This window comes from Flavobacterium oreochromis (assembly GCF_019565455.1).
GTDB classification, from domain to species: Bacteria; Bacteroidota; Bacteroidia; order Flavobacteriales; family Flavobacteriaceae; genus Flavobacterium; species Flavobacterium oreochromis.
In genome coordinates this window covers 1,384,119-1,441,789 of record NZ_CP067377.1, presented here as the reverse complement: position 1 = coordinate 1,441,789, position 57,671 = coordinate 1,384,119, and the positions used below count along the sequence as shown (strand labels likewise).

General features: G+C 30.8%; 50 protein-coding genes, 1 tRNA gene, 10 pseudogenes and 1 CRISPR repeat array (2 of these 62 cut by a window edge). Of the genes and pseudogenes, 39 read left to right on the top strand and 22 right to left on the bottom strand.

The genetic code is table 11. The features are described 5' to 3' along the window. From JJC03_RS06915 to JJC03_RS06900, 4 genes and pseudogenes are all read right to left on the bottom strand, one after another. A protein-coding gene (locus JJC03_RS06915; RefSeq protein ID WP_088397865.1) for an NADH-quinone oxidoreductase subunit B crosses the window boundary here: on the bottom strand, positions 1 to 104 show its beginning. The gene continues 448 nt to the left of window position 1, outside the view; the window shows 104 of its 552 coding nt (coding positions 1-104); its start codon is at positions 102 to 104; its stop codon lies beyond the left edge, outside the window. A gap of 77 nt (positions 105 to 181) precedes the next feature. Continuing rightward, positions 182 to 546, bottom strand: a pseudogene (locus tag JJC03_RS06910) (NADH-quinone oxidoreductase subunit A). 156 nt (positions 547 to 702) lie between these two features. Then, complete coding sequence (locus JJC03_RS06905; RefSeq protein WP_088397902.1) at positions 703 to 2,250, bottom strand: Rne/Rng family ribonuclease; 1,548 nt, start codon at positions 2,248 to 2,250, stop codon at positions 703 to 705. Positions 2,251 to 2,601: 351 nt separating this feature from the next. Next, on the bottom strand, positions 2,602 to 2,910 hold the full coding sequence (locus JJC03_RS06900) for an HU family DNA-binding protein (protein WP_014164151.1): 309 nt from the start codon (positions 2,908 to 2,910) through the stop codon (positions 2,602 to 2,604). A gap of 131 nt (positions 2,911 to 3,041) precedes the next feature. Between JJC03_RS06900 and mutY the strand changes: the two genes are divergently transcribed. From mutY to JJC03_RS06865, 9 genes are all read left to right on the top strand, one after another. Next, positions 3,042 to 4,073 carry an A/G-specific adenine glycosylase gene (gene mutY / locus JJC03_RS06895; protein ID WP_235874213.1) on the top strand — a complete coding sequence of 344 codons (1,032 nt, stop codon included), beginning with the start codon at positions 3,042 to 3,044 and terminating at the stop codon, positions 4,071 to 4,073. A 36-nt stretch (positions 4,074 to 4,109) separates the two neighbouring features. After that, positions 4,110 to 4,532: a single-stranded DNA-binding protein gene (locus JJC03_RS06890; protein ID WP_088397862.1), complete on the top strand. Its 423-nt coding sequence runs from the start codon at positions 4,110 to 4,112 to the stop codon at positions 4,530 to 4,532. A 3-nt stretch (positions 4,533 to 4,535) separates the two neighbouring features. Next, positions 4,536 to 5,099 carry a gliding motility lipoprotein GldD gene (gldD, locus tag JJC03_RS06885; RefSeq protein WP_088397861.1) on the top strand — a complete coding sequence of 188 codons (564 nt, stop codon included), beginning with the start codon at positions 4,536 to 4,538 and terminating at the stop codon, positions 5,097 to 5,099. Positions 5,100 to 5,257: 158 nt separating this feature from the next. Beyond that, positions 5,258 to 5,947 (top strand): TolC family protein, encoded by a 690-nt coding sequence (locus tag JJC03_RS17570; protein WP_258932529.1) that lies wholly within the window; start codon positions 5,258 to 5,260, stop codon positions 5,945 to 5,947. A gap of 137 nt (positions 5,948 to 6,084) precedes the next feature. Then, the gene (locus tag JJC03_RS17565) at positions 6,085 to 6,663 is read left to right on the top strand and encodes a TolC family protein (RefSeq protein WP_258932527.1); all 579 of its coding nucleotides are present in this window, start codon (positions 6,085 to 6,087) and stop codon (positions 6,661 to 6,663) included. A gap of 16 nt (positions 6,664 to 6,679) precedes the next feature. Next, on the top strand, positions 6,680 to 6,811 hold the full coding sequence (locus tag JJC03_RS17560; RefSeq protein WP_258932525.1) for a hypothetical protein: 132 nt from the start codon (positions 6,680 to 6,682) through the stop codon (positions 6,809 to 6,811). A 143-nt stretch (positions 6,812 to 6,954) separates the two neighbouring features. Beyond that, positions 6,955 to 7,638: an HlyD family secretion protein gene (locus JJC03_RS06875; RefSeq protein WP_258932523.1), complete on the top strand. Its 684-nt coding sequence runs from the start codon at positions 6,955 to 6,957 to the stop codon at positions 7,636 to 7,638. A gap of 18 nt (positions 7,639 to 7,656) precedes the next feature. Continuing rightward, the gene (locus JJC03_RS06870; RefSeq protein ID WP_088397858.1) at positions 7,657 to 8,826 is read left to right on the top strand and encodes an ABC transporter permease; all 1,170 of its coding nucleotides are present in this window, start codon (positions 7,657 to 7,659) and stop codon (positions 8,824 to 8,826) included. Between the two features lie 190 nt (positions 8,827 to 9,016). Then, on the top strand, positions 9,017 to 9,475 hold the full coding sequence (locus JJC03_RS06865) for a Crp/Fnr family transcriptional regulator (protein WP_235874357.1): 459 nt from the start codon (positions 9,017 to 9,019) through the stop codon (positions 9,473 to 9,475). Positions 9,476 to 9,640: 165 nt separating this feature from the next. On the opposite strand, the gene JJC03_RS06860 is transcribed toward JJC03_RS06865, so the two are convergent. The 3 genes and pseudogenes from JJC03_RS06860 to rplU all read right to left on the bottom strand — a co-directional run bounded on the left by JJC03_RS06860 (position 9,641) and on the right by rplU (position 10,890). Beyond that, a complete protein-coding gene (locus tag JJC03_RS06860; protein WP_088444529.1) occupies positions 9,641 to 10,099 on the bottom strand; it encodes a 6-pyruvoyl trahydropterin synthase family protein in 459 nt (152 codons plus the stop codon). Between the two features lie 77 nt (positions 10,100 to 10,176). Beyond that, the gene (rpmA, locus tag JJC03_RS06855) at positions 10,177 to 10,437 is read right to left on the bottom strand and encodes a 50S ribosomal protein L27 (RefSeq protein ID WP_014164142.1); all 261 of its coding nucleotides are present in this window, start codon (positions 10,435 to 10,437) and stop codon (positions 10,177 to 10,179) included. Between the two features lie 25 nt (positions 10,438 to 10,462). Next, positions 10,463 to 10,890 (bottom strand): annotated as a pseudogene (gene rplU / locus JJC03_RS06850) (50S ribosomal protein L21). Between the two features lie 207 nt (positions 10,891 to 11,097). Here rplU and JJC03_RS06845 point away from each other — a divergent pair. The 7 genes and pseudogenes from JJC03_RS06845 (at position 11,098) to JJC03_RS06815 (ending at position 17,442) form a co-directional block, all read left to right on the top strand. Continuing rightward, entirely contained in the window at positions 11,098 to 12,399 is a 1,302-nt protein-coding gene (locus JJC03_RS06845; protein ID WP_235874212.1) for a M16 family metallopeptidase, read from the top strand. Then, a complete protein-coding gene (locus JJC03_RS06840; RefSeq protein WP_235874211.1) occupies positions 12,396 to 12,602 on the top strand; it encodes a hypothetical protein in 207 nt (68 codons plus the stop codon). Before JJC03_RS06845 ends, JJC03_RS06840 begins: the two co-directional genes overlap by 4 nt. A 122-nt stretch (positions 12,603 to 12,724) precedes the next feature. After that, on the top strand, positions 12,725 to 13,744 hold the full coding sequence (locus JJC03_RS06835) for a M16 family metallopeptidase (RefSeq protein WP_235874210.1): 1,020 nt from the start codon (positions 12,725 to 12,727) through the stop codon (positions 13,742 to 13,744). Positions 13,745 to 14,332: 588 nt separating this feature from the next. Beyond that, a pseudogene (locus tag JJC03_RS06830) lies at positions 14,333 to 15,102 on the top strand (TatD family hydrolase). 99 nt (positions 15,103 to 15,201) lie between these two features. After that, positions 15,202 to 16,338, top strand: coding sequence for a 1-acyl-sn-glycerol-3-phosphate acyltransferase (locus tag JJC03_RS06825; protein WP_088397851.1), 1,137 nt, complete (start codon positions 15,202 to 15,204; stop codon positions 16,336 to 16,338). Next, positions 16,322 to 17,355, top strand: a pseudogene (locus JJC03_RS06820) (asparaginase). The gene JJC03_RS06825 and the pseudogene JJC03_RS06820 overlap by 17 nt, the downstream one beginning before the upstream one ends. Beyond that, positions 17,356 to 17,442, top strand: a tRNA-Ser gene (locus JJC03_RS06815). A 530-nt stretch (positions 17,443 to 17,972) separates the two neighbouring features. Here the strand turns inward: JJC03_RS06815 and JJC03_RS17555 are convergent. The 4 genes from JJC03_RS17555 to JJC03_RS06800 form a co-directional block, all read right to left on the bottom strand. Continuing rightward, a complete protein-coding gene (locus JJC03_RS17555; RefSeq protein WP_258932515.1) occupies positions 17,973 to 18,923 on the bottom strand; it encodes a thiol-activated cytolysin family protein in 951 nt (316 codons plus the stop codon). Further along, positions 18,842 to 19,645 carry a thiol-activated cytolysin family protein gene (locus JJC03_RS17550; protein WP_258932513.1) on the bottom strand — a complete coding sequence of 268 codons (804 nt, stop codon included), beginning with the start codon at positions 19,643 to 19,645 and terminating at the stop codon, positions 18,842 to 18,844. The genes JJC03_RS17555 and JJC03_RS17550 overlap by 82 nt, the downstream gene beginning before the upstream one ends. Positions 19,646 to 20,672: 1,027 nt before the next feature. Beyond that, positions 20,673 to 21,389, bottom strand: coding sequence for a phosphoglycerol geranylgeranyltransferase (locus JJC03_RS06805; protein ID WP_088397847.1), 717 nt, complete (start codon positions 21,387 to 21,389; stop codon positions 20,673 to 20,675). Positions 21,390 to 21,479: 90 nt separating this feature from the next. Next, on the bottom strand, positions 21,480 to 22,130 hold the full coding sequence (locus JJC03_RS06800) for a 4'-phosphopantetheinyl transferase family protein (RefSeq protein ID WP_088397846.1): 651 nt from the start codon (positions 22,128 to 22,130) through the stop codon (positions 21,480 to 21,482). A gap of 249 nt (positions 22,131 to 22,379) precedes the next feature. Here JJC03_RS06800 and ahcY point away from each other — a divergent pair. From ahcY to JJC03_RS06785, 5 genes and pseudogenes are all read left to right on the top strand, one after another. Continuing rightward, positions 22,380 to 23,695: pseudogene (gene ahcY, locus JJC03_RS06795) on the top strand (adenosylhomocysteinase). A gap of 593 nt (positions 23,696 to 24,288) precedes the next feature. After that, positions 24,289 to 24,600 carry a nicotinamide riboside transporter PnuC gene (pnuC, locus tag JJC03_RS19125; protein ID WP_374226249.1) on the top strand — a complete coding sequence of 104 codons (312 nt, stop codon included), beginning with the start codon at positions 24,289 to 24,291 and terminating at the stop codon, positions 24,598 to 24,600. A gap of 11 nt (positions 24,601 to 24,611) precedes the next feature. After that, complete coding sequence (locus JJC03_RS19120) at positions 24,612 to 24,920, top strand: nicotinamide mononucleotide transporter family protein (protein WP_374226248.1); 309 nt, start codon at positions 24,612 to 24,614, stop codon at positions 24,918 to 24,920. Then, positions 24,875 to 25,351 carry an AAA family ATPase gene (locus tag JJC03_RS18735; RefSeq protein ID WP_309597768.1) on the top strand — a complete coding sequence of 159 codons (477 nt, stop codon included), beginning with the start codon at positions 24,875 to 24,877 and terminating at the stop codon, positions 25,349 to 25,351. Before JJC03_RS19120 ends, JJC03_RS18735 begins: the two co-directional genes overlap by 46 nt. Continuing rightward, complete coding sequence (locus JJC03_RS06785) at positions 25,317 to 26,978, top strand: DUF4301 family protein (protein ID WP_309597767.1); 1,662 nt, start codon at positions 25,317 to 25,319, stop codon at positions 26,976 to 26,978. The genes JJC03_RS18735 and JJC03_RS06785 overlap by 35 nt, the downstream gene beginning before the upstream one ends. A gap of 122 nt (positions 26,979 to 27,100) precedes the next feature. Here the strand turns inward: JJC03_RS06785 and JJC03_RS06780 are convergent. The 3 genes and pseudogenes from JJC03_RS06780 to JJC03_RS06770 all read right to left on the bottom strand — a co-directional run bounded on the left by JJC03_RS06780 (position 27,101) and on the right by JJC03_RS06770 (position 29,429). Continuing rightward, a pseudogene (locus JJC03_RS06780) lies at positions 27,101 to 27,854 on the bottom strand (enoyl-CoA hydratase/isomerase family protein). A gap of 128 nt (positions 27,855 to 27,982) precedes the next feature. Then, positions 27,983 to 28,731 (bottom strand): annotated as a pseudogene (locus JJC03_RS06775) (uroporphyrinogen-III synthase). Between the two features lie 32 nt (positions 28,732 to 28,763). Beyond that, positions 28,764 to 29,429: a DUF4271 domain-containing protein gene (locus JJC03_RS06770; protein ID WP_088397840.1), complete on the bottom strand. Its 666-nt coding sequence runs from the start codon at positions 29,427 to 29,429 to the stop codon at positions 28,764 to 28,766. A 102-nt stretch (positions 29,430 to 29,531) separates the two neighbouring features. On the opposite strand from JJC03_RS06770, the pseudogene JJC03_RS06765 reads away from it, so the two are divergent. The 3 genes and pseudogenes from JJC03_RS06765 (at position 29,532) to JJC03_RS06755 (ending at position 32,032) form a co-directional block, all read left to right on the top strand. Further along, positions 29,532 to 30,256: pseudogene (locus tag JJC03_RS06765) on the top strand (polyprenol monophosphomannose synthase). 14 nt (positions 30,257 to 30,270) lie between these two features. Continuing rightward, positions 30,271 to 31,608, top strand: a complete 1,338-nt coding sequence (locus JJC03_RS06760; RefSeq protein WP_088397838.1) for a dihydroorotase — start codon at positions 30,271 to 30,273, stop codon at positions 31,606 to 31,608. Between the two features lie 22 nt (positions 31,609 to 31,630). After that, positions 31,631 to 32,032, top strand: a complete 402-nt coding sequence (locus tag JJC03_RS06755; RefSeq protein WP_235874209.1) for a DUF4296 domain-containing protein — start codon at positions 31,631 to 31,633, stop codon at positions 32,030 to 32,032. A 2-nt stretch (positions 32,033 to 32,034) separates the two neighbouring features. Here the strand turns inward: JJC03_RS06755 and JJC03_RS06750 are convergent, their stop codons facing one another. Together JJC03_RS06750 and JJC03_RS17545 are read right to left on the bottom strand one after the other, a co-directional pair. Then, the gene (locus JJC03_RS06750; protein ID WP_258932509.1) at positions 32,035 to 32,943 is read right to left on the bottom strand and encodes an SDR family oxidoreductase; all 909 of its coding nucleotides are present in this window, start codon (positions 32,941 to 32,943) and stop codon (positions 32,035 to 32,037) included. 5 nt (positions 32,944 to 32,948) lie between these two features. Then, positions 32,949 to 33,026 (bottom strand): NAD-dependent epimerase/dehydratase family protein, encoded by a 78-nt coding sequence (locus JJC03_RS17545; RefSeq protein ID WP_258932594.1) that lies wholly within the window; start codon positions 33,024 to 33,026, stop codon positions 32,949 to 32,951. 153 nt (positions 33,027 to 33,179) lie between these two features. On the opposite strand from JJC03_RS17545, the gene JJC03_RS17540 reads away from it, so the two are divergent. The 3 genes from JJC03_RS17540 to cas2 are packed head-to-tail and all read left to right on the top strand — an operon-like array spanning position 33,180 to position 34,383. Further along, positions 33,180 to 33,578 carry a CRISPR-associated endonuclease Cas1 gene (locus JJC03_RS17540; protein WP_258932507.1) on the top strand — a complete coding sequence of 133 codons (399 nt, stop codon included), beginning with the start codon at positions 33,180 to 33,182 and terminating at the stop codon, positions 33,576 to 33,578. Between the two features lie 11 nt (positions 33,579 to 33,589). Next, the gene (gene cas1, locus JJC03_RS17535; protein WP_258932505.1) at positions 33,590 to 34,063 is read left to right on the top strand and encodes a type II CRISPR-associated endonuclease Cas1; all 474 of its coding nucleotides are present in this window, start codon (positions 33,590 to 33,592) and stop codon (positions 34,061 to 34,063) included. Then, entirely contained in the window at positions 34,054 to 34,383 is a 330-nt protein-coding gene (cas2, locus tag JJC03_RS06740; protein WP_088397835.1) for a CRISPR-associated endonuclease Cas2, read from the top strand. The genes cas1 and cas2 overlap by 10 nt, the downstream gene beginning before the upstream one ends. A 105-nt stretch (positions 34,384 to 34,488) precedes the next feature. After that, positions 34,489 to 35,627: a CRISPR direct-repeat array (repeat unit 36 nt; unit sequence AATATCGTGTTTTCTAATCTTTAATCAAACCACAAC). A gap of 106 nt (positions 35,628 to 35,733) precedes the next feature. Here the strand turns inward: cas2 and cas9 (JJC03_RS17530) are convergent. The 5 genes and pseudogenes from cas9 (JJC03_RS17530) to JJC03_RS06710 all read right to left on the bottom strand — a co-directional run bounded on the left by cas9 (JJC03_RS17530) (position 35,734) and on the right by JJC03_RS06710 (position 43,576). Continuing rightward, positions 35,734 to 38,442 (bottom strand): type II CRISPR RNA-guided endonuclease Cas9, encoded by a 2,709-nt coding sequence (cas9, locus tag JJC03_RS17530; protein WP_258932502.1) that lies wholly within the window; start codon positions 38,440 to 38,442, stop codon positions 35,734 to 35,736. Between the two features lie 212 nt (positions 38,443 to 38,654). After that, positions 38,655 to 40,124 (bottom strand): type II CRISPR RNA-guided endonuclease Cas9, encoded by a 1,470-nt coding sequence (cas9, locus tag JJC03_RS17525; protein WP_258932500.1) that lies wholly within the window; start codon positions 40,122 to 40,124, stop codon positions 38,655 to 38,657. 213 nt (positions 40,125 to 40,337) lie between these two features. Beyond that, positions 40,338 to 41,660: pseudogene (locus JJC03_RS19395) on the bottom strand (IS1380 family transposase). Between the two features lie 952 nt (positions 41,661 to 42,612). Beyond that, the gene (locus JJC03_RS06715) at positions 42,613 to 42,969 is read right to left on the bottom strand and encodes a nuclear transport factor 2 family protein (protein ID WP_235874206.1); all 357 of its coding nucleotides are present in this window, start codon (positions 42,967 to 42,969) and stop codon (positions 42,613 to 42,615) included. Between the two features lie 4 nt (positions 42,970 to 42,973). Continuing rightward, positions 42,974 to 43,576 (bottom strand): NADPH-dependent F420 reductase, encoded by a 603-nt coding sequence (locus JJC03_RS06710; protein ID WP_088444951.1) that lies wholly within the window; start codon positions 43,574 to 43,576, stop codon positions 42,974 to 42,976. A gap of 105 nt (positions 43,577 to 43,681) precedes the next feature. On the opposite strand from JJC03_RS06710, the gene JJC03_RS06705 reads away from it, so the two are divergent. The 7 genes from JJC03_RS06705 to JJC03_RS17515 all read left to right on the top strand — a co-directional run bounded on the left by JJC03_RS06705 (position 43,682) and on the right by JJC03_RS17515 (position 50,449). After that, positions 43,682 to 44,041: a winged helix-turn-helix transcriptional regulator gene (locus JJC03_RS06705; RefSeq protein ID WP_235874205.1), complete on the top strand. Its 360-nt coding sequence runs from the start codon at positions 43,682 to 43,684 to the stop codon at positions 44,039 to 44,041. Positions 44,042 to 44,231: 190 nt separating this feature from the next. Further along, positions 44,232 to 45,821, top strand: coding sequence for a hypothetical protein (locus tag JJC03_RS06700; protein ID WP_235874204.1), 1,590 nt, complete (start codon positions 44,232 to 44,234; stop codon positions 45,819 to 45,821). Between the two features lie 3 nt (positions 45,822 to 45,824). Next, positions 45,825 to 46,703 (top strand): leucine-rich repeat protein, encoded by an 879-nt coding sequence (locus tag JJC03_RS06695; RefSeq protein ID WP_088444954.1) that lies wholly within the window; start codon positions 45,825 to 45,827, stop codon positions 46,701 to 46,703. 125 nt (positions 46,704 to 46,828) lie between these two features. Continuing rightward, positions 46,829 to 47,707, top strand: coding sequence for an adenine-specific DNA-methyltransferase (gene yhdJ, locus JJC03_RS06690; protein ID WP_088444955.1), 879 nt, complete (start codon positions 46,829 to 46,831; stop codon positions 47,705 to 47,707). Then, positions 47,685 to 48,815 (top strand): hypothetical protein, encoded by a 1,131-nt coding sequence (locus tag JJC03_RS17520; RefSeq protein ID WP_258932495.1) that lies wholly within the window; start codon positions 47,685 to 47,687, stop codon positions 48,813 to 48,815. The genes yhdJ and JJC03_RS17520 overlap by 23 nt, the downstream gene beginning before the upstream one ends. A 453-nt stretch (positions 48,816 to 49,268) precedes the next feature. After that, complete coding sequence (locus JJC03_RS06680; RefSeq protein WP_235874203.1) at positions 49,269 to 50,300, top strand: DUF4062 domain-containing protein; 1,032 nt, start codon at positions 49,269 to 49,271, stop codon at positions 50,298 to 50,300. A gap of 20 nt (positions 50,301 to 50,320) precedes the next feature. Then, positions 50,321 to 50,449: a hypothetical protein gene (locus tag JJC03_RS17515; RefSeq protein WP_258932492.1), complete on the top strand. Its 129-nt coding sequence runs from the start codon at positions 50,321 to 50,323 to the stop codon at positions 50,447 to 50,449. On the opposite strand, the gene JJC03_RS06675 is transcribed toward JJC03_RS17515, so the two are convergent. Then, positions 50,446 to 51,231 carry a transposase gene (locus tag JJC03_RS06675; protein ID WP_258932490.1) on the bottom strand — a complete coding sequence of 262 codons (786 nt, stop codon included), beginning with the start codon at positions 51,229 to 51,231 and terminating at the stop codon, positions 50,446 to 50,448. The two genes, JJC03_RS17515 and JJC03_RS06675, sit on opposite strands and share 4 nt — an antisense overlap. A gap of 41 nt (positions 51,232 to 51,272) precedes the next feature. Between JJC03_RS06675 and JJC03_RS06670 the strand changes: the two genes are divergently transcribed. The 5 genes and pseudogenes from JJC03_RS06670 to JJC03_RS06650 form a co-directional block, all read left to right on the top strand. Continuing rightward, entirely contained in the window at positions 51,273 to 51,581 is a 309-nt protein-coding gene (locus JJC03_RS06670) for a transposase (protein ID WP_235874202.1), read from the top strand. Next, positions 51,578 to 51,997: a hypothetical protein gene (locus tag JJC03_RS06665; protein WP_235874201.1), complete on the top strand. Its 420-nt coding sequence runs from the start codon at positions 51,578 to 51,580 to the stop codon at positions 51,995 to 51,997. Before JJC03_RS06670 ends, JJC03_RS06665 begins: the two co-directional genes overlap by 4 nt. Before the next feature lie 404 nt (positions 51,998 to 52,401). After that, positions 52,402 to 53,711, top strand: a pseudogene (gene tyrS / locus JJC03_RS06660) (tyrosine--tRNA ligase). A 208-nt stretch (positions 53,712 to 53,919) separates the two neighbouring features. Continuing rightward, complete coding sequence (locus tag JJC03_RS06655; protein WP_235874200.1) at positions 53,920 to 57,144, top strand: reprolysin-like metallopeptidase; 3,225 nt, start codon at positions 53,920 to 53,922, stop codon at positions 57,142 to 57,144. 97 nt (positions 57,145 to 57,241) lie between these two features. Further along, on the top strand, positions 57,242 to 57,671 hold the 5' portion of the coding sequence (locus JJC03_RS06650; protein ID WP_235874199.1) for a S9 family peptidase. 1,487 nt of this gene lie beyond the right edge of the window; 430 of the gene's 1,917 nt are visible here — the first part of the coding sequence; its start codon is at positions 57,242 to 57,244; its stop codon lies off the right edge, out of view.

Genomic DNA, 57,671 nt, shown 5'->3' with positions numbered 1-57,671 from the left:
GCACGAGCTAAACCTACTACATCGCTTAATTTAGTAGCAAAAAAACCTTCACCCACATATCCATCGGGTGCTGCTACTGTGTTATATTTTGATGAATCACTCATTTTAGATTATTTTGAATTTTGAACTCTGAATTTTAACTAGTTTTCTCTTTTAAAATCCATCATTTAAAATAAATTCACTATTCCCACTCTAATCCTTTTTCTTGATTACATAGTAGAAACCTACTACCAATAAGAACATGAAGAGTCCCATTTTCACTAATCCGTCCATTCCCATCTCACGAAAATTCACAGCCCAAGGATACATAAAGATCACCTCGACATCAAATAATACGAATAAAATAGCAACTAAGAAATACTTTACTGAGAAAGGAATACGAGCATTACCTATTGATTCAATACCACACTCGAAGTTTTTATCTTTATTAGCTGAATGACGTTTAGGCCCTAACAATCCTGAAATAAAGATAGTAGCTCCCACAAACCCAACAGCTAACCCTACTTGCATTAGAATAGGTATAAAATCCAGTTGATTTGATTGCATAATTATGATAATTAATCCAAGCTACAAAGATAAGGTCGTAAGGCGAAATATCAATTTTTGTAGAAGAAAATCGACCAAATAACTGTTATTTTTATTCATTCTAAACAATTTTTAAGGACACAAAAAAACCACTTAGCATTCTAAGTGGTTTTTTCATTAATCTTCTACAGGATTTCCAGTTTCATCTAAAAACCTATATTCTAAATACGTGTATGCATCACGCGGTATGATTTTAACCCATTTTTTATGTTCAAAAAGCCATTTTGAACGTATAGATGGAAAACCTTTTGTAAGGTAAGCAGCAATAAACGGATGCACGTGCAAACGCACCTTTTTATACTTCTTAATAATTCTTTCTAACTCAGAAGTTATTTTATCTATAATAGCAATAGGAGCATCAATTTCTCCATTTTCATTATTTGGATCTTCTTCTCGAGTTTTAATACTCACCTCTGGTCGAACACGCTGGCGCGTTATCTGCACAAGACCAAATTTACTTGGAGGTAAGATTTTATGTTTTGCTTTATCATCACTCATTTCTTCTTTTAAGAAATCAAATAAAACTTTACGGTTATCAGGATTTTGCATATCAATAAAATCAACTACAATAATCCCTCCCATATCACGAAGTCTTAATTGACGCGCTACTTCAGCAGCTGCAATTAAATTAACTTCTAAAGCTGTATCTTCCTGAGAAGTGGCTTTATTTGACCTATTACCGCTATTTACATCAATAACGTGCATAGCTTCTGTATGCTCAATAATCAAATAAGCTCCTTTACTCATCGAAACAGTTTTACCAAAAGAGGTTTTGATTTGACGTTCTATTCCGTATTTTTCAAAAAGAGGAATCTCTTTTGAATTATAGAGTTTAACGATTGATTCTTTTCCAGGAGCTATTTCTTGTAAATACTCCTTAGTTTCTTGTAACAACTGTTCATCATCTGTCAAGATTGATGTAAAAGTATCATTAAATACATCTCTTAAAATAGAAGAAGCCCTATTTAATTCACCTAACACTCTAGATGGATGATGAGCCGTTGGAATTCGTTTACACATTGCAGACCATTTGTCTAACAAATTTTGTAAATCTTTGTCAATTTCGGCTACTTTTTTGCCCTCGGCTACTGTACGTACAATAACCCCAAAGCCTTTTGGCTTGATGGATAATACCAGACGTTTTAATCGTTCTTTCTCTTCTTTTGAGTGTATTTTCTGAGAAACAGATACTCTTTCAGAAAAAGGAACTAAAACGATGTATCTACCAGCTAGGGATAATTCTGAACTAATTCGAGGCCCTTTGGTAGATATTGGTTCTTTTACAACTTGAACTAAAATTGACTGATTAGCATTTAACACATCTGTTATAACACCATTTTTATCAATCTCAGGCTCAAACTGAAACGTTTTTAGGAAAAAATCGTTGAATTTACCTGTGCATACTTGTTTAATAAATTTCAATTGAGAAGATAAATTAGGACCTAAATCATGATAATGTAGGAAAGCATCTTTATCAAAACCTAAATTAACAAATGCAGCATTAAGTCCTGCTACTGGTTTTCTAATTTTTGCGATATAGATATCTCCTACTTGAAATGCCCCTGAATTATCTTCATCTTTATGTAATTCTATTAGTTTTCCATCTTTTAATAAGGCAAAATCTACAGCACTCTCACTTGATCTAATAATTAGTTCTTTATTCACGGCGTAAATTTTTATCCCAACTTTTTGACAATAAGCAACAGACAAAACATCTATAGCTCATGCTAATTGTAAGGATGGATTAAACATTTCTTTTACAGGCAATTAACCCGCAGGATTTAAGATATTAATTTTAAAATAGAGATCTCAGAATATTCTAAAATCAATATTTATTAATCAATCATCATAAATCTCATTTTCAATGAACGTTTAAAAAGAAAAAAGTAGTTTAAGAACTACTTTTTCTTTTTATGACGATTAGCTCTCGCTCTCTTTTTACGTTTGTGAGTCGCTACCTTATGTCTTTTTCTTTTCTTACCACTTGGCATAACTTTGTTGGTTTTATGTTAATAATTATTTCGATTCTTCTAATACTTCTACGTTAACTTTTTCTTTTACTCCTTCAACAAATACTTTTGCAGGTTTAAAAGCTGGGATATTGTGAGCTGGAATTTTGATAGTTGTGTTTTTAGAAATATTTCTACCTGTTTTTTCCGCTCTTGTTTTAATAATAAAACTTCCGAACCCTCTCAAATAAACATTATCACCTGTTTCTAACGAATTTTTAACTTCGTCCATAAAAGACTCTACTGTAGCCTGAACATCTCCTTTTTCTAAGCCTAATTTATCAGCAATTTTAGCTACGATATCTGCTTTTGTCATTTTATATAATAATTAAGTTTATTGCATTTTTTTGAGTTTGCAAATATAGAAATAAAAAAAAGAATAATTCAAGTATAATTGATTAAAATTTAATCACATAAAGAATTATTTTTGCGTACCAATTTAAGAACATGAATTTTAGCGATACAATTATAGCTTGGTATCAACAACATAAAAGAGATTTACCTTGGCGTAAGACAACAGATCCATACTTAATCTGGCTATCTGAAATAATATTACAACAAACCCGTGTAAGTCAAGGCCTTCCATATTACAAAGCATTTACAAAACAGTACCCAAAAATACAAGATTTAGCAGAAGCTGAAGAGCAAGATGTGCTCAAATTATGGCAAGGCTTAGGCTATTATTCTAGAGCCCGAAACCTTCATACTACAGCTAAACACTTAACAGAACATAACAACGGTATATTCCCAAACAACTATAAAGATCTTCAAAAATTAAAAGGAATTGGAGAATATACAGCCGCTGCTATTGCCTCTTTTTCGTTCAATGAATGTGTTCCTGTTATAGACGGCAATGTATATCGTGTAATTGCTCGTTATTTTGGACTAGATCTAGACATTAGTTTACCTAAAACAAAAAAAACTTTTTTTCAATTAGCCTCAGAAGTTATTAATCCTAATGAACCTGCTCAATTTAATCAAGCAATTATGGAATTTGGCGCATTACAATGCGTCCCTCAAAATCCAACCTGTACTATTTGTCCACTTCAAAATAGTTGTTACGCATTAAGTACTAACAAGATAGGAAATCTACCAGTCAAAACAAAAAAAACAAAAATAACAAATCGATATTTTCATTATTTATTGGTTATTGACCAAAATCAAAAGGCATTATATCAGCAAAGAACAACAAAAGGGATTTGGCAAAATTTATATGAATTACCTTTAATCGAAACATTTAAAAAGGAAAAAACAGATGAAATTAAAAATCGTATTTTAGAATCATATACTAACATTAAAAGCATTTTACTTCTAGAACACGAACAGACTAATCACAAGCTATCTCATCAAAATTTAGACATCAATTTTTGGATAATAAAAATAGATCACGAACACGAAACAGGCTTAGCTTATAAAGAATTAAAGGAGCTCCCTACCCCTATTGTAATTCATAATTTTTTAGAAAGAACAGTATATTAAAAATTTAACTATATTTGGTACTAAATATAAGCCATTATGAACGGAACACTAAACAAAGTAATGCTAATTGGGCATTTAGGAGACGAAGTAAAAATGCACTATTTTGATGGTGGTAACTGCATTGGCCGATTTCCATTAGCGACTAATGACATATACATTAACAAAACGACTGGGGAAAAAATTACTTCTACAGAATGGCACAATGTTGTAGTACGAAATAAGGCTGCTGAAATTTGTGAAAAATACTTAACAAAAGGAGACAAAATATATGTTGAAGGACGTATCAAATCCAGACAATGGCAAGCTGAAGATGGATCAACTAAGTACACAACAGAGATTCAAGTAACGGAATTTACTTTTCTAAACACAAAAAAAGACTCTGAATCGTTTAAAAATTCGTCAGAAACGCCTAAAAGTGCTAATTTTGACAATCCAATAGAAAACGATTTACCTTTTTAAAATATGAATAAAAGCATAAAAAGACTTTTACTTGCATTAATAGTTTTTACAACAACAATAAACTGCAAAGAGGAAAGTATGCCCAAACCTAAAGCCTATTTAAGCCTAGAATACCCAACAGCACATTATATAGACTTCAAAAAAGCGTGTGGATATGAATTTCAATACAATTCATTAAGTAATATAAAAGATCAAGGAGATTGTAACTTTCACATTGATTATCCAAAATTAAGGGCTACTGTTTATTTAAATTATCGTCCTGTACAAAACAACATAGAAACACTTTTACGTGATGCTCAAAAACTAACCTACGAACATGTTGTAAAAGCAGATAATATTACTGAACAACCATACATTAATTCTTCTCATAAAAAATTTGGTATGTTTTACGAGGTAGGAGGAAATGCTGCTTCTCAATCTCAGTTTTACGTAACTGACAGCACAAAACATTTCTTAATGGGGTCCATTTATTTTTATGCGAAACCTAATTTTGATTCTGTATTACCAGCAGCTCACTACATTAAAAATGACCTTAAAATTTTAATGGAAAGTTTAAAATGGAAATAAATTAAAAAGTCATTTTACTTTTAAAAATTAAATTTAACGACTATAATAACATTTTTGTAAATATCCATTTTTAAACATTTGGCTTTCTTTTTTTGATATATATCAAAAGATTTAATGTTTTTTAATTAAAACTTTGCAATGTAAATCAAATGAAAAAAATGGAACATTACAAGAAAATCATTTCTGGGTTACTTTTGTTAATACCTCTCATGCTTAATGCTCAAGAAGCCCCAACCCTTGAGACATTGATCAATGAAGCTTTAAAAAGAGACGCTTCAATAAAAAATCAAGTTTTAGAATCAAAAACAATTACATTAAATCAGAAAAAGCTCAAGGACGTATTTTTACCTAAAGTAGATATATCTGGAAAAGCTGGTTATCTTGACATAACGAGTATTTCTCACTCTAAAGCAATAGACATTGCTCCCATAAATCCAATTTTTCCTGGGATAAATATTCCTGAAGGAGCTTTTGATAACGATTTTAATCTATCTGGATTTGAAGGATCTGCAAAAATCGATGCTAAAGTTCTTCTTTATTCAGGAGGCAAAATAAAACATCTGAAAGAAGCTCTTGAAGAAAAAAACAAGGCAACAATAGCTATTAAAACAAAAAACGAGGACGAAATAACAACTCAAATCATACAGTCTTATGATCAGTTCGCGTTATTAATTGAATCTAAAAAAGTCTTAAATGAAGGACTAAAAAGATTAGATGCCAACAAAAAACTAGCAGAAAAAGCATTAGGGTATGGCCTTATAACAAAATATGATTATCAAAAAATAGATTTAGCAGAAGCCACACTTAACTCAAAAATGGTGGAATATGAAGGCAAAAAGAATTATTAATTATTCATTTACATATTCTAACCGGCATAGAAGCTAAAAAAATTGCTCTAATAGAACCTGCTCTACAAAAAATAAACTATATAATTTCTGATACAAGTATAGAAAATCGAGCTGAATTAAGAGCTTTGGATCACGGAATGAAAGCTATAGATGCTAAAATAAAAGCAGATAAAACATGGTGGATCCCAAAAGTACAAGCAGCCACTTCATTATCATATTTAGGCTTTTATAATGGTCATTTATCATCTTCAAAAAACTTAATTCCCAATATCGATAAAAAATTAAATACAAACTTAACAAACAAGCATCTTTTTCCTATTTTTCAAGTTGGCTTAGGTTTTAAATGGGAGATTTTCGATGCAAATGAAGGCAGTCATGAAGTAGAAAAATCGAAAATTGAAAAAGAAATTTTAGAAAATAAAAAATCAGATGCAGAACGAAAATTAACTTTAAACTTAGCTAATAATCAAACGAATTACAACATAGCTAATGCTCAAATAAATCTAAAAGCAAAAGCAAAAGAAATTGCCCAAAATGCTTTAAATCAAGCTGAAAAAGAGTTTAAATACGGCTTAATAAAATCGAATCAATTAATTGAGGCAGAAAACGACTTACAGATGGCTGAATTAGAGTTTCAAACAGCCATATTCAACCAAAGAAGAGCCGCAATAGAACTGATGAAATCAACTCAAAGCTTGGATATTCAAAAACTTTAAAATCAAACTTATTATAATGAAAAGAAATATCATAAAAACATTAGCTATTGTGAACTTATTTACGTTAGTAGCTTGTAAAAATGAAGTAAAGAACAAAGAAGTAGAGGGAAAAACTAAAAAGAAACCATTTCCTTTGCTCCAAAAGTAACTGGTAGAATTCTAAAAATATATGTTGAAGAAGGAGAGATAATACATGCAGGAGATACACTAGCCCTTTTAGATGTACCTGAAGTTTCTGCAAAAATTGCGCAAGCAAAAGGTGCAACTGCTGCTGCAATTGCACAAGCACAAATGGCTAAAAATGGAGCTACACATGACCAACTTCTTCAATTAAAAGCTAAACAAAAAGGACTTTCCGAACAATTTGATTACGCTAAAAAATCATACAACAGAGCACGCAACATGCACAATGACAGCCTAATGGCTCAACAGCAATACGATGAAATATTTGCTAAATACCAAGGAGCAAAAGCCCAGTTAGATGCTGTTAATGCCGAATTACATGATGTTGAAATTGGCACAAGAATTGAAAAAATAAGCATGGCTGAAGGACAAGCATCTCAAGCAAAAGGTGCTTTACAAGAAGCAAATGTAGTATATTCAGAACGCTATATTATAGCGACTAATGATATAGAGATTGAGACCATTACTCTTAACGTTGGTGAATTAGCTACCGCTGGATATCCTTTATTTAACGGTTATATTCCTAACTCAACTTTTTTTCGCTTCACAGTCCCAGAAAGCAAGATAGCTCAATATCAAAAAGGAGCAAAAGTAAATATGATATCTAATTATAGTAATCAAGAATTCACGGGTAATATAGTGGCTATAAAACAACTTGCAAAATATGCTGATATAACAACAGCTTATCCTGACTACGAACCAGGAGAGGCCGTATATGAAATAAAAGTGATACCAACAGATAGAGCAAAATTAAATAACTTATTAGTAAACTCAAGAGTTACTTTAAAATAATCTTAACATACTTAAAAAATGAAACAGTTAAGATATTTATTAAAAAGAGAATTTCAATTGTTCATAACAAATAGAACAATACTTTCAGTTTTTTTCATAGGTCCTATTATTTATGCGTTACTATTAGGTTTTACTTATCAAAAAGGAAAAATTACAGATATTCCTGTAATAGTAATTAATCAGGATCAATCACCTATGTCTAATCAGGTAATTGAAATGCTTGAAGATAATAAAACTATTAAAATTTTAAATTATATAAACGAACCTTCTAATTTAAAAGAAGAAATAATAAGAACCCAAGCAAGCGCAGCAATTATTATACCCAAAAGATTTGAAGCTAATATTCTTCAAAAAAAATATCCTGAAATAAATGTATACTTTAACAGCTCTAATGTTTTAACTTCTAATTTTGCGTCAAAAGCTATCCAACAAACATTAGGCACGTTTTCTGCTGGTGCTGAAATAAAATCTCTACAAAGAAGAGGAATGAATTTTAACCAAGCAAAAGATAATATAGAACCCTTTAAAGCTAACTATATCACACTATTTAATAGAACAGGAAACTACCTTATTTTCATGTGGCCTGCTATCATGGCTGTTGTACTACAACAAGTAATTCTTTTAGCAATGGCTGTAACTTTTTCAGAAGAATTCAAAAGAGATTCTTTTATAACAGCTTTTAAAGACACATATCAACATACTCTTTTGGTAATGTTTATCAAATGTCTACCAATATGGTTATTCTCTTTTGTTAATATTTTTGTTTTTTACCTAAGCGCTTTGTATTTCAGAATACCAATTCCTGACAATACTTTAAATTTCTTTTTACTTACTAGTATATTTGTAATAGCAACAACTAATTTAGGTGTACTCTTTAGCATATTAATACCAGATGCTCTTAAAGCTACTCAAGTTCTAATGGTAATTGCATCTCCTGCTTTTATCATTAGTGGTTTTACATGGCCAAGCTACGCTATGCCAACATTTATAGAAAATTTTAGCAAAATCATTCCCATAACACCTTATTTAGAAGCTTTAAAAATAATAATAGTAGAAAAAGGCCCTAGCTATCTAACCTTAAACTATTTTTGGCATTTATTCATTATAGGTTTGGTATTTTTTGCTTTAGGATGGATAGCTTTAAAAATAAAGATTAAAAAAGTTTTTGAAAATATTAATATGTCATAATAATACCTAATTCTTCAAATAAAATAGTAAAGACGTTGCAAAGTATTGGAACGTCTTTTTTTATACTTTTGCAAAAACGTTGTAAGTATGGATTTATTTGAAGAGTTAAAAAAACACATAAAAGTTGACAATGAAATTGAACGTTTTTTAAAAAGAGGAATGCAAAACAAAAGCCTTTAAAAAAGGCGAAATATTAAGCCAACAAAACCAATTTAATCACACTGTTTTTTTTGTCAATGAAGGCTTGTTGAGAATGTTCTATTTTGAAAATGGGAAGGACATTACTACAAACTTTTATGCTGAAGGAAAAATAACAGCTAACATAGATACTCTTTTTGAAAACAAACCCACTCGCTATAACATAGAAGCTTTAGAAAATTCTATCATTACGACTTGCAATTACCAAAAATTAGAAGAACTATGTATGCTTTCTCTAACCGCTGCTAACTTTAGTCGATATATTTTAAGCAAATTAATGCTTCAAATGTCTAAAAGAATATCTTCTTTACAATACATGACAGCTAAGGAGAAATACACTCAACTTTTAGAAGAAAACAGAAACATTATTCAAAGAGTTCCTTTAGGTATGATCGCTTCCTTTTTAGGAATATCACAAGAAACCTTAAGTCGTATAAGAAGTAATATTTAACTTAATTAACTTGTGATATATATTATATAGTCCATCTTTTATTTCTTAAAACAGCATTTAATTAATTACAATACAGACTTAAATTCATTAAAAATTATTTTAGAAATAAAAAAGCTATGATTTTTTAAATTCCTTACTAATTTAAATAAGCAAACTGGAATTAAATCAACCTTTAAAATTATCACTTGCAAACCATTCTGCAAAAGAACTTTCTGTTTCTTGTAGTCGTAGTGAATGTAATTGAATTTGAGATGGCAAACGTTTTGAAATTTTAGCTGCAAAATCGATCACCATATTTTCACTAGTAGGCTGATAATCTACAAGTATTACATGATGTCCCCTTTGTTTTAATTCATTTGCTAGTTCAATATGTGGAGTGGTTGCATTAAAAACTGTAGCATGATCAAAAATATCTACAATTTCCTCTTTTACAATTTTCTTTAAATCTGAAAAATCAATAACCATCCCATATTTTACATTTTCTCTATCTGTTATTGGACTTCCAATAACGGTTACAGAAAGTTTATAACTATGACCGTGAACATTTTTACACTTTCCATCATACCCATAAAGAGCATGCCCAGTCTCAAAATTAAACTGTTTAGTAATTCTAATTTTACTCATAATAAAAACAAAAAAGCAAAGGTATAAAAAAAGCGCTCGCTATGCGAACGCTCTAAGTTTTTATTGTTCTATTAAGACTATGCTTCAAAAGGAACTACAGAAACATAAGACTTATTGTCTTTCTTTTTCTGGAACGCTACAACACCGTCAACTTTAGCGTGTAAAGTATGATCTTTACCCATATAAACGTTTTCACCAGCATTGTGTTTTGAACCTCTTTGTCTTACAATGATGTTACCTGCAAGAGCAGCTTGACCACCAAAAATCTTAACACCTAAGCGTTTCGATTCTGATTCTCTACCATTCTTAGAACTACCGACACCTTTCTTGTGAGCCATGATGTAATGGTTTTAAAAGTTAATATTATTCGTTAGTATCTTCTTTTTTAGCTTTAGTAGCTCTTTTTTTAGGAGCTGCTTCCTCTGTAGCTACTTCTGCTTTTGGAGCTGCTTCTTTTTTAGGAGCTGCTTTTTTAGCACCACTAGCAGAGATTCCTTCTACTAAAATTTGAGTAAGACACTGTCTGTGACCGTTTCTTTTTTGTAACCTTTTCTTCTTTTCTTTTTGAAAACGATTACTTTGTCACCTTTTAAGTGTTGTAATACTTTTGCCTCTACTGAAGCACCTTCTATAGCTGGGGCGCCTAAAGTTACGTTTCCGTTATCATCTAATAAAAGAACTTTGTCAAAAGTAACTTTTGAACCTTCTTCATTAGCTAGACGGTGTACGAATACTTTTTGGTCTTTGCTTACTTTAAATTGTTGCCCTGCTATCTCTACGATTGCGTACATAACAATAATGGTTTATTAATTTTTTAAGGTTGCAAATATACAACTTCTTTCGAAATCAACAACTTATAGTTTGAAAAATTATTAATATCATCAAAAAATGCTAATCCCTTTTACTACAATCATTTAAAAATGTATTTTTGGTATCTATTTTTACAAAAACATTGTTTTTATAACATTAGACTATACTGCTGTTTTTAAAACTCACTTATGCACACACCTAATATATCATCTTTGGGAGGGGTTCTTCGAAGCACTCCATTAGATTTTTTAATTTATAGTTTAGAAAATGGATTAGATATTATTTTATATCCTGATCATAACATACCTGTAGTAGTTACCTCTATAATGTATCATGTAGGTTCAAAAGATGACCCTAAGAACAGAAGAGGCTTTGCTCATTTTTTTGAACATCTTCTATTTGAAGGAACAGAAAACATAGCACGAGGAGAATGGTTTAAATTAGTTTCAGCTAACGGAGGTAATAACAATGCTAACACTAGTGATGACAGGACTTACTATTATGAAGTTTTCCCCTCACATCAATTAGAACTTAGTCTATGGATGGAGTCTGAGCGCTTACGCCATGCGGTTATCAATCAAATAGGGGTTGATACACAAAAAGAAGTTGTAAAAGAAGAAAAAAAAATGCGTTATGACAATCGCCCTTACGGTCAGTTATTAGCACAAGTAAAAAAGCATCTTTTCCCAACACATCCTTATCAAAATACAACAATCGGAGAAATAGAAGATATCAATGCGTCATCTCTAATTGAATTTCAAAATTTTTATAAAAAATATTATACCCCAAATAATGCCGTTCTAGTTGTTGCAGGTAATTTTAAGACTGAACAAACAAAAAAATGGATTCAAAAATATTTTGGATCTATTACCCCTACATCTAAAATTGAACGAGAAAGAATATTTGAAAAACCTATTACAAATACTCTCTTTGCAGAATACGAAGACCCCAATATACAAATTCCAATGCTTGTTCTCGCCTATCGAACACCTTCTATGAAAGAAAAAGAATCAAGAATATTAGATTTTATTTCGAGTTATCTTAGTGATGGACAAAGTTCTAAACTGTATAAGAATTTGGTAGACGAAAAAAAAATGGCACTTCAAGTTGGTGCTTTTAATATTTCTTTAGAAGAATATGGTTTATACATCATATACGCATTACCTATGACTGGGGTTGATTTAAATGATCTAAAAACAGAAATAGATGAAGCAATACAACATTTACAACAAGAACTTATTTCTGATCATGACTTCTTAAAACTAAAGAACAAATACGAAAATCATTTAGTTGACAATAAGACTAATTTAGAAACTATTGCTCATGATTTAGCTTCTTTTCATTTGCTATACAAAGACGTTAACTTAATTAATACCGAATCAGATTTATTAAACAGTATTAATCAACACGAAATACAATTAGCAAGTCAAAATTATCTAAACAAAAATCAGCGTTTAGAATTAATCTATAAGCCTAAAAACATACTATGAATTTAAATATACAACCAATAGCTGGCACACTTCCCGAATTACATTTTCAAGAACCTAAACATTTTAAGCTTATTAATGGTTTAAAAGTATTGATCGTTGAAAACCACAGATTACCACGTGTTTCTATACATTTACAAATAGACCGCCCTCTTTTTATTGAAGGCAATAAAAAGGAACAGATGCCCTTACCTCTTCTTTATTAGGTAAAGGCTCAAACAAAACAGCTAAAGACGATTTTTACGAAGAAACTGATTTATTAGGTTTTGAGCTCTATTTACATTCTTCTGGCGGAAAAGCTATTGGCCTATCAAAATATGCTGGTCGAATGATAGAACTTTTTACAGAAGCTCTTTTACATCCTAATTTCACTCAAGAAGAATTAGATAAGGAACGTTCAAAAATGATAGAAGCTTTACGATCTAATGAAAAAAATGTTCAAAATACATTAACTAAAATTGAAAATGCACAATTATTTGGAATCACACATCCCAAAGGTGAATTTACCACAGAAAAAACACTGAAAAACGTAAATTTAACAGATATACAAAACCACTACAACAATTTTTTCACTCCCCAGAATGCTTATTTAGTAATCATTGGCGATATACAATTTGATCTTATAAAAGAAAAAGTTATTTTAGAATTCTCTAAATGGACTAACAAACCTGTTTTAAAACTAACTATCCCAAATCCTCCAGTTATAAACACAACAGAAATCAATTGGGTAAACCTAACTCATGCTGTTCAAACAGAAATCAGTATTGTAAATACAATTGTTTTACCAATGAATAGCCCAGATTATTTCGCAGTTCTTATGGCTAATCAAATTTTAGGAGGAGGTGCCGATGGTCGATTATTTCTTAATTTACGTGAAGATAAAGGCTGGACTTACGGAGCATATTCTTCTGTATCAGCCAATAAAACCATAGCAAAATTCAAAGTATCTACTCAAGTACGCAATGAAGTAGTAGCTACTAGCATTGAAGAAATACTAAAAGAAATTAAAAAAATCCGAACAGAGTTAGTTAGTGATCATGAATTAGCATTAGTTAAATCTAAATATATTGGTCATTTTATCATGCAATCTCAAAAACCTGAATCTATTGCTCATTACGCATTAAATCGGGAAATTCAGGAGCTTCCCGATAATTTTTATCAAAACTATATCCAACAAATAAATAATGTACAAGCCCAAGATATTTTATATGTAGCTAAAAAATATTTCTTAGCTGATAACTGTTTAATTATTATTGTTGGCAATGGAAATGAAATAAAATCACAACTACTTAACACCAAGTATATTGTAAAGGAATTTGACAATAACTATAATCTTATACAAGAATAATCTTGCTAGTAGATTGTGTATTCATTTCATTAAAACAAAAATTTTATATCATGAAAAATATTTCCACTCTATATTTTATTAGTTTTTTTCAAACACAGAAATCCAGCTAAAAAATTGATTAGAAACAGATATTAAATCTTTATCTTTTCTATAAAAAAGATAGTTAAACAGATTATAATTAATAGCAACGAAGTAAATTATTATAACAAATCAGATATTTTAAAAAATGGTTTAATACTGGCATCTATATTATATTTACATGAGGCTTAGTTTTCAGCATTTTAGTTTATATTTTTTCTCCATTTTCTTTCTATAACTTATCTGAACCTAACCTCTAATGAAATTTTATAAAACACTTTAGAAAGGATTTCAAATAACCTCTTCTTAGTATGTTATTCACGAACAAATGATTTAAATGTTCAAAATATTAAATTTCTATAAGTAAACTTGCTAAAAAAATTAATAATCTCTTTTTCATGTATAATATAAATATTACAAAATAAATAAGCTCTCTTTTTTCTATTCATAAATGATGATTTTTCATTTTATAATAGAAAAAGTAACTTTGCCTAATTAAAAATTAAAACCATGATTCTTACTGACACTCATACCCATTTATATTCATCACAATTTGCAGAAGATCGTTCGGAAAGCATCAAAAGAGCAATTAACCTTGGTGTTAGTCGTTTTTTTATTCCAGCTATTGATTCGAGTTATTTAACAAGAATGTATGAACTTGAAAAAGAAAATCCTAACAACATTTTCCTTATGATAGGCTTACACCCTTGTTATGTAAAACCTGAAAATTATGAGCAAGAATTAGCTATAGTAGAAGAAGAGTTAGTTAAAAGAAAATTTTATGCTATCGGAGAGATAGGAATTGATTTATATTGGGATCAGTCTACTTTATATATACAAAAAAGGCATTTAGACATCAAATACAATTAGCAAAAAAATATAAATTACCTATTAACATCCATTGTCGTGATGCTTTTGACGAAGTATTTGAAGTATTAGAATTAGAAAAGGGAGAAGGACTTTATGGAATCTTTCATTGTTTCACAGGAACTTATGAACAGGCTCTTAAAGCTATTAGCTATGGATTAAAACTAGGCATTGGAGGAGTTGTTACTTTCAAAAACGGACAAATTGATCAATTCATCAACCAAATCGATCTTTCCCATATTGTTTTAGAAACCGATTCGCCCTATTTAGCACCTGCACCTCATCGAGGAAAAAGAAATGAAAGTGCTTACCTAACCTTAGTAGCTCAAAAACTAGCCGAACTTTATGAATTACCCATTAATGAAATTGCTAGAATAACAACAGAAAATGCACAGCAGATTTTTAGAATTTAAATTTTAAAGTTTCTTTTCAAATTTAAAACTGAAATTACTTTTTGATTACTCGTAATTCTTATTTTTTTTGTTCTTTTGTAAGAGAAAATTAAACTTGAAATGCCAAAATTTGATACAATAAGACCGTACTATGATGCTGAAGTAAATCAAGCATTACGAAATGCGGTAAATCATCCGATTATCAAAGAAATAATGAATTTTGCTTTTCCAGATGTAGAAGAAAACATTTGGAAAGAGCAATTGTTACGTACGCATTCGATTCGTGATTTTCAATGTAACTTTTTATATCAAGCTATTCAAAAAGTAGTAAAGAAAAGTTCCGAAGGACTTAGCACATCCGGATTTGAAAAATTAGAGCCAAACACTTCTTATCTTTTCATATCAAATCATCGTGATATTATACTTGATACTTCTTTACTAAATATTTCCTTATTTGATCATGGTTTAGTTATGACGGCATCAGCAATAGGAGATAATCTAGTTAAGAAAGATTTTCTACGTTCATTATCTAGACTAAATCGTAACTTTATCGTTCAAAGAGGACTCCCTCCTAGAGAACTTTTACAGAGTTCACAATTAATGTCTGAATATATAGAACAGCTACTACTACGTGAAAATCGATCTGTTTGGATAGCACAACGTGAAGGAAGAACTAAAGATGGTCATGATGCTACTCAAACTGGTGTTTTAAAAATGCTAGCTATGGCAGCAGGCGAAAGAAATATATTAGACTATTTCAAGGAAATTAAAATTATCCCTGTTTCTATTTCTTATGAATATGATCCAACTGATGCCTTAAAAATGCCACAACTAATGGCCGAAGCAAATAATGAAACATACCAAAAAAGCTCAAATGAAGATTTTAATAATATTTTAAGAGGAATCATTGGTCAAAAAAAACATATTCACATACATATAGGAGATATACTGAATGCTGAATTAGATCGTATTAAATCTGAAAATTCTAATAGTAATAAACAAATTCAAGAAGTTGTTAAAACAATAGATAATTCTATTTTACAATCTTATCATTTATGGCCTACAAATTACATTGCTTATGATTTACTATTTAAATCCAATCGCTTTGAATCTAAATATAGCTTACAGGAAAAATTACTTTTTGAAAGACGCTTAGAAATGCGAATTGATAGCAAAAATCAAAAAATGATGGAAAGTTTTTTAGCTATGTACGCTAATCCTGTAGTGAATAAATTAAAATATGAGCACAATCTCTAAGCCTAATATATTACTCATCTATACTGGAGGCACTATTGGTATGGTCAAAGATACTGAAACGGGTGCACTAAAAGCATTTAACTTTAACAAACTACTAAAAAACATACCTGAGTTAAAGTTATTAGATTGCACCATAGCCACCATTTCTTTTGAAAACCCTATAGATTCTTCTAATATGAATGTAGAGGGATGGGTAAAAATAGCACAAATTATAGAAACCCATTATGATCAATATGAAGGCTTTGTAGTTTTACATGGCTCCGATACCATGTCCTATTCTGCTTCTGCTCTAAGCTTTATGCTAGAAAACTTAGAAAAGCCTGTAATTTTTACTGGTTCTCAGTTACCAATAGGTGATTTACGGACAGATGCAAAAGAAAATTTAATAACAGCTATTCAAATTGCCTCCTTACATGAAAAAGGGAAACCTGTTATCTCTGAAGTTTGTCTATATTTTGAATATAAACTCTACAGAGGCAATCGTACAACTAAAATAAGCGCCGAACATTTTAATGCTTTTATTTCACCCAATTTCCCTTTTTAGCAGAATCAGGCGTACATTTAAAAGTAAATGAAGAATATCTTTTAAAAAAAAATGTAAATAAAAAATTACAAGTAAATATTGAATTTGACACTCATGTTGCCATCGTAAAAATGTTTCCTGGAATATCTGAATCTGTCATTAATGCTATTTTATCAATCCCTCATTTAAAAGGCATTGTACTAGAAACATATGGATCAGGTAATGCCCCTACTCTTGATTGGTTCATCAATCTATTAGAACAAGCTATACAAAAAGGGATCCAAATTGTAAATGTAACACAATGCTCAGGGGGAAGTGTTAGCATGGGACATTATGAAGTAAGCTCGCAATTAAAACAAATAGGTGTAATTTCAGGAAAAGACATAACTACTGAAGCAGCTATAACAAAATTAATGTTTTTATTAGGACAAAATATTGGATTTTCCATTTTTAAAACTATCTTTGAAACGTCTATTAGAGGCGAAATGGAATAAAGAGAGGTGTCCGAGTGGTTGAAGGAGCAAGCCTGGAAAGTTTGTATGTGGGTAACTGCATCGAGGGTTCGAATCCCTTCCTCTCTGCAATAAAACTATTAAAAATCTGATTCTCAAAAACGTTAACTAATCTATTTTAAAATTCATACAAAATCCTTCATCTCTTTTTGTATAAGTTCAGATTTTATTGCTCCTTTTAAATTATGACCATGAAAAAATAATATTTTACGATATAATTATTTTTCTAGTCTATCTCTAAATAACTAAAATACTGATTCCTACTAGAGTAATTAACAAAATACTTATTAAATAATAATTCATAAAATCTAAATAACCCTTTATTTTTACAAAAAGGGTAAAAAGGAGGTTTCCTTGTTAGAAAAGATTTTTTGTCTCATTTTTTTATTTATCAACCATAATCTTAAAAATTAATTTTTCTATTTAGATTAATTATTCTACTCTATAAATCTTCCATACTAGTTCTGAACATAAAACATTTAATTTATATTTATTACTCTTATGATTAGTGTACGTGTTGTCATTATAAATAAAAAAACCTGCACAGATTTTGCACAGGTTTTCTCTATATTTAAATTATAGATATTAAAGATGATATATTAGTTTATGTAACTACCCTTACCTGTAATCGTAAAATTTACATACGGTGCAGCTTTTGGAGTAATACTTCCTCTAATTCTAATTTTGTCTTGTAATTTTTCTACAGAAGGTCTCACACTATTATTGTATAATTCTTGTTCCGTTATTCCTTTAAAATCAACCAAAACATTATTCGTCTTAGCTGCTTCTACAGGTGCATAAGTACCAAAGCTTACCGTTTTATCATTAAATGAATATGAAATTTGGTTATATGTTCCAGATGTAGAACCATATTTATTAACAGCTAATGCGTATCCATACTTTCCAGCAGGAATAGAGCTAGGCGGCAAGTTTAAGAAACCACTACCATACCAAGGCGTATAATCTTTTAATATAATTTCTCTATCTGTGTTATTAAATATAATAATCTTAGCACAACTATTATAACCATATTCTTCATGTAATTTATCTACCTCTTTCTTAGCGTCTTCAAGAGTTTTTGTTGTATATAAAGATTCCTCACATTCTGAATAACTAGATGATCCACTAACATTAATAGTTGCATCAAGGTTAGATTCTATATTTACTGCTGTATACTCTATTGGATACCCTGGATTATCTTTAGAAACCTCTGCTCCATTTACCACAAAATCTCTTACTTTTTCAAAATTTCCTGCAAATGCTCCAAATGCTGCATCTAATCCACCAGCTGCATTACCTCCTAATTGTTTTGCATATACTTTTGTATTTTGTAATGTAGTAGAATATTTTAACTTTTGATCAACTGATATTGCAGCAGCTGGGCTTTTATATGCAAAATTTAAAGCTTGCTCCATTTCAAAAGAACTTTCATCAGATTCATAAACTAAAGTATATAATCTACCATACGTTACAGATGATATATAAACAGCTGGATTATTTGTCCCGATGTATTTATCAAATTCAGCTCTTGGATAATCCTTTTTATCCAACCAAAATCTCCCTGAAGACCTGGTTTTGCAGATACTGATACGTTAAAGAATTTCTGTTTAAGTGTTACAGCATAATATGTCTTATTCTTTTTAAAGTTTAAACCTAAACTAGCTGATAAACCTACAGAAGGACCTGTATAACCTACTCCTAACGCTACTTGTAATTGTTTACTATCATATGTTCTTTGAATTTCAACAGCATAATTAGCAGGAAACTTAGTTCCTGATGTATAATATGAGTTTAATATTTTTTCTAAAGCACCTTGTACTTTACCTGCAGTTGGATTTTCTACCTCCAAACTTGATGGTTTTGATTCATTAGATGAAAAAGCATCTACTTTCACCTCAATAGTATTTCTTCCCTTTGGATCAATAGGAATAGACGCTAGGTCACCTGAAACAATAGTTCCCCCTTGAACGATGTTTCCTGGCCACAATAAATGAGTTCCACCACCTAATTTTGAAAAGTTATCAAATGTTTTAGTGTAAGTTTCTTCAATTGTCTTACAACTCGAAGATCCTGCTTGATCTGGTGATGATGAAATGACTCTTTTACTAATTTGTAATTCCGATTTAGGACCATCGTAAATACTCTCCTTTTTAAGATCTTTTACATCTTTATCTGATCCATTAGTTGCAACATCTTCTTTATTACAACTCAAAGCGGACAATTGCATTACGGCTAGTAATGCCCATTTGGCGTTTAGTTTTAAAAAATTCATATATTTATTTATTTGTAATTATTTCACCTATATATTTCTTATTTTATTTGTTATAAAAATTACATTCTTATTGTTTTTATAAAAAATTAAACCAATAAAGTATCTACTTTATATAATGTTAGTTATTTTATATTACTTCTTTATTAACAATCGTAATATTCTAGTTTTAAATTGAAATTCAGATTAATTATTTTCAAATCAACTAAAAATATTACCTATTCTAAATTCATCTTCTGAAAAATATCTAGAAAACTTAAAATTTTATCTGACGTATAAACCAAAGACTAGCATCTGATCAAATAGCAATAATTTAATTTTCTTCACTATATTATCCATGATACAAATATAACACTTTTTAATAAATCTACTTTTTTATAACAATTTTATATGTTTTTTAACATAAATTATATTTGAGTGCTTTTTGTTTTTTATACCCAAACAAATAACTTTAAATAAAAATTATTTATAAATTATTTGAAAGCAAAATAAAGTATAACAAAAAGAATAATTGTGTTTTTTCAATAATTAATCATGATAGCATTAGTGTTTTAATCTATAATTATTACTTTCAAAGTTTAAAAACCCGACTACTCTGACCTTAATTAAAATTTAGTCAACAAAAAAACAGAAGTAAATATCTATAAATGCAATTCATATGTATTTATCAAATCATTTTATCCATACTAATACATGCTACTGAACAAATGATATATAACACATTTTTAAAACTGTAATAAAAAGTTTTATAATAAAATAATACCTTTTGGATATAAATTTTACTGAAATAATAATCTACAAAATGGTTTTATTGATAGTAATAATAAAAACTAGGAGTATTAAGTGGAACTTAAAATTTGAGCCAGAAAAAAAGTATTAAAATTTTCTTTTATCATAAATAGGAATATGAGTAAATCTACTATATAGCCCAACGAATTGATTGAATAAAAATTACGAAGAGTCAACTTAAAACTATTGAGTTTTCGATTGTAATAAATAAGATTTAAACAACACTGTTAACCAGGCTGAATCAATCAAAAAAATTTGGGTCATTTTCAAACGCAGTACCTATAACTATCATATCTGCACCCGCTTGATATGATTCTTGAATTGATTTTTTTGTTCGAATTCCTCCCCCAACAATAATAGGAATTGCTAAATTTTGAGAAATCTGCTGAATCATTTCTATTGGTACTTTTTCTAATGCACCACTCCCTGCCTCTAGATAAATGAGTTTACACCCTAAATATTCTCCTGCTTTAGCTGTTTTATATGCCAAATTAATATTATTCCGTGCAATAGGCGTTGTTTTACTCACACGTTCTACTGCTGTTTGTTTTCCTCCATTTATTAAAATATAACCAGTAGGTATAATTTCTAATTTAGATTTTTCCAGTAAATCTATTGCGTTAATATGATGTTCTATTAAAAATTCTGGATTACGCCCTGAAAGTAAACTCAAAAACAATATACCATCTGCTTTATGCGAAATTTGTGAAGGATGACCAGGAAAAATTAATATAGGTAGTTTACATTCTTTTCTTAATTCTATTATCAATTCATCTATAATAAAATTTTGAACAACACTACCTCCAATAAAAATATGGGTCGCTGGAGACTTATTAATTTTTTTAATTAATAAATGAAATGCAGCAAGCTCAACCTTGTCTGGATCAATTAAAATAGCTAATAACTTTTGTTTTATTTTTTTTGCGTTAAAAATAGACTCATAAATCGTAATGGACATGATAAATTAATTTAACGAGGTAAATTTAATCTTTTTATCAAAATCAAATATTTTATAAAAAGGAAGAAGTTTCTTTAATATTTTTCTGATTTAGCTCTTTTGTTCCCTAAAAGCAGAAACCAAAATATAATCTTCCACAACACAAAAATCAATACTGAAATATTCTATTTTATTATTAAAATGAAGCTCTGCTTTACACTGTTTATCATCTAAATTAAATGTTTTTTCAAAAATATGATCCGGAAAACTAATACCTATCTCATTTTTAATTTTAAATATAGATTCCTTTATACCCCAAATAACTGTAGCTTTTTGTATTTGATTTTCTATTGGAAGACTTTCAATATGCTTCATATTCATATAACGCGGTGCTATACGAAGTACTTTTTCTTTTATCCTTTCTAAATCAATACCAACAGGTTCTTTACTTAATGCAAGTGCTGAAAAAGAACTAGAATGGCTAATACTTATCTCTACTGGTATTTTACTATTATCTAAATTAAGCATAGGCTTGCCTCTCTGATCATAATACAAATCATAATCAGTATAACCACAATGTTGCAATAGCATTCTGACAGCTAAAAAACTTTTTTGATGACTTTCAGAACGCATTTTTTTCAATCGAATAATTGATTCTTCTTTTAGCGATACGGTTTCAAATAATTCATTATAAGTTTCTGTAATTTTCCAAAGATATACTGTAATTCTTTCAGAAAAATCTATTTTTTTGTAAAAAGGCATCTTCAATCTGGTTTACTTCTAAAGTGTAAGGAGTTCATGTAAAAATAGACAATACAAGTTTAATTTTTTCTTTTGACAAAACCACAAAGAGTACAAAATCATTTTTAAAAACAAAAAACACTCATAATCAATAAGTTATAATAAAAAAACAATTATTAATTTATATAAATCTGTTGGCAAATCAAAAACTAATCCGTAATTTTGTACCCGATTTATAAAACTAATATTTAAAACAAATATACTAAATAGATGAGTACTACAACAATTCCGTATGTACCTTATAAAGTTAAAGACATTTCTTTAGCAGAATGGGGAAGAAAAGAAATTCAATTAGCAGAAGCTGAAATGCCTGGTTTAATGTCTATTCGTGCAGAATATGGCCCAAGCCAACCTTTAAAAGGTGCTCGTATTGCAGGTTGTTTACACATGACTATTCAAACTGCTGTATTAATTGAAACTTTAGTAGCTTTAGGTGCTGAAGTAACTTGGTCTTCTTGTAATATCTTCTCTACACAAGATCACGCTGCTGCAGCTATTGCTGCTGCAGGTATTCCAGTATACGCTTGGAAAGGCATGAATGCAGAAGAATTTGACTGGTGTATTGAGCAAACTCTTTTCTTTGGTGAAGAAAGAAAACCTCTTAATATGATCCTCGATGATGGTGGTGATTTAACGAACATGGTATTTGACAAATACACTGAATTAGTTAAAGAGATTAAAGGTTTATCTGAAGAAACCACAACAGGAGTTCACCGTTTATATGAAAGAATGAAAAACGGCACTTTATATATGCCTGCTATCAATGTAAATGACTCAGTTACTAAATCTAAATTTGATAATAAATACGGTTGTAAAGAATCTGCAGTAGATGCTGTTCGTCGTGCAACAGATGTAATGTTAGCAGGTAAAAGAGTGGTAGTTTGTGGTTATGGTGATGTTGGAAAAGGTACAGCTGCCTCTTTCCGTGGAGCAGGCTCTATAGTTACCGTTACTGAAATTGATCCAATTTGTGCTTTACAAGCAGCAATGGATGGTTACGAAGTAAAACGTTTAGATACTGTTATAGGTAATGCAGATATCGTAATCACTACAACAGGAAATAAAGACATCGTAGTAAGTCGTCATTTTGAAGCAATGAAAGACAAAACTATTGTTTGTAATATAGGTCACTTTGACAATGAAATTGATATGGCTTGGTTAAATGCTAACCATGGTTCAACTAAAAAGAAGTAAAACCTCAAGTAGACATTTACAATGTAAATGGCAAAGAAATAATCATCCTTGCAGAAGGACGTTTAGTAAATTTAGGTTGCGCTACAGGTCATCCATCTTTTGTAATGAGTAACTCTTTCTCTAATCAAACATTAGCCCAAATTGAGTTATGGACAAACTCTACAGCTTACAAAAATGAGGTTTACATGTTACCAAAACACTTAGATGAAAAAGTAGCAGCTTTACATCTAACTAAATTAGGAGTTGAATTAGAAAGCTTATCAGAAGAACAAGCCGCTTATATTGGTGTAGAAGTTAAAGGTCCTTTTAAACCTGAATATTACCGTTACTAACAATATTACCTCCTTATAAAAATAAGGCTATTCAAAATTACAATCTTATTCGCTTTGCTTTACTCAATCAATAGGAATCCCTAAAAAAAGAAAAACAAAACGAATTATATAAACTAATATTTATCATTTTTCTATAATTAAACTGATAAATTAAACGTTAGATTGATATTTTAGATAGCCTTATTTTTTTATTCATCACTAAAGGCCCTTTATTTCCCTCCTCCTTATCAAAAAATACACTCTTTACTAAAATTAAACTTACTTTAACAGTACTATATATTTCACACATAAGCCACATCTTCATTTTTAAATAAGAAACACAGACAATTCTCTTATTTCTAAGAAACCACACAATGTTGATTATAAGATTACTTCTTACGTCAGATTCATAAAAAACAGGTTTATTTTTCACTTTCAGAACCCCTTATTTTCAACTATTTCTTAAAAAGTCATCAGCCTAACTAAGACTGAAAAATCAAAACATCTTGCCAACAGAAAAACAACATCTTTACAAACATAAACCTTAATAAGTATGATATTATTTATCTTTGAAACAACATTAGATGAATTTATCAACTAGAATAGTATAATACATGTTAACCCAAATATTCACACAATATCAAAATGTACCAAATTGGCAAATTTGGTTAGAAACTATAGCTTTTATATTCGGAATCCTAAGCGTATGGTTTGCTAAAAAAGAAAGTCACTTAGTATTTCCCACAGGAATTATTGCTACTACTATAACCGTTTACATTATGTATAATGCTAAATATATGGCTGACATGAGCATTAATATTTATTATACAATCATGAGTATTTATGGCTGGTACAAATGGGCTGAAGTCAAACCAAATAATGAAATTACATTACGAATTACCCAAACTAATAAAAAGAAAAACTAATAGGGTTTATAATGTTTGTACTAACAGGTATTATTTGTGTTGGAATTTATAAGCTATTTAAAATTGAAATCCACCAAAATAATTGGATTGATATTTTCACCACTTGCATTTTTTTCACAGCTATGTGGTTCATGGCATTAAAAAAAATAGAAAGTTGGAGTCTATGGATTCTTGGAGATTTTCTCATAGTTCCTATTCTTTGGTCACGAGAACTTTATATCTTTGCCATCCAATATATTATTTTCACATTTTTAGCTATATTGGCCTATTTAGAATGGAAGAAAATCTTAAACAAAGAAAAACTAAGATCCTCAGAATAACCACTTATGGACCTGAAAGCACTGGAAAAACTACGTTAGCACGTGATTTAGCCAACTATTTCAATACTACTTGGATAGTAGAATATGCTAGAGATTTTTTAATGGAAATTTTAGACAAAGAAGGTCGAATTTGTGAGGAAAAAGATCTATTACCTATTGCTGTTGGGCAAATTGCTATCGAAAATGAAGCACTAAAAAAAGCACATAAATTCCTATTTTGTGATACAAATGCTCTAGTTACCAAGGTATACTCTGACATCTATTATAATCAATGTTCACCTGAACTAGAAGAGGCTGCCAATCTACATTACTATGATTTATATTTTTTAACAGATAAAGATATTCCTTGGGAAGCAGATGGTTTAAGAGATAGCGCTGAATATCGAGATTTATCATTTGAAATATTCAAAAAAAAATTTAATACAATATAACAAACCCTTCATCCAAATAAGTGGTAATAAAGAAGAACGATTAAATAAAGCAGTCAAAATTGTAACTGACTTAGAAAAAGCACTGAACGCAGGACTCACAAACTATGAATTCATAGAACTTTATAACCAAAAAAAAAACATTGATTTAATCATTCAACAAATACATTCTTTAAAAAAAGGGATTAGCAAAACTGGACTAGAAGCTCCTGCTACAATAAACAATGGCATCATAAAATTAACTCAAAAAGAGCTAAATGATTATATTACACATTTTGATTCTAGCAAAACAGATAAAACCTTAGAAAAATTTATTCCTTCTTCAGGAGCTGCCACTAGAATGTTTGAATTCTTAAATGATTTTATACTTGATTTCAACCCAGAAGAAGAAACTATTAATGGCTACATTAACCGTACAAATAATACGGCTTTAGAAACCTTTATAGCAGGCATTGAAAAATTTCCTTTTCATGATCAGGTCATTTCAAAACTAACTAATGAATACAATCAATACAAAAAATTATCTGTCTCTAAGAAAAAGTACTATTTTATTAAAACAATATTAGAAGATCCCGACTTTAATTTCCTCAACAAACCAAAAGCTGTATTACCTTTTCACAAACATCAGGAGAAGATTATTACACCTATTGAAGAACATTTTAGAGAATCTAATCATTACGCATCTTGCACTAACGGAAACATTCATTTTACGATTTCAATTGAACATGAGAAATTATTTAATGATTTAATTAACCAGTTACCTAATGAATTAAAAGAAAAACTACATACAAGTTTTTCGTATCAAGACCCTTCTACAGATTCTATTGCATTAATGAAAAATAATAAAATATTAAAAAACAGTAATGGAAGTTTTATTTTCAGACCAGGAGGACATGGCGCTTTACTCTACAATTTAAATCAAAGAAATGCTGATATTATTTTTATAAAAAACATAGATAATGTATCCCAAAATCACACTGAAGTCATAACAGAATACAAAAAGGCTTTAGCTGGTATTTTATTAGAAATTAGCAATAAAAGCCATAGTTATTTAAGAGAGCTTGATAAAAACAAATATGATAATCTTTTAATAGAAGAAATTAAAAAATTTATTCAGGATAAACTTTCTATAATTATCAACACAGATTTTGACGAATACAAAGAAGAAAGTCAAATCCGGATTTTAAAACAATTCCTAAACAGACCTATTCGTGTTTGCGGAATGGTTAAAAATGAAAATGAACCAGGTGGAGGTCCTTTTTGGGTAAAAGACAGCAAAGGAAACTTAACATTACAAATCGTTGAATCAGCCCAAGTTGATTTAGAAAATGAAAAACAAAAATCAATTTTTAAATCTGCCACACACTTCAACCCTGTAGATATTGTTTGTTCTATAAAAGATTACAAAGGCAATAAATTTAATTTATTAGAGTTTACGGATCCTAACACTGGTTTTATAGTCAAAAAAAATAAAGATGGAATTCAATACAAATCATATGAATTACCAGGATTATGGAATGGCAGTATGGCAAACTGGATTACTCTTTTCGTAGAAGTTCCTCTTGAAACTTTTAATCCTGTTAAAACCATTAATGACCTTTTAAAACCAGCACATCAACCGGAACATTAATATGGGATTTAAAAAGATATTAGATACCCTTGTTTATTGGGTATCTAATATTTATCTAGTCTTATAAAGGGGTTAACAATATAAATTATTCTATTTTTTTTAACCAACAACCTTTATTTCATTTATTTTTTGAAGGCGTTCAACGCATTTTTAGTAAAATCAGACAAAACTAATTTCCCAGAAATAGCTGCACGATCATATAACAATTCATCCCAATGATCAGTTCCTTCCCATAAAACTCTCTTAAATTCTAATAAAGCTTCTGGATTATAACTTGCTAATTGCATAACGAATTTATCCAATTCTTGATCCATAGTTTCTAAATTTTCAAACAGTTTAGAATACAATTTATGTTGCACGGCCCATTCTGCGCTTTTCCATTCAGCAGGTGAAAGTGTCATTTCTGCCATAGCTGATTTACCTATTTTTCTTGAAACAGCGGGTTCTATTACAAAAGGTCCTATTCCTATAGCTATTTCAGACAATTTTATAGCTGCATTATTAGTAGCAAAAGTATAATCACAAGCTGATACTAGGCCAACTCCTCCACCAACTGCTTTTCCTTGAATTCTACCTATTATTATTTTTTGACATTTTCTCATGGCATTAATAACATTAGCAAATCCACTAAAAAAAAACTTTTCCTGTTTCTAGATCATTTACTTCCAATAATTCATCAAAAGAGGCTCCTGCACAAAAAGCCCCTATTCCTTGGCTTTGTAAAACAACAACTGCAACATCTTCATTTTTACCAACCGCATTAATTTCTTCTGTTAATGATTTTAATTGTTCACTTGGAAATGAATTACTAGCAGGGTGCGAAAAAGTAATCGTTGCAATTTTATTCTTTATAATAGTACTAATCGTTCCTTTCATGATTTTAAATTTTGCAGATTATCAATCAATTTTCGTTATCTAAATAAGTATAAAGCTTTAAAAATGCTTTTAAGCTAAATTTAAAAAAAATCCCGAAAAAATCGGGATTTAAAAAAATATTTATAAAATTATTTTCCTTTGTTTACCTCAGCTACATATTTTTCAAGAGCCATAGTCATAGAGGGTACTCCTGGAGCTGGTGCCATAATATCTATACGCAAACCGTGATCAATAGCTTCCTTTTGAGTTGTACTCCCAAATACTGCAATACGTGTATCATTTTGTTTAAAATCAGGAAAATTTTTAAACAATGACTGAATACCTGTTGGACTAAAAAATGCTAATACATCATAATATACATCTTTTAAGTCTGATAAATCACTCATTACAGTTCTATAAAAAGTACCTGGAGTCCAATCTAATTTTAAATTATTTAAAGTCTGAGGTACATCTGCATTTAATTTATCAGATGCAGGTAACAAAAATTTTTCATCTTTGTATTTCTTAAAAAAGAAGACATATCGGCAAAATCTTTTTGTCCTACATAAATTTTTCTTTTTCTATAAACTACATACTTCTGCAGATAATAAGCTACTGCTTCAGACTGGCAAAAATAACGTAAATCTTCAGGAACCTTATAACGCATCTCTTCTGCTACTCTAAAAAAATGGTCAACAGAATTCTTACTAGTCAAGATAATCGCTGTATAATTATTCAAATCAATTTTTTGAGCGCGAACCTCCTTAGCAGGCACTCCTTCTACATGAATAAAGGGTCTAAAATCAACTTTTATTTTATGCTTATTTTGTAAATCAAAATAAGGCGAGTTCTCAACTTTTGGCTCAGGTTGCGATACTAAAATCGTTTTCACTTTCATAGTCAAAAAATGTTGTTTTGTACAATTATGCTTTACCTATTTACAATGTAATAATACATAAAAAAATACGGTGCAATTTCCAGGGCGCAAATATACAAAATAAAATAAAACAACTTCCTTAAAAGTAAATTTTGATAATTTCGCAATGACACAAGATAAGTTACTGCATTTATTATTAAAATTATAGCCAAAACTCCGAGAATAACATACTGATTCATTAAATTAGTATAATATAACACCATATCAACAGGTAGCAACAACATACCTAAATAGGTTCTATAACTTACTTTAAAGAGATTAAACTGTTCAATAAAAAGCTCTGTATCAAATGAAGTAGCAATAATTTTTTCTATTAAATATTTTGACAAAACGAAAAACGTCAAAAAAGTAACAATCTGAATAAAACTTATCCAATTAGTCTTGGTTGTATATCCATAATAAGACAGCACTAACTGAATAAAGAAGGAAAACGAAATTAATTGTACAAAAAACAATAAAATCGTGAACCAAGTCATTAAGTTACTCGGATCCTTATATATTTTTATATACTTATTATTAAATAATAACCTAACAAAATCAGTAAAGCGTTTTTCAAAAACCGCCTTAGTAATCGTTACAACCCCTATAGCTACAATAAAAACTATAGTAATCCAATTTTTATTCTCTACAATTCGAGGAATTAACTCATAGTCATTCATAGCACAAAATTACAAAATTTTCATTCCCTTTATCGAATTATAAACAATTTAGGACGCACATAATTTAAAAAGATTATTTTTGCAGCACAATTCAATACACTTATGCAGGACTCCATCGTTATCATCCCTACTTACAACGAAATAGAAAACATTGATGCCATTATTCGAGCTGTTTTTGCTCTACCAAAAAAATTTGATGTACTAATCGTAGACGATAACTCTCCAGACGGTACTGCTGATCATGTAATTAAGTTACAAAAAGAATATCCTGAAGCATTACATCTTGAAAAAGAAAAGGAAAAGCAGGATTAGGAACTGCTTATGTACATGGTTTTAAATGGGCTATCCAGCATCATTATGATTATATTTTTGAAATGGATGCTGACTTTTCTCACAATCCTAACGACCTTGAAAAACTTTATGAAGCCTGCAAGTCACAAAATGCGGGCATGTCTATTGGTTCTCGATACATTACGGGTGTAAATGTTGTAAACTGGCCTTTAAATCGTGTTTTACTTTCTTATTTTGCTTCTGTTTATGTTCGAATGATTACTGGTATGCAGATTCAAGATGCCACTGCTGGTTTTATATGCTATCAACGTCAAGTTTTAGAAAAAATAAATCTGGACAAATTAAAATTTACAGGTTATGCGTTTCAAATAGAAATGAAATACAGAACTTTTGCCAATCATTTTAAAATCATAGAAGTACCTATTATTTTTACTGATCGTACTAAAGGCGAATCTAAAATGAGTGGTGCTATTATACGTGAAGCTATTTTTGGCGTTATCATGTTACGACTACGAAAAATGTTTAATCTACTATAAAAAAACAATACACAATGAACACTATTTTAATTAAAAACGCTCAAATAGTAAATGAAGGTCAAATTTTTAAAGGAGATGTTTTAATTGAAAACGAGTTTATTATAGACATTGCTGAAAACATTATTCCTCAAGAACACTTTCAAGTTATTGATGCCCAAAACAATTATTTAATTCCTGGTGCTATAGATGATCAAGTTCATTTTAGAGAACCTGGATTAACCCACAAAGGCACTATAGCTTCTGAATCTAGAGCAGCAGTAGCAGGCGGTATAACAAGCTTTATGGAACAACCTAATACGGTACCTAATGCTGTAACACAAGAATTATTAGAACAAAAATACGTAATAGCTTCTCAAACTTCTTACGCTAACTACTCCTTTATGATGGGAGCTACTAATGATAATCTAGAAGAAGTTTTAAAAACGAATCCACGTAATGTAGCTGCTATCAAAATTTTCTTAGGTTCTTCTACTGGTAATATGCTAGTGGATCGTGAAGAAGTACTTGAAAAAATATTTAGTAATACGAACATGATCATTTGTGTTCATTGTGAAGATGAAACAACTATCCAAAACAACTTGGCTACTTATAAAGAAAAATATGGTGACAACATCCCTATGGACTGTCATCATTTAATCAGAAGCGAAGAAGCTTGTTATATTTCTTCTTCAAAAGCCATTGAGTTAGCTAAAAAAACAGGTGCTCGTTTACACATATTCCATCTTTCTACTGCAAGAGAAATGGAACTTTTTGACAATTCTATTCCTTTAGAAGAGAAAAAAATAACTGCAGAAGTTTGTGTTCATCATTTATGGTTTACTAATAAAGATTACGCTGAAAAAGGGACTCTTATTAAATGGAATCCTGCCGTAAAAACAGCAGCAGATAAAGACGCATTATGGAAAGCCTTACTTGATGACCGCATTGATGTAATTGCTACAGATCATGCTCCTCACACTGCAGAAGAAAAACAAAACTCTTACACAAGTGCTCCTTCTGGTGGTCCTCTTGTACAACATGCTGTGGTTGCTCTGTTTGAAGCTTTTCACGAAGGAAAAATTTCAGTAGAACGTATTGTTCAAAAAATGGCACACAATCCTGCTAAATTATTTCAAATAGACCGTCGTGGTTTTATAAAAAAAGGATATTACGCAGATTTAGCTATTGTAAATACAAATGCTCCTTGGACTGTTTCTAAAGACAATATTTTATACCAATGTGCTTGGTCTCCTTTTGAAAATTACACTTTTAAATCCAAAATAACACATACTTTTGTAAATGGTCATTTAGTTTATGAAAACAATCAAGTAAAAGACCTTCAAAAAGGAAAACGATTAGAATTTAACCGATAGATAACTAAAATACACTTATAAAATGAATAAAATAGCTTGCTTTTTCTTAATTATCTTTTTTATTTCTTGTCAGAATTCTACCATTAAAAAGCCTGACAATTTAATAGATGAAGCAACTATGGAAAAAATAATATACGATTTGGCATTAATCCAAGCTATAAAAGGACATGATGCCAAATTGCTTCCAAAAAATCAAATTGATCCTTTAAAATATGTATATAAAAAGTATCGTATTGATAGTTTACAACTAGTAAATAGCAATAAGTATTATTCTTCTGATATTCCTACTTATAAAAAAATGTATGACAATGCTATAGGAAAAATAAAAACGGAGAGGCTTAAAATAGAAAAACTATATCAAGCAAAATTAAAAAAGGAAAAGTTAAAAAGACCTCAAGCTAAAAAACATAATTCTCTTAATTAAAATCATTTAAAACAAGATGAATTATGTTTTAAGTAATCCTGAATTCTTGTAAACTCAAAACCCAATGTTTCTTTAGTTTTAGAATGATCATAATAATCTGTCGTTTGCAAAGTACGAATTAAATCTTTAGAGAAAACCCTCGTTTTTCCAAATACGCCTAAAATCCAATCAAAAATATAAGCTAATCTTAGAGCATTCTTTTCAACTAAAATAGTTGGTTTTTTAACCTTTAATCTATCCGCTATTAAGTTTGTTATTTCTTGGTACGACAAAGTTTCAGATACCGCTATAAAACGTTCTCCTACAATAGTGCTTTCCATTAGTTTCATCATGATATGAACTACATCGTTTACTGATACAAAACCAGTACCTCCTTTCGTATAAAAAGGAATTTGAGAAGCTACTTTAGTATAAATATCTCCACTTCCTTCTCTCCAAAAAAAAGGACCTAAAATAACCCCTGGATTTATGACAACTACAGGCAATCCTTCTTGATAAGCACGCCATACCTCTATTTCTGCCCCATATTTAGAAATAGCATAATCACTATGTGACAATTCTGGGTTCCACTCTGTTTTTTCTGTTATTACTCTTTCATATTCTTTTAAATCACCTAATGCTGCAATAGAACTTACATAACATAGTTTTTGTACTGCAAAATCAATACTAAGGTTAACTATATTAGCCGTGCCTTCAACATTTATTCTTCTCAAATTTTCTTCTTGTTTTGGGTCAAAAGAAACTAAAGCAGCGCAATGATAAACTTGAGTTACGTTTTGAAAAGCTTTTTCTAAAGCAGGAAGATCTAATACATCGCCTAAGACCCAATCTATTTGATCAAACTGAGATTTTTTGTTATGATATTCAAATACTTTTTTAACTCGTTCCTTGTTTTTTTCTGTACGAAACAAGGCTTTTACTTTTTCCCTGAGTTCATCAGGTTTAAAATTAAATGTGAACCTACTAATCCTGTTGCACCTGTAACTAAAATCATGATTCAAATATAAAAAAGATTGTTAAGGATTCCTTTATTTTCTTTAGAATAAAATATTCAAATGTCCGTAATAAGGTAAAAAAAGCACTTAAACGATTTGATTTTTCTTCCCAAACAGACTTTAGTATTTTTATTTAAACAAATTAAAAAACTATGTTAAAAAGATCTATTTTAATCGAAAACAAATGTACTGTGTTAACAAAAAACAATCAGTTACACATTAAAACAGCGGAACGTGAAAGTACTATTCCTATAGAAGATATTGGCTGTATAGTAGTAGATCACCCAGAAATTTACCTAAGCATTCCTGCTCTAAATTTATTAATTGAGAACAACTCTGCGGTTATTGTTTGTCATAAAAATCATTTACCTAACGGTCTTTTTTTAAATTTAAACAGTCATCATATCCAGCAAGAGATTTTTAAAGCACAAATAGAGGCTAGTATCCCATTAAAAAAACAATTATGGCAACAAACGATTATTGAAAAAATAACCCATCAAGGATTATTACTTGAAAAAATAACGGGTAAAAAAATTCATTTGGATTTTTAGCATCCAAAGTAATGAGTGGTGATAGCACTAATATGGAGGCTGTAGCAGCTAGCCAATATTGGAAAGCGTTTTTTGATTTTGATTTTAAACGAGAACGTTTTGGTGATTATCCGAATCATTTCTTAAACTATGGTTATGCTATTTTAAGGGCCGCTACAGCTCGTGCGCTTTCTGGAAGCGGATTATTAAATACTTTAGGCATTCATCACAAAAGCAAATACAATGCGTTTGCGCTAGCAGATGATATTATGGAACCTTTTAGGCCTATTGTTGATGAAAAAGTTTTTGAAATTATACAAAACTATCCTGATCAAGAACTAACGACGGCAATTAAATCTGAAATTCTTCAAATTTTAACCAGAACGGTTTATTTTAAAGAAGAGAAAAGTCCTTTAATAGTAGGATTACAAAAAACAGCCTATTCCCTACAAGGTTGTTTTATTGGAGAGCGGAAGAAAATAAAATATCCTAAATTATGGAACTAAATGGTTATCGAATTATGTGGTTATTTGTCTTTTTTGATTTACCAACGGATACCCAGAAGGATCGCAAAAATGCTTCTTCATTTAGAAACAATTTACTTAAAGATGGATTTAATATGATGCAGTACTCAGTATACATACGGCATTGCGCTAGTAGTGAAAGTGCTGACGTACACGAAAAACGCATTTATAAACTTTTGCCTCCATTAGGCAAAGTGAGTATTTTACGGATTACGGATAAGCAATTTGGTAACATTCAAAACTTTTGGGGCAAAACAGAGGTTCCTACCGCACCACAACCCTCTCAATTAGAATTATTTTAGAAACAAAAAAATGCTTCAATCTTGCTTAATCAAAGCAAAAAGAAGCATTTTTTAAAACGATATTTTAAACTAATTCTTTTAATATCAGAAGATTACACCTCAACTAATATCGTGTTTTCTAATCTTTAATCAAACCACAACTAATCGATATCTTTACTTAATTTATAACCCAATATCGTGTTTTCTAATCTTTAATCAAACCACAACTTCACTTTTCCGTTAGTAGTAGTATAATCCAATATCGTGTTTTCTAATCTTTAATCAAACCACAACGGACATGGAGAATCAAGGATATTGCACCAAAATATCGTGTTTTCTAATCTTTAATCAAACCACAACACAGACTTAGTAGTTTATGGAAATTATACTAATATCGTGTTTTCTAATCTTTAATCAAACCACAACTACGTTTGGGCATACAATGGATAGAAAAAAATATCGTGTTTTCTAATCTTTAATCAAACCACAACTCTGACTCAAGGTACGATATTACAGGAAGAAATATCGTGTTTTCTAATCTTTAATCAAACCACAACTGGATTCTTCGATCAGTAATTTTTTCGTTAATATCGTGTTTTCTAATCTTTAATCAAACCACAACTCATTATCACAGTATTGTAATAACTTTTTTAATATCGTGTTTTCTAATCTTTAATCAAACCACAACCCTTTTAATTTGAACGTATCGTTTAAAAGTAATATCGTGTTTTCTAATCTTTAATCAAATCGACCAACGGGAGATTCACAAACACACCTCTAACAAATAGTAACTAGGTGTTTGTAAACCATTTTAGTAAGATATTGATTTAGAAGATGGAATTAATATCGTGTTTTCTAATCTTTAATCAAACCACAACCATTATTAGGCTTTGTCAACCCCATAGCAGAATATCGTGTTTTCTAATCTTTAATCAAACCACAACTAATTGTTATTGTTTCATTTTGACTGTACAAATATCGTGTTTTCTAATCTTTAATCAAACCACAACTAATTAAAATAATTCTTTACGAGCTTTACTAATATCGTGTTTTCTAATCTTTAATCAAATCGACCAACGGGAGATTCACAAACACACCTCTAACAAATAGTAACTAGGTGTTTGTAAACCATTTTAGTAAGATATTGATTTAGAAGATGGAATTAATATCGTGTTTTCTAATCTTTAATCAAACCACAACTTGCTCTCTGCTGAAATTCTGTGTTTTTCAATATCGTGTTTTCTAATCTTTAATCAAACCACAATGCCTACTAACGACTTGTTTATGGCATCTATAATATTGTGTTTAGCTCCTCTGAATCTCGCAAGCTCGATTTCTAATTTTTATGTCAAAGAACAAATGTTATTGTTTTTAAATTTTTTGTAGTTTTCCCGAAGGTAAAACTTTAAAATCAATTCCTTCTACAAAAGCAATAAATTGATTGTGATTCATTTTTCTTGTTGGTTTGTTTTCTCCTAATTTAAAAATTCCATCAGGCTTAAAGTTATCTTTTTTAATGTCATCTGCTTTTCTCGCTTCTTTAAAATGTCTAAGCACAATTATTCCAAATTCATATAATTTTCCTGAAACTATTTGTCTTTGAATAGATAAACCTTCGATTATGTATATTCTTTCTTTAAAATCAATTATTTCAGAAATATCTTTAGGGTTTTCAATAGTTTTATCATAAAAAACAACATGTTGACCTCGTTTTAAAACCACGTCTTTATTATTTCTTTTTTCTATAGGAATTAAAATCTTTTTGCCTTTTATTTCTTTTTCTTTATGTAATGGATAGTAACCTTGACCTTGTTTTATAAGTTTTGCTAAATTAAAATTGTTAATTAATTCAAATTCTCTTTTTCCATCAAGTTCATAAATAGCCATAGCATAATTTTCATCGTTTTGACCATAAACTTTCTGTTTGTGTTCGTGTTTCGATTTTGATACAGCACTATGCTCTTTAATTTCTAAAGGATTTTTTACTGAATTAGCATAAATTCTTACTTTGTTTATAGGAACTTGTTTTGCTTCATTCATCCAAACTTTTTTATTTTCTGCAAACTTGTTTTTTTGTTGTGGATTTGAAGACAATAAAAGCACTTTGTTTGCTACTGCTTCTTTTACTTTTTGTTTTACTATTTCATCGACAATATTATCAATATCATTTGTTTTTAAGCTTTCTAAATCTTTGCGAATTACATAGCGAATTTCATCTGAATTTAATGGATTTTTGATTGCTCCATAAATACTGTCTTGATGTAATGATCCTCTTATTGTATCGCCTTGTTGTAGTCGAGGTATTTTATTGCCTTTTTCATCAAGTTTATAAATAAGTTTGCCATTTGCATCTTTTTTAGGGGTTAGTTTACCGTTTATATCTTTTTCAATCTCGGCTATATATTGTTTTTTACCTCTTATGCGAAGAATCTTTTTAGCTTGTTTTTTTACATTATCAGGGGTATAATGAGACACTAAAATTTCTTCTTCAATTTTTGCAATATCTTCTTTAAAAGTTTTCCAAGGTTTGGCTTGTTCAATAATGGCTTTTGCGGCTTTTTTATCTTGCTCTTCTTCCAGTCGCCAAGCATGTGCTAGTAGATCGTATTTGTCTTTAGGCATGCAAGCAATAGTTATGGCATCTATAGTATGATGAGTATGTTTGCTTCTGTCTTTTTCTTTGTATTGTTTTAATCCATTTTCATCTTTATAGCTTTCTTGAATACCCCAAAGCTTCCTAAATTCGGCTACTGCTCCTCCTTTTACACTTTCTACTCTTTTAAAATACGACTTTAAATAGGCTTGTGCATATTTCGTTATAATGCCTGTATCAGGGATTTGGCTATTTTTAAAGCCTACTTTAGGTTCTTCCCAAATAAAACGATCATATTTTCCTTGAATATAATCTCGTTTTAAAGTAAGGTAATGTCTTCTTCTTATGCTTTTATCTTTTGCTTCTTTTGTTGAGGCCGATTTGATAGATTTAGAAATAGCATCAATTTGCCTAGATAATTCATCTGCTTGTTTTTTCCAATGTGCAATTCTTGGTAAAATTTCATTATAGTTTGCTAATTCTATAGGCATTTTTTGTTTTTTTATTTCCCTATTAAATCGTTGACTACAAAGTGTTTTGTTCATTTGAGAATTGTCTTGCGATATACTTCTAGGGATAGTATGTTCTATATCATAAGCAGGATTACTACCTATTATATCGCATATACTTATATTTTTGCCTGTCTCATATATTTCACATTTGTTTTGCTCTAACCATAGTTGGTATCGTAAAATATCTTCTTCTGTAGGGTTTACCTCTTTATGACACTGTTCAAAATATAATTTCTTAATTTCCTTTATAGCTTCCTCTTTAAATTTTTTATTTTCATTTTGAAAATCCTGAATGCCTTTTCGTTTGTTAGCGTCGTTTAATTCACGTGCCATTTCGATATGGATACGAGTATTTTCATCAATTTGCTCATTGATAATTAAAGTATTTAATACCTTGCGTAATTGATGTAAAGCACGCATTGCCATAGGGTTCTTTATAGAATTTGTTAAAGGACTTCCTAAAACTATTTTATCATTACCATTTTCATCTTTTATTATTTTCTTTTTAAAAACTTCAATATCGGATGGGTGGTACAATTTTTTTAATTTTTCAGGATGGCTACAAAATATTTGTCCTTCTTGATTTTCGCCTTTTAGAAACGCTACTACTTTTTCATCTAATCGTTCTATTTTGATGAATTTTTGTTGTTTTAATTGTTCGATTAGTAAAGTAAATAAATCCTTGAAGATTTGGTTTTGTTGTTCCTCATTTTCAATTTCATGTGCTTTGTAGAAACGGACCAATTTTTTTCTTAAATCGGTTGCAAAACTAGGTTCAGCTTCAAGGGAATAACATACTTTTTTACCTTGTTCATCCTTTTTATTGTATTCTTTCAATAATCCGTTAACGATTTCTAGTCTGTTTTTTTCTAAGGTATATTCATCTACTAACTCGATTATTTTTGTTTGAATAGAGTTACGTTGTTCTATGTCTTTCCAGATTTCCTGATCTACAATATTCTCAATATTAGCCATAAATACCGCATGTGAATAAAGCAATCCTTGTTCTAAATAAGGTAAGATTTTAGTAATAGCTGCTAAGCTTAAACTAGCAAAATCTTTTTTTAGTTTTGTTTTACTAAAAGCTTTGGCATTTTTGCTGTCTAATTTTAATTTATCTATGGCAAAATCATATAGATAACTATCAGAGGTTGAAACGGCTAGTAAATGCCAAAGATCTTTATAATTTATATTTTTAGTAACTTCTTCTTTTTAGCATTGAATGTGGTATAAGTAATGGTTTTTGTTTTCCAGTCTTCACCCATCGCATTTTTTATAGCTGTTGCTACTTGACAAGCTGGGACAGTATCTGTTAACTTATAATTAAACCAATAAAAGAATTCGTCTTTTTTTGAGGATTTATAATATCCAGCAGAGGCTCCTTTTTCTATTAATTCTTTGGCTAAAACTTCAAAATTAAAATCGTTTTTTCTGTAAAATTTTGGAACTAATTTTAATTTCTCTTCTTGGGTTAAAAAACGCATTGTCTTTTCACTTTGCGTACCTATTTTTATAGTATTCAAATAAGCCCACATTCTATATTCTTCATAATCAGGGTGCGAAATAGCACAGCGTGACTTTGTTTTTTCAAAAGAACATTTCCCAATTAATCCTTTTTGTGATTTTAAAGGTCTTTGAAAGAAAATAGCGCGATATAAATCTTTTGCTAAACCTGTAAACTTTTTTTCAGGTATTTTTTGATCGTTGTCTATGCCTTGAATGCCTTGAACTTGACAAATAGTTATAAATTCTTCTAGATAATGTTCCTCACGAGAAGTGTATTGATCTCTAATTTTTCCTTTGTTATATAAGCTGAAAAAGTATTGTCCCAAGGTTTTAAAATTGCCTTGTTCCATAGCAAGTGATAAGTCCTTTATGGCACCTTTTACTTTTCCTAAATCTTCTTTTTTATTGAGTCGGGCAATAAGTTCTTCTTTACACTTTGTAATATCAGCTTCATTCTTTTTTGTTATGGTAACTAACGAATTATATAAAGTCTTTAATTTTTTCTCTCCTTCATCTAGCTCCTTTTTAAAACCGCCTTTTTCCGTTTCGTCTATAATTCCAAGATTGTTATAATAATTCTTTAATTCATCAAGAATAGCAGTAGGGGTATCAAGATCTTCTATTAAATTTTGAATTTGTGGATTATGTTCTTCATAAACGCCTTCGGCAGATGTATCTAATCGATTACTCAAAAAACCTCTTCGTTGCGCTATATGATATAAGGCCCTACCTAGTTCGTACAAAGCCACTTTTTGTTTACTCGCTACATCTCTAAAATAATAAGGATTTTTATTTTCGTTTTCACTGGTTCGTAACCAATTAAGGAATTCAGGGTTTAAGGGGTACTCTTTAAAACCTGATTTTTTCCAGTTATCTACTTCCTCAACAGAAAGGGGACACATTCCATTTATGGCTAATACTTTTAACGTTTCGTATTTTCTTAACTTTCTACGGTATTTTATTTTTCGTGCACTTCTATACCCTGTTCTTTCGGCAGCTCTTGAACTTTCTATTCCTTTTTCAGTTTTTACTCCTTCCGAGAATATTCGAACACCTTTATCAATAATTTGTTTTATTCCGTCATTTTCATCCTCTCTAATTGCCCAACCAATGCTGTTAGTTCCCAAGTCCAACCCTAGTATTTTTGTCATAGTTTTTCAAGTTGTTTATAAGGTTTTAAATATAAAAAAACATTTTTTTATAAAATACGGAAAACCATATACTTTATAATTTTTTTTTATTTAAGTTTGTATCAGATAAAATTATTCTAATCTTTAATCTTATCACAATAAGGCTATATGCCGTAGAGAAATCTAAAATCCCGCGTACTCCGTGGGATTTATTTTTTAAATCTTTAATCCAGATTACGCATTAGGAATTTCCTTTGTCAAGTCAATAGGATCATCCCAAATGCTTTCGAACCATTTTCTTCGTTTTTTTATTAGAGCTATTCTTAATTTTATAGTATCTCCAACTTTTTCAAAATAAGCTCCTACAGTAAAAGTTCTATATCTTAGTGTGGACAAAGTTTTTTGAGTTTTTTGAGTTTTTTCTTGTAATACAAAAATTTTAAATAAAGACATTAAATTATAAGCTATCATAGAAAAAATTAGAGCGGCTTCGGTTGGAAAAAAATCTTTAAGGTTAAAACTTTCAGCTCCAAAATCTGATTTTAATTCTTTAAATTCTATTTTCAGCATCACCTCTTTGTCTGTAGTTTCTCCATACATCTGTTGCGGCATATTCTAGATTAGTAACATAAGCTGAGTATCTATAATTTCTATGTAGTTTATCTTCTGGAAATAAACTTAATGTTCTTCCTGCAGCATTTGGGCGCTCGGAGATTTTTTGTCTGACAATTACAATTCTTCTGTTTTTATCCCAAGAATTTGCTTGATATTCTTTGTCACAAATTTCTATTCCATCATCCACACCTATCCATAAATCTTGCTTGTTAATAAGGTTTTGAATAGGGTGTGTAAAGCGAACAGCAATAATATGATTAAGTTTTTTTTGTTCTAAATAATCCAAAATGTCTTTTTGAAAAAATCCGCTATCTAACTGAACTAGACCTACTTTTTTAGTTCCAAAATTAGCCATAGTATCCTCAAAAAATCCAATAAAATTATTAGTAGAACTAGTATCACCACTTCTAAGCCAAAAATTAGCAACCCTTTTTACATCATTAACAAAAGTAATAATAGGATGATGACTCTTTCTACCTTTTTCTTTGGGCTATATCCTTTTTTAGCACCTTCTTGTATGCCGTAACGTGTCATGACTGATGAATCAATATCAAGAGTAAAGTAGTTAATATTCACATTTTGAAAAAACCAACTAAAAAAATATCGTGAAACTTCTTGATTTGTAGCTTGTGTAAATTTGGAAAAATAACGCTTGTAAAGATCTTGTGCAGGTGTTTGTGACCAGCCCAAAATATCTCCTAAGGCTCTATCGGCACGAGTAACTTCTGTATGTAAAAATCGATTCGCTCCACACCAAATGCTAGTAATAAATGATTCTAAAATTACGGAAATATCATATCCTTGATTCGAGTTTTGAGTGGGTAAGGAATTACAATCGTCGATATGAGTTTTGAAGTTGATTTTATCTAACATTTGCTTCAGAAAAAACATTCCGCCCCAAGGTGTAATCTCTTTATTGGTAAAGGATAATTCAAATTTCATAACTTCAATTTCTCTAACGCTACGCGTTAAAATTATTACACTAAAATTACCTTTTTTTTCTAATGCGTAATCTGGGTTTATTTCAACTAACTCTTGTCAACCCCTTAGCCCACATTTTAAAAACAAAAACACAAACAAGAAAAGCAGGAGCTCACATTATTTTCCTATCCCTTTCCATAATCCCCCTCTTGGAAAATACAAGACACAATCTTTATAATTAAATAGATTAACACTCCGTATAATCTGTGTGGATTTTTTTTAAAATATTTTTTCCGCACAAAGTTGTGTAGTTTTTTTAAAAATTTTTTTCCACACAACTTTGTGTAGTTTTTTTAAAAAATTTTTTTCCGCACAAAGTTGTGTAGTTTTTTTGAAAATTTTTTTTCCACACAACTTTGTGTAGTTTTTTTTTGTGAAAAAAATTTCCACACAAAAAAATTCAGTAAGCATACAAAAACATTGCCCCATCAATAGACTGAACCCAAATTACGCAACAGACTTTGCAATGCAGAACAAAAGAGCCAAAAGAGGAATATGAACCGTAATTTTCTCCACTGCGTTACGCTTCAGGGCTATGCTTTCAGCACATTGCTCCTCGATTACTATGATAAAAGCAAATAATTTTTAGGTAGGCTTTATTTTCTTTGACAAGTTTAGCTAAACAACTACTTTCTGCTGTTATAATTACTTTGAGAGTATGCAGTTAAGTATGAAGGCTAATCTCAAAAAAAACTATCTTGATGAGTATATTTCTAACTGTTTTTAATCATTATATTAGGAAAAACAATACAAAATGCGAAGTACATATTTTTAAATTGTTTCAATAATAATAATAAATACGATTAAGATAGGTTCGCCTATTTATGAGTTGTAGGCAATTTTTACCGAACAGCATCCAAACAAAAACCACCTGACATTTTACTGACAAGTGGTTTAATATTTTAGGAGGAATTTAAAGCTTAATAGGCATAGACCAAGTATGGCAAAGCACTTTCCAGACAGAATTTTCTAAAATCCAAGTGACAGAATAGTTTCCCTCACCTGTTACTTTTTGACTGACTAATTCAACATCTTTAAATAGACCAAATTCAAAAGCCAAATTTTCAGAAATAATTAAATTTTTTGCTTCAAAAACAACATCAACTTTACCTAACCCACCTTTCATAAAATCAAGAATATTATCATTTCCTTGAATTGTCGGCTTGTTTGGTGGAAAAATCAAAGCATTTGTTGAATATACATTTTTAAAAACTTCTGCATCGGCATTGTGCCAAGCATCAGTCCAAACTTGCATTGTTGGTTTTTGCATTATCTTAATTTTTACGTTGAAAATAAGTAAAACCAGCATCTGTTCCACCGCCACCAAGTGCAATCGCAATATTCAAATGAGCTATTGCTTCTAAATGACGAGCATTTTTTATACCACCTACAATTAATCCATTAAAACCAGCATCATTAGCCAATTTTTTAATTGTATTGGCAGCTTCTACATCATCAGACGCAATAAATGCAGTTAGTTTTTGACCCTCAAATTGTTGTTTGTTGGTTTTCATTACATCAGCAAAAATGGTATTGAATGCTTTTACCACTTTACTTTCTGGCAGTAATCTTGCAGTTTGCTCACCACCACTGTCTTCTCCTAAAAATAATGGAGACCAATCGGCAATATTGATAGCATTTGTAATATCTACAACAATTTTTCCTTTCAGAATTTCTTTATTTGCTGACAAAACATCGTTCATCGCAGAAAAAGGAATAGCAAAACAAACGACTTCTCCAAAAGAAATCGCATCTGAAACAGATAATTGATTGTCATTTGGATTTTGAGTTCCATATTTTACTGAATGACCAGCATTTGCAAATAAATTTCCTAAACTTGATGCTACATTTCCAGCACCGATAAAACTAATATTCATATTTTTTGAATTAAATTAAAATGAGTTGCAAAATTAGAATGGTATAGTTACTTTTGCAAGTAGTTACAAAATTGTATGGTAGTTACCAAAAAGTAAGTATATTAAATGAGAAAAGAAAATTCGGTAAATTTAGAAAACGAACAGGCGTTAGAAATTGAATGTCCGTTTATATATGCTTTGTCGCTTATGGGAAAGCGTTGGAAACCTGCTATTCTTTGGAAAATGACTGAAGGCTGTTACAGGTTTGGGGAATTTAAACGAGAAATTCCACAAATAAGTGAAAAAATGCTTACTCAACATTTGAGAGAATTGGAAATAGACGGACTTATCACAAGAACAATTTATCCAGAAATGCCTCCAAGAGTGGAATATGCTTTGACCACATTAGGCTCTTCACTTCAGCCTATTTTAGAACAACTGAATAATTGGGGAGAAAAAGCGAAGAAAACAAAATTGAAAAAATAAAACTGCCTACAACAGCAGTTTGGCAAAATGGCGGGTTCAGTGCTAAATTGAACATTTGGTTTTCAAATGAACATTAGTGCTAAATTGAAAGTATGTGCTTCAAATTCCGCCACATCGCCAAGCCGCAAAACGTTACCTGATCGTGCCGAGCTACACACTACGGCAAAGCAAAACGTGAAAAAAAGAGAATATGGCAATAAACAAAACTGCAAAAAATATAACAATCGTTGTTAATGGGGAATATAAATCAATTGTTGGTGGAACAAAGGAAGTAATTGCAAACGAAATTAATATTACCGCAACAGAAGGAGACTTAACTCTAATATCCAATAAAAAGATTGTATTAGAAGGTAAAAATGACGGAGTAGTATTTGGTGAACCTAAATTTGTAAAACCTAAAATGATTGATATAGAAGTAACCAAAGTTGAAGGTCCATTTGACGAAGAAAGAAAACCTGTAAAAGAAATTCAAGCTGGTCAATCTTATATGTACAAAGCAATACCTTCAAGAATTCCAACTGATTTTGAGCTAAAATTGCTTAAATGGGCAGTTAAAAATGACAACCAAGAAGTGAAAAATTTACCTGGAGTTGCTTTTAATAATCAATTGGCATCAGATGGAACAATGCCATTAAATATTAGGCTAGCAGATTGTGAAAAAGCAACAATTTTTGCCTACTTTAATGATATTGATGAAAATTCAGGTGTAGAAGTAAATTTAAAAAGTGATGGAGAAATAAAAGAAAACCAAAAAGACACCAATATTGTCATCACAAACAAAAAGGGAACAAAACTCAACCAAATAAAGCACGAATTTGTAAGTGTTGGAGAAAGTATTGCGCAGGTAAAACGAACCACTTCGGCAGGTTTTACAGCATCAGGAACAGTTTTTGTAAGTCAATTCAAATCATCGGTTGCCTCACGTGGAGAAGAAGTTTGGGCATACAAAAACGAACACGCCACTTTTGAAGGTACACTCGAACAAGCCAAAAAAGCTTTCCCCGATGTTGACTTTTCAGGATTAAAACAACCCAAACTAAAAGACACCTTTACTCCCGAATTTAACAAAAGTATTCAAATTCCTAGATATAGTCCTATAAAGTGGGAAACGCTAAACGAATTTGATGCTGAAAAAAATGGAGGGCAACCAACTAATTGGGATGCTTATCTTGATGCTACACAAACTGCACTTGATTTAATCGGTTTAATTCCTGTTGTAGGCGAAGCCGTAGATATTGTTAGTGGAACAATTTCATTGGCAAGAGGCAATTATGGTGATGCCGCGTTAAGTTTTGCCTCTACAATTCCATTAGCAGGAACTGCAATTGGTGCGGGTAAAATTGCAAAAAAAGCTGTAAAAGTTCTTGATAAACTTGAAGACAACAAAGGTGTTTATGATTTGGTTGTAAAAAATGCAGACGATATTCAAGGATATGTTGGGCAATCTAAAAATGTTTTTGAAAGAATAACCCATCACTTCAGTAAATCTGGAAAACTTGGACATACCGTACAAGAAGGAGCAGAAATAATTCATAAAATGAAAGGTTCTACAAAACTGGAACGTGAAATGTATGAGCAATATATTATCTTGCAAAAATATAAAGGGAGTATTTCTAATGGCAAAAGTAAGGGCTTAGCAAAATTGCTCAACAAAGTAAATCCAGTTGGGGGAAGGTATGATTTAAGCACAAAAGCCGGAGAAAAACTATTTAAAGATGAAGCATTAAAAATTGCAAAAAAATATAATTTACCAACTACCTTTGCCTCATTAACATTTTAACCTATGTATTTATCTGGTTTTGCTCAAGCTCCATATTTAATGATTGAACCTGATTCGGATTTAGAAAACATAAATCCTGATTTTTTACAAAACAAATATGATGTGAGATTGTCAGGAGAGTTTGAAAATAATTTTTTGCGAAAATTTATTGATAAATTTAGTAATGTCAAAAATTTAGATATAGGACATCAATATGGTGATGGAGACAATTCATTCATTTATGATTTATCAAATCTTGAGGGTCTTGTTGTTTCATTATATCGAGATTCCGATTTTATTTTAGATTGCTCAAAATTGCCAAAGTCATTATATTCTTTAAATTTAAGTGTTTGGTCAAAAAAGCACATTATTAATATTGAAGCTTTGAATTCTACTAATTTACAACATTTATATATTTCAGATTTTGACGAAAAAGACCTCTCAAAAATAAGCACATTAACTAATCTAAAAAGTTTAACTATAACAAGGTCAAAAATAAAATCCTTAAAAGGTATTGAAACTTTAACAAACCTAAAATCTATTTCTTTTGGTGGTGTTAGAAGTCTAATTGATATTTCAGCTATTTCGGCACTAAAAAATTTAAAATTTTTAGAATTTGACATTTGTTGGAAACTAGAAGATTTCAGTCCTATTGGTGAACTTAAAGAACTTGAAGCTTTAATGCTTTTAGATTGCAAAAACCTAGCTTCAATAAAATTTGTAGAAAAAATGCCTAAACTAGAACAATTGGCTTTTCTTGGAACAACAATTGTCAATGATTACGACATTACACCAGCCAAAAACATTCAACAAGTTTTTGGCTACAATGCAAAATACAATATAAATTATGAAGAGAAAGCAAAAGAACCAGCGCGGAAAAGTTTTAGCACGTTCATAAAATAAATTGCACCATCAGGTAACAAGCGTTACCTGCCATTTTACCGACACCCTGCAAATCATCAACAGACGAACTGACAATTGAACAAAAAACAGTAAATTTGCCTAAATAAATTAGTAAAGTGTAGACAATGGAAATATTTGGAACTGACATACATAAAATTATTCACGGAGACGCTTTGGAGGCCCTTAAAACACTACCAGACAATTCCGTTGACCTTATATTTGCCGACCCACCCTACAACATTGGCAAGAACTTTAACGGACACATTGAAAAATGGAAAACAGAAGAAGCCTATTTAGAGTGGTGCTACGAATGGCTTGACCTATGCATTCAAAAACTAAAACCGACAGGTAGTTTTTATGTAATGACTGCCACGCAGTTTATGCCTTACTTTGACATTTTCTTGCGTAAAAAGTTAGACATACTTTCACGGTTGGTTTGGAGTTACGACAGTTCGGGAGTTCAGGCGAAAAAATATTTCGGTTCTATGTATGAACCCATTTTGTTTTGCGTAAAAGACAAAAGCAATTACACATTTAACGCAAACGATATATTAGTAGAAGCCAAAACAGGAGCAAAACGTAAACTTATTGACTATCGCAAAGCTGTTCCAACTGTTTACAGTTCAGAAAAAGTGCCGGGCAATGTTTGGGAATTTCCAAGAGTTCGTTATCGTATGGACGAATACGAAAACCACCCAACGCAAAAACCAATCGCTTTGCTTGAAAGAATTATCAAAGCAAGTTCCAACGAAGGCGATTTAGTGTTAGACCCATTTTCGGGAACTTTCACAACTTGTTTTGTTGCAAAAGAATTAAACAGAAACTGTATTGGCATCGAATTACAAGACGAATATGTGAAAATTGGGCTGAGACGTTTACAATTAGCTGACGAATACAAAGGCGAAAAATTGCAAAAAGAAATTCGCACATTTGAAACCGAAAAAATCGCCAGTATCAATCAACAAACGTTATTTGAACCCAATGGAACATACATTCACGGCTAACATAAAGACAATTTTAGAACAGCATTTCGGAAAAGACAGCCAAGATATTTTCAATAACAGCCAGTTAATTCAATATCTGAATTTCAAAACCCGTTCGGCAAATAAAGGCTCAAAAGCACGTTCCAGTTTCGCCAACTTGTATGCGATTTATGTTATTCTTGAAGACTACATTGCTAATGGTTTTGATAAACAAAATGGCTACGCAGACTATGAAGGTGCAGCGTTTGTGAAATTATTTACAAGACAAAGAGAATTACCTTTTGGAAGTAAGTTACAAAACCACGCTTTAAACAACCGAATGAACGCAGAGTTTCAGAAGTATTTCCCTGCTTCTGAATTTATTCCCATTTTGCGAAACCTTGAAACCAACAAGTATTGGATAAACGAACATTTGCTAAAAATAAAAATTAGTAAAACGACATACAACATAGCAAGCGTAATTATTGAAATCATTGACGAATACGTTAAGACAAAACAGGATGCTTTTGAACGTTTCATCAAAGCTCTTGAAGAATTTCAGGAAATTGAAAAGTCAGAACCTCAAAAAGTAATTGAGTTTATTAGCAATCTGCTTGCACCCAATGTTGATGCAAGACTTTTTGAAATTGTCAGCTATTCTATTCTCAAATATTACTATCACGACCAACATATTTATTGGGGTTACAAAGTTGATAAACTCAACAAAGAAAACCTGCAACTTTTCAAGACAGGAAGAACAAACGCCAATGACGGTGGAATTGATTTTGTAATGCGACCATTGGGGCGTTTCTTTCAAGTAACAGAAACTTTGGACTTCAAAAAATACTTTCTTGACATTGACAAAATTCAAAAGTTCCCGATTACGTTCGTTATCAAATCAGACGAAACAACTAACGATATTTTGTTGAAGATAAAAGACAACGCAAGCAAAATTTATTTGGTTACAGCTATCGTGGACAAGTATATGAACTGCATTGAAGAAGTCATAAACATTCCGACACTTAACCAACGCTTTGCTGACAGTATAAAATTGGGCTATCTCAAAAACATTTTGGACGAGATTATTACACAAAGTAAAGTTGAGTTTAACTATACAGACACAGACGAAATAGACGACCCCGAAGAATAAAAACGGCAGGTAACAGCTAAGGTTTCGTTGCGTGCAAAGCACGAACAATGAATTGTAATCACTGAACACCAAAACAAAATAGAAACTCAGTGAAGTAAACCTCTGTTGAACGGAACCGATTGCATTCCATCGACTCACTGTGGGAATTTCGAACTAAAAGTTTAATGATATACAAGAGGCACTCTGTGCCTCTTTTTTGAAGTCTGTATTTCGGAAGTTTTTGAGTGTTTTCCTTTGATACTGGGTATCAATACTTGTCTTCTAAGCTGGACAAATGTAACTGATTACGCGAGATTCCTTGGATATGTTGTATTTTAAAAATACGAAAACTCGATTTTTTTAACAAACTATTTTGGCTATATTTGACAGGGTTTGTGAAGTTTTTTCACAGACTGACATTATGTGGTATTTTTAAGACGACAGACAAACCGACAATAAACAATAATAAAGAATATGGCATCACTAAGAGTTTTTGTATCGTCAACTTGTTTTGACTTAGCACCAATTAGAGGGCAAATAAGGACGTTCATTCAAGAAATGGGTTACGAACCCATTATGAGTGATTATAATGATATTCTATATGACCCAAGGATACATACTCATACATCTTGCATAGAAGAAATTGGCACTTGCGATTTGATTATTCTAATTGTAGGTTCAAGATTTGGTGGAAAAGCGATTCCAGAAGCAATTTCAAAAGTTGACTTTGACGCATTGCTTGAAAAATCAAAAAGTGTCGACCACTTAAAGAAAAAAGAAAATATTTCAGTAACACAATTAGAAGTTTTAAAAGCAGTTGAAATTGAAATTCCAATTTTTACATTTATTGACAATAGACTTTGGAACGACCACGAACTTTATGAAAAAAACAAGTCAAAACCCATCTTGAAAGACATTGAATTTCCATCAATTGACAAACCTGAAACTGCTGAATTTATATTTGAATTTATCAATTTTCTTAGGCATAGAACAAGAGGAAACAGTATTAACACTTTTGGTAAATTTGAGGATATAGAACAAACATTAAAGAAACAATGGGCAGGACTTTTTCAAAGGCTATTAAATGAAAGTAGAAGTAAGCAATTAGAATTTAAACGAATTGATATTTTATCAAATCAATTTGAAGACTTAAAAACTGCCATTCTTGCCAGTATTGGAAATACTAATGAGAGAGAAGTTGCAAGAGGTGTAGTTAGGTTTAGACGACTAGTTGATTTCTTGCGAAATGTGCGTTTAACGGACTACTCTCCAATTTTTAACGGAACTATTTCTTGGGAAAAATTCATTAGTAATGAGGTAGAAATAAACCAAATAATAGACCTAGATAACATTGCTCCAAACTCAAATAGACACTTGAGATACAGAACATTGATGATTAAATCTGACAATACATTTTATGGAATTAGATTTGGAAGAGATTATCTTGACGAATTGGCTTTAGAATTTGAAGCATTCAACAATTTACCAACGGAAACAAAAATATAATTTTTGATGCATTATCAGAAATGAGAGGTGGGCTAATGATTGTTAGGTACCATCGTGAAGACTATAGAGAATATTTAGACAAACTTCAACAAGAATTTATCACGAACAGACAATTATTTGAAAACGAAGATGGATCTGCTGAAGGTTAGAAAAACGCCACATAACAGCTAAGGTTTCGTTGCGTGCGAAGCACGAACAATGAATTGTAATCACTGAACACCAAAACAAAATAGAAACTCAGTGAAGTAAACCTCTGTTGAACGGAACCGATTGCATTCCATCCACTCACTATGGGAATTCTATGGTGCTTATTTACTTCGTCAGTTCGCTCCTTCGAGTTCGGGTGAGGCTCACCACTCACTTTGAGTTGTTTTTCAAGGAGTTCATATCTGATTTTGTTTTGTTGTAAACGTGCTATTTTTTGTTGAATATTGTTGATTTTAACTACATTCTCTTTTTCATCATTTTTTTCTAATTCATCCAAATATTCTTGGGTTTTGGTGTCGATATAAGCCAAGTGTTTATTGATTTTCTTTTGATTAAAATTCGATTTTTTGCCATTGTGTGCTCTAGATTTAGTCCCATCAATAGCAATGGTTTCACCAGCAATTAAATCTACATCTTTTAAAAAAGAAAGAAATAGTTTAAAGAGTTTCTCGAGTACTTTAGGATTTTCTTTTCTGAAATCAGAAATGCTGTGATAGTTAGGGCGAATATCAGCTAAAAGCCACTGCATTTCAATATTACGAATGCATTCTTTTTCTAACTTTCTCGAGCTACGTATCCCATTTAAATAACCGTATAAATAGATTTTAAGAAACACTTCAGTCTTGAAACTGGGACGGCCTTCGGTTTTTAAAATAACAGGCGTAAATCCAATTTTTTCAAGATGAAGTGATTTAAACTTTTTAAAAATAAAAAAGCAATTCAAAAAATGTAATTTATATTTACTAATCAACAAGTTACAAAAAGATGAATTGCTCACTTTCAAAATTAACAAAAAACGAATTAGAAAACTATATTTTGCCCTTTATTCCTAAAAATAAAAGAGGCTTTCCCCGTAGTTTCAACTCACTAGATATTTTTAAATGTATTGTTCATAAATTAAAAACAGGATGTCAGTGGGATTCCTTATTTGTTGATATAGAAAGTTTTAAAGTTCCTTTTTCTTGGCAAACAGTTTACTATTTTTATAGAAAATGGTGTAAGCAAGGTGTTTTTGAACAAATGTTTAGCACGTATTTAGAAATAAAAAGGATAAGCTTGATACCGAAAAATTGAACCTCGATGGAACCCATAGTTTAGTCAAAAAAGCAGCTGAAAGTTCAGAATATCAATATCGAAAAAAAGGTAAAACTTCTAATGTTTTAATTATGACTGATGGTAGGAGAATTCCAATAGCAATAGGAACTATTTTAAAAGGCAACCATAATGATTTGTTTTGTATCGTTCCTCAATTTTCAAAAAAGGTAAAAGACTTAAAACTCAAAGGGATTTATCTTCAAAACAGTATCTTAAATTCAGATAAAGGTTTTGATAGTAAGAAGTTTAGAAGAGCTTTAATGCGCAGGAATGTTTTACCAAACATAAAGGAAAATAGCAGAAATAGAAAAACCAAAAAACGAGAAAAAAACGTTTTTACAATAGCGCTATTTATCAAAAAATATTTGTTAATGAAAGATGTTTTGCTTGGTTAGATAGCTTTAAAACACTTTTAATTCGTTTTGACAAAAGTGATAAACACTGGTTAAATTGGCATTATTTAGCATTCGCCTTAATTTTGCTAAAAGTTTAAATCAGCTCAATATAAAAAAACATTTTTTTATAAAACACGGAAAACCATATACTTTATAATTTTTTTATTTAAGTTTGTATCAGATAAAATTATTCTAATCTTTAATCTTATCACAATAAGGCTATATGCCGTAGAGAAATCTAAAATCCCGCGTACTCCGTGGGATTTATTTTTTATATAGATTATAAATCTTTAATCCTACTTCGGTAGGACTTTTTTAAAGATTAATAAGTAGCTTAAAAATCTAATTTCTGAATTCTTCAATCTAAATTCTAAAAACTTATCTTTGCAAAAATTTTTTGAATAATGAAAAACTTAATTGCTGAATTACAATGGCGTGGACTGGTACACGATATGATGCCTGGAACAGAAGAACAATTGTTAAAAGAAAGCACGGCAACATATATAGGATTTGACCCAACATCTGATTCACTACATATAGGAAGCTTAGTTCCTATCATTTTATTAGTACACTTACGCAACTTTGGTCATAAACCATTTGCGTTAGTAGGTGGTGCGACAGGAATGATTGGAGATCCATCTGGAAAAAGTAACGAACGTAATCTATTAGATGAAGAAAGCCTTTCTAAAAATGTTGAAGGCATTAAGTCAGTTTTATCTAAATATCTTGATTTTGAAGCTACTGACGCTAATGCTCCTGTATTAGTAAATAATTATGACTGGATGAAAACTTTTTCATTCATAGACTTTGCTCGAAATGTAGGAAAACGCATTACGGTTAACTATATGATGGCTAAGGATTCTGTTAAAAAACGTTTATCAGGCGAAACAGGAGATGGAATGTCTTTTACTGAATTTACTTACCAATTAATTCAAGGATACGATTTTTACCACTTACACAAAACTTATGGTTGCAAACTTCAAATGGGAGGTAGTGATCAATGGGGAAACATTACTACAGGTACTGAATTAATCCGTAGAATGAATGTAGATACAGAGGAAGAAGGAGCTAAAGCTTATGCCTTAACTTGTCCTTTAATTACAAAAGCTGATGGATCTAAATTTGGAAAAACGGAAGGAGGTAATATCTGGTTAACGGCTGACAAAACTTCGGTATATAAATTCTACCAATTTTGGTTAAACACTACGGATGTTGATGCTGAAAAATATATTAAAATATTTACTTTCTTAAATGAAGAGACTATAAATAGTCTTATTGAAGAACATCGTCAGGCTCCTAATTTAAGGGTATTACAACGTAAATTAGCTGAAGAAGTAACGACCTTTGTACATAGTAAAGAGGCTTTAGAAAAAAGCATTGCTGCTTCTAACATCTTGTTTGGAAACTCAACTTCAGAAGATTTAAAAATTTAGATTCTGAAACTTTTCTAGAAGTTTTTGAAGGAGTTCCACAAGCAATAATCTCAAGAACGGATATTGAAGAAGGTATCAATATAGTAGACGTTCTAAATGCTAAAACTGGTTTTTTAAAATCAAATGGTGAAGCACGCAGAGCATTAACAGAAAATTCAATTTCTATTAATAGAGAAAAAGTAACAGAAGAATTTATTCTAGAGACAAAAGACCTTATCAATAATCAATTCGTATTATTACAAAGAGGAAAAAAGAACTACTTTGTTATAAAAATCAACTAAATAGAACATTTTAATTGAGAAAAAGCCGCTTTTAAAAGCGGCTTTTTTTATTAAAAAAACAAAAGATTTAGAAATATTTTCACTAATATTTTACAGTATATATATATTAAATTATTTTTTTTAATAGAATTTGTTATAATTTATTTCATTTTATTAAAAAAATATAAATATATTCGCAGCCATTATTAACACCAACCAACCAATAAAAATGAAAAAGAAACTACTTTCAATTGCCTTATTGGCAACTGGGGTTGTATTGGCTCAAGATGGCATGTGGAAACGTACAAATGCTAACCACAGAAATGTATTAGAGCGTAAAATACAACTTCCTGAAAAGAATCTATTTGACTTAAATGTTGATTTAATCAAAGAACAATTATCTAAATCTTCTAATCGATTTAGTCGTTCTTCTGCAGCAACAATTATTTCTCTTCCAAATTCTGAAGGTAATCTAGAAAAATTTAGAGTTTATGAAAACTCTAACATGGATCCTATCTTACAGGCTAAATATCCTGAAATTCGATCTTATATCGGGATAGGGATTGATAACCCAACAGCAACAGCTTATTTTAGTATGTCTCCGCTAGGATTTAAATCAATGACATTAAGCGCAGGAAAATCTGCATCCTTCATAGAGCCGTACTCAAAAGATTTAAAAACCTATTCCGTTTATAAAAAAGCAGACAAAAAACAAGATTTAAATGCTTTTGAATGCAAAGTAATTGATAAAATTGAACCCAACCTTAGAACTTCAGGATCAAATTTACGCCCTAATGCAGATGATGCCGTTTTAAGAACTTTCCGATTGGCGTTATCTGTAACAGGAGAATACACCGCTTATTTTGGAGGCACCAGAGCACAAGCATTAGCCGCTATGAATGCAACAATGACTCGCGTAAATGGTGTTTTTGAAAAAGATTTTAATGTTAGAATGAATCTAATTGCTAACAATGACGTTCTTATCTATACTAATGCTTCTACTGATCCTTATTCAGTAGCATCTACAGGTGCAGGAGGTGCTTGGAATACAGAACTACAAAATAATCTAACGAATACAATTGGTAATGCAGCTTACGACATAGGACATCTTTTTGGTGCTACAGGCGGTGGCGGTAACGCTGGGTGCATTGGATGTATTTGTGTAGATGATACCTCAAGCACAACAGATAAGAACAAAGGTTCTGGATACACCTCACCTAATGACGGGATTCCTTCAGGAGATAATTTTGACATTGACTTTGTTGCTCATGAAATGGGACATCAATTTGGTGCTAATCACACTCATTCCCATAGTACGGAAAGAAGCGGAGCTAATATGGAGCCTGGATCTGGATCTACCATCATGGGATATGCAGGTATTACTTCTCAAGACGTACAACCGCATTCAGACGCTTATTTCCATGCTTATAGCATTCAACAAGTAACAAACAATGTAAAATCAAAAACTTGTTCCGTAAACACAGCAACTGGCAATGCAATACCAACTGCAAACGCTGGTCTAGATTTTACTATTCCTAAAAGCACTCCTTTTATACTTACAGGTACAGGTACAGATGCTAATGGAGACGCTTTAACTTATATATGGGAACAGTTTGACAGTGCTACTGCTACACAAAGCGGCGCTAGTTCTGCGGCTAGCACTACTAAAACTGCTGGTCCTATATTCAGATCTTATAACCCTACAACTTCTCCGTCAAGATACTTCCCTCAAATAGCTTCAATTTTAACTGGAGCTACTACTACTCAAGGGACAGATATTTTAGTAGAAGCATTACCATCTGTGGCTAGAACAATGAATTTCCGTTTTACTGTTCGTGACAACAGAGCAGGAGGTTCTGCTAATAACTCAGATGATATGATTGTAACCGTAAATGGTACTGCTGGACCTTTTGCTATTACCTCTCAAGGAAGTACGACTTCTTATACAGGAGGAACTACACAAGCAGTAACTTGGAATGTAGCTGGTACAACTGCCAATGGAGTTAACTGTGCTAATGTAGACATATTATGGTCAACAGATAATGGTGCTACTTGGACAGCTATATTAACTGAAACGCCAAATGATGGTACAGAAAATGTAACAATCCCTAATATTGCTACTACTAAAGGTAGAATTATGGTAAAAGGGTCTAACCACATCTTCTTTGATGTTAACAATGCTAACATTACCGTTACAACAGGCTCATCTGACACTACAGCTCCTACAGCCCCTACTACTCTAACAGCTTCTGGAACCACACAAACAACAACCAACTTATCTTGGACCGCTTCAACAGACAATGTAGGTGTAACAGCATATGATGTATATCAAGGATCTACTCTAATTGGATCTACCGCTTCTACCACTTATAATGTAACAGGGTTAACTGCTTCTACAACCTATTCATTTACTGTAAAAGCTAAAGATGCAGCTGGCAATATTTCTAATGCTAGTAATATAACAAACGTTACAACGTCTGCTCCAGCAGCTGACACTACAGCTCCTACAGCTCCTACATTAAGTGCTTCTGGCACAACCGCTACTTCAACTAATTTATCTTGGAGTGGCGCATCTGATAACGTAGGAGTTACAGGATACGATGTTTACCAAGGAGCTACTCTAGTAGGTTCTACCAGTTCTACTACTTACAGTGTAACCGGATTAACTGCCTCTACAACCTATTCATTTACCGTAAAAGCTAAAGATGCAGCTGGTAATGTTTCTAATGCTAGTAATATTATTAGTGTAACCACTTCTTCCAATTCATTTACTTATTGTACATCACAAGGGAACAGCACTTCTGACGAAAAGATAGGTAAAGTTGTAATGGGATCAATTAATAATAGTTCAACAGGGACTATTGGATATGAAAATTTTACAACAAAATCAACTTCTGCTGCAAAAGGTACTGTTCAAACTATAACAATTACTCCTTCTTGGACTTCTACAATTTACCCTGAAGGTTATGCTGTTTACATTGATTATAACCAAGATGGTGACTTTGCAGATACAGGTGAGACGGTTTGGACTAAAACAGCTTCAAAAACAACATCTGTTGCTGGCTCTTTTACAATTCCAACAACTGCTAGTTTAGGGGCAACAAGAATGAGAGTTTCTATGAAATATAATGGAGTACCAACTGCTTGCGAAACTTTTCCTTATGGTCAAGTTGAAGATTATACGATTAATATCACTTCTTCTGCAAAAGAAAATGAAAGAAATATTTCAAAATTAGATATTGCAATATATCCTATTCCAACTTCTGATATCTTGACTATTCAAGGTGCTTCTGAGCAAGCAACTTATAGAGTGTATAACCTAGTTGGTCAAACAGTATTAGAAGGAAAAGTAGAAAATGAAAAAATAAATGTAACTAACTGCAGAACTGGAAACTACATATTAGAAGTTACGGATCTAAATTTAACAGTTACTAAACGCTTTATCAAAGAATAACTTTGATAATTAACTCAACCCCCAACCAAAAAGCTATCTCTCAGGAGATAGCTTTTTTTGTAAATAAAATCATTATTTTAGCAAAAAAAGATCAAAAATGAAAAAACTAGCGCTATTAGGCGTAACGCTTATGAGTATTAATTCTGGAATTGCACAAAATATCATGACACCTGATTTATTGTGGAAACTGGGTCGCGTAACCCCCCTTGGACTATCAAAAGATGGTAAAAACATTGTTTACAAGGTGGCTACTCCATCTATTGAAGAAAATAAACTAAGCAGTAAATTTTACGTCATTCCTATTACAGGTGGTACCCCTGTAGAAATTAAAGAGTACAAAGAACTGATTAAAAACAAAAATATTTCTCCTGATGGAATGTTTTTATTATCTGATAAAGAAGTAAAAATAACTCCTGTTTTAGGAAAAGATTTTTACCCTGAATTATCTAAATCAGATGCTCAGGTATACGATGGTTTAGATTACCGTCATTGGGACACATGGAGAGATGGAACCTACAATCATGTGT

What these genes read in the sequence shown, in the direction of transcription:
- JJC03_RS06900 (WP_014164151.1), bottom strand. Translation starts at nt 2,910, where the DNA reads ATGACAAAAGCAGATATCGTAGCTAAAATTGCTGATAAATTAGGCTTA.
- mutY (WP_235874213.1), top strand. Translation starts at nt 3,042, where the DNA reads ATGAATTTTAGCGATACAATTATAGCTTGGTATCAACAACATAAAAGA.
- JJC03_RS06890 (WP_088397862.1), top strand. Translation starts at nt 4,110, where the DNA reads ATGAACGGAACACTAAACAAAGTAATGCTAATTGGGCATTTAGGAGAC.
- gldD (WP_088397861.1), top strand. Translation starts at nt 4,536, where the DNA reads ATGAATAAAAGCATAAAAAGACTTTTACTTGCATTAATAGTTTTTACA.
- JJC03_RS17570 (WP_258932529.1), top strand. Translation starts at nt 5,258, where the DNA reads ATGGAACATTACAAGAAAATCATTTCTGGGTTACTTTTGTTAATACCT.
- JJC03_RS17565 (WP_258932527.1), top strand. Translation starts at nt 6,085, where the DNA reads ATGAAAGCTATAGATGCTAAAATAAAAGCAGATAAAACATGGTGGATC.
- JJC03_RS17560 (WP_258932525.1), top strand. Translation starts at nt 6,680, where the DNA reads ATGAAAAGAAATATCATAAAAACATTAGCTATTGTGAACTTATTTACG.
- JJC03_RS06875 (WP_258932523.1), top strand. Translation starts at nt 6,955, where the DNA reads ATGGCTAAAAATGGAGCTACACATGACCAACTTCTTCAATTAAAAGCT.
- JJC03_RS06870 (WP_088397858.1), top strand. Translation starts at nt 7,657, where the DNA reads ATGAAACAGTTAAGATATTTATTAAAAAGAGAATTTCAATTGTTCATA.
- JJC03_RS06860 (WP_088444529.1), bottom strand. Translation starts at nt 10,099, where the DNA reads ATGAGTAAAATTAGAATTACTAAACAGTTTAATTTTGAGACTGGGCAT.
- rpmA (WP_014164142.1), bottom strand. Translation starts at nt 10,437, where the DNA reads ATGGCTCACAAGAAAGGTGTCGGTAGTTCTAAGAATGGTAGAGAATCA.
- JJC03_RS06845 (WP_235874212.1), top strand. Translation starts at nt 11,098, where the DNA reads ATGCACACACCTAATATATCATCTTTGGGAGGGGTTCTTCGAAGCACT.
- JJC03_RS06840 (WP_235874211.1), top strand. Translation starts at nt 12,396, where the DNA reads ATGAATTTAAATATACAACCAATAGCTGGCACACTTCCCGAATTACAT.
- JJC03_RS06835 (WP_235874210.1), top strand. Translation starts at nt 12,725, where the DNA reads ATGATAGAACTTTTTACAGAAGCTCTTTTACATCCTAATTTCACTCAA.
- JJC03_RS06825 (WP_088397851.1), top strand. Translation starts at nt 15,202, where the DNA reads ATGCCAAAATTTGATACAATAAGACCGTACTATGATGCTGAAGTAAAT.
- JJC03_RS17550 (WP_258932513.1), bottom strand. Translation starts at nt 19,645, where the DNA reads ATGAATTTTTTAAAACTAAACGCCAAATGGGCATTACTAGCCGTAATG.
- JJC03_RS06805 (WP_088397847.1), bottom strand. Translation starts at nt 21,389, where the DNA reads ATGTCCATTACGATTTATGAGTCTATTTTTAACGCAAAAAAAATAAAA.
- JJC03_RS06800 (WP_088397846.1), bottom strand. Translation starts at nt 22,130, where the DNA reads ATGCCTTTTTACAAAAAAATAGATTTTTCTGAAAGAATTACAGTATAT.
- pnuC (WP_374226249.1), top strand. Translation starts at nt 24,289, where the DNA reads ATGTTAACCCAAATATTCACACAATATCAAAATGTACCAAATTGGCAA.
- JJC03_RS19120 (WP_374226248.1), top strand. Translation starts at nt 24,612, where the DNA reads ATGTTTGTACTAACAGGTATTATTTGTGTTGGAATTTATAAGCTATTT.
- JJC03_RS18735 (WP_309597768.1), top strand. Translation starts at nt 24,875, where the DNA reads ATGGAAGAAAATCTTAAACAAAGAAAAACTAAGATCCTCAGAATAACC.
- JJC03_RS06770 (WP_088397840.1), bottom strand. Translation starts at nt 29,429, where the DNA reads ATGAATGACTATGAGTTAATTCCTCGAATTGTAGAGAATAAAAATTGG.
- JJC03_RS06760 (WP_088397838.1), top strand. Translation starts at nt 30,271, where the DNA reads ATGAACACTATTTTAATTAAAAACGCTCAAATAGTAAATGAAGGTCAA.
- JJC03_RS06755 (WP_235874209.1), top strand. Translation starts at nt 31,631, where the DNA reads ATGAATAAAATAGCTTGCTTTTTCTTAATTATCTTTTTTATTTCTTGT.
- JJC03_RS17545 (WP_258932594.1), bottom strand. Translation starts at nt 33,026, where the DNA reads ATGATTTTAGTTACAGGTGCAACAGGATTAGTAGGTTCACATTTAATT.
- JJC03_RS17540 (WP_258932507.1), top strand. Translation starts at nt 33,180, where the DNA reads ATGTTAAAAAGATCTATTTTAATCGAAAACAAATGTACTGTGTTAACA.
- cas1 (WP_258932505.1), top strand. Translation starts at nt 33,590, where the DNA reads ATGAGTGGTGATAGCACTAATATGGAGGCTGTAGCAGCTAGCCAATAT.
- cas2 (WP_088397835.1), top strand. Translation starts at nt 34,054, where the DNA reads ATGGAACTAAATGGTTATCGAATTATGTGGTTATTTGTCTTTTTTGAT.
- cas9 (WP_258932502.1), bottom strand. Translation starts at nt 38,442, where the DNA reads ATGGCTAATATTGAGAATATTGTAGATCAGGAAATCTGGAAAGACATA.
- cas9 (WP_258932500.1), bottom strand. Translation starts at nt 40,124, where the DNA reads ATGACAAAAATACTAGGGTTGGACTTGGGAACTAACAGCATTGGTTGG.
- JJC03_RS06715 (WP_235874206.1), bottom strand. Translation starts at nt 42,969, where the DNA reads ATGCAAAAACCAACAATGCAAGTTTGGACTGATGCTTGGCACAATGCC.
- JJC03_RS06710 (WP_088444951.1), bottom strand. Translation starts at nt 43,576, where the DNA reads ATGAATATTAGTTTTATCGGTGCTGGAAATGTAGCATCAAGTTTAGGA.
- JJC03_RS06705 (WP_235874205.1), top strand. Translation starts at nt 43,682, where the DNA reads ATGAGAAAAGAAAATTCGGTAAATTTAGAAAACGAACAGGCGTTAGAA.
- JJC03_RS06700 (WP_235874204.1), top strand. Translation starts at nt 44,232, where the DNA reads ATGGCAATAAACAAAACTGCAAAAAATATAACAATCGTTGTTAATGGG.
- JJC03_RS06695 (WP_088444954.1), top strand. Translation starts at nt 45,825, where the DNA reads ATGTATTTATCTGGTTTTGCTCAAGCTCCATATTTAATGATTGAACCT.
- yhdJ (WP_088444955.1), top strand. Translation starts at nt 46,829, where the DNA reads ATGGAAATATTTGGAACTGACATACATAAAATTATTCACGGAGACGCT.
- JJC03_RS17520 (WP_258932495.1), top strand. Translation starts at nt 47,685, where the DNA reads ATGGAACATACATTCACGGCTAACATAAAGACAATTTTAGAACAGCAT.
- JJC03_RS06680 (WP_235874203.1), top strand. Translation starts at nt 49,269, where the DNA reads ATGGCATCACTAAGAGTTTTTGTATCGTCAACTTGTTTTGACTTAGCA.
- JJC03_RS17515 (WP_258932492.1), top strand. Translation starts at nt 50,321, where the DNA reads ATGAGAGGTGGGCTAATGATTGTTAGGTACCATCGTGAAGACTATAGA.
- JJC03_RS06670 (WP_235874202.1), top strand. Translation starts at nt 51,273, where the DNA reads ATGAATTGCTCACTTTCAAAATTAACAAAAAACGAATTAGAAAACTAT.
- JJC03_RS06655 (WP_235874200.1), top strand. Translation starts at nt 53,920, where the DNA reads ATGAAAAAGAAACTACTTTCAATTGCCTTATTGGCAACTGGGGTTGTA.